74 protein-coding genes, 9 tRNA genes, 1 other RNA gene and 1 pseudogene (2 of these 85 only partly in view) are annotated in these 57671 nt (G+C 23.1%); 33 read left to right on the forward strand and 52 right to left on the reverse strand.

The window, feature by feature from the left end; translation table 4 throughout:
- The 7 genes from yidC to ACXUB0_RS08665 all read left to right on the forward strand — a co-directional run.
- A protein-coding gene (gene yidC, locus ACXUB0_RS08635) for a membrane protein insertase YidC (RefSeq protein WP_458258408.1) crosses the window boundary here: on the forward strand, positions 1 to 457 show its 3' portion. The gene continues 725 nt to the left of window position 1, outside the view; the window shows 457 of its 1182 coding nt (coding positions 726-1182); the start codon falls outside the window, past its left edge; it ends in the stop codon at positions 455 to 457.
- A 25-nt stretch (positions 458 to 482) separates the two neighbouring features.
- Entirely contained in the window at positions 483 to 638 is a 156-nt protein-coding gene (locus ACXUB0_RS08640; protein ID WP_458258409.1) for a hypothetical protein, read from the forward strand.
- Positions 639 to 658: 20 nt separating this feature from the next.
- On the forward strand, positions 659 to 1072 hold the full coding sequence (locus ACXUB0_RS08645) for a Jag family protein (RefSeq protein WP_458258410.1): 414 nt from the start codon (positions 659 to 661) through the stop codon (positions 1070 to 1072).
- A gap of 50 nt (positions 1073 to 1122) precedes the next feature.
- Entirely contained in the window at positions 1123 to 2478 is a 1356-nt protein-coding gene (mnmE, locus tag ACXUB0_RS08650; protein WP_338958449.1) for a tRNA uridine-5-carboxymethylaminomethyl(34) synthesis GTPase MnmE, read from the forward strand.
- 17 nt (positions 2479 to 2495) lie between these two features.
- The gene (locus ACXUB0_RS08655) at positions 2496 to 3341 is read left to right on the forward strand and encodes a TatD family hydrolase (protein WP_458258411.1); all 846 of its coding nucleotides are present in this window, start codon (positions 2496 to 2498) and stop codon (positions 3339 to 3341) included.
- Positions 3334 to 3897, forward strand: coding sequence for a DJ-1 family glyoxalase III (locus tag ACXUB0_RS08660; protein WP_458258412.1), 564 nt, complete (start codon positions 3334 to 3336; stop codon positions 3895 to 3897). The genes ACXUB0_RS08655 and ACXUB0_RS08660 overlap by 8 nt, the downstream gene beginning before the upstream one ends.
- A 292-nt stretch (positions 3898 to 4189) precedes the next feature.
- Complete coding sequence (locus ACXUB0_RS08665) at positions 4190 to 4642, forward strand: hypothetical protein (protein WP_458258413.1); 453 nt, start codon at positions 4190 to 4192, stop codon at positions 4640 to 4642.
- Between the two features lies 1 nt (position 4643).
- On the opposite strand, the gene ACXUB0_RS08670 is transcribed toward ACXUB0_RS08665, so the two are convergent.
- Positions 4644 to 5684, reverse strand: coding sequence for an Mbov_0401 family ICE element transposase-like protein (locus ACXUB0_RS08670; protein ID WP_458258812.1), 1041 nt, complete (start codon positions 5682 to 5684; stop codon positions 4644 to 4646).
- Positions 5685 to 6381: 697 nt separating this feature from the next.
- Here ACXUB0_RS08670 and ACXUB0_RS08675 point away from each other — a divergent pair.
- Positions 6382 to 6576 (forward strand): hypothetical protein, encoded by a 195-nt coding sequence (locus ACXUB0_RS08675; protein ID WP_458258414.1) that lies wholly within the window; start codon positions 6382 to 6384, stop codon positions 6574 to 6576.
- Here ACXUB0_RS08675 and ACXUB0_RS08680 read toward each other — a convergent pair whose 3' ends face one another.
- The 18 genes from ACXUB0_RS08680 to ACXUB0_RS08765 form a co-directional block, all read right to left on the reverse strand.
- Complete coding sequence (locus ACXUB0_RS08680; protein ID WP_458258415.1) at positions 6577 to 8601, reverse strand: hypothetical protein; 2025 nt, start codon at positions 8599 to 8601, stop codon at positions 6577 to 6579.
- Complete coding sequence (locus tag ACXUB0_RS08685) at positions 8549 to 9784, reverse strand: hypothetical protein (RefSeq protein WP_458258416.1); 1236 nt, start codon at positions 9782 to 9784, stop codon at positions 8549 to 8551. The genes ACXUB0_RS08680 and ACXUB0_RS08685 overlap by 53 nt, the downstream gene beginning before the upstream one ends.
- A gap of 18 nt (positions 9785 to 9802) precedes the next feature.
- Positions 9803 to 9925, reverse strand: a complete 123-nt coding sequence (locus tag ACXUB0_RS08690; RefSeq protein WP_255495889.1) for a hypothetical protein — start codon at positions 9923 to 9925, stop codon at positions 9803 to 9805.
- Between the two features lie 4 nt (positions 9926 to 9929).
- Positions 9930 to 12002: a hypothetical protein gene (locus ACXUB0_RS08695; protein ID WP_458258417.1), complete on the reverse strand. Its 2073-nt coding sequence runs from the start codon at positions 12000 to 12002 to the stop codon at positions 9930 to 9932.
- 3 nt (positions 12003 to 12005) lie between these two features.
- Complete coding sequence (locus ACXUB0_RS08700; protein ID WP_458258418.1) at positions 12006 to 12548, reverse strand: hypothetical protein; 543 nt, start codon at positions 12546 to 12548, stop codon at positions 12006 to 12008.
- 414 nt (positions 12549 to 12962) lie between these two features.
- Positions 12963 to 13925, reverse strand: a complete 963-nt coding sequence (locus tag ACXUB0_RS08705; RefSeq protein WP_458258419.1) for a hypothetical protein — start codon at positions 13923 to 13925, stop codon at positions 12963 to 12965.
- A gap of 14 nt (positions 13926 to 13939) precedes the next feature.
- A complete protein-coding gene (locus ACXUB0_RS08710; protein ID WP_458258420.1) occupies positions 13940 to 15139 on the reverse strand; it encodes a hypothetical protein in 1200 nt (399 codons plus the stop codon).
- Positions 15140 to 15155: 16 nt separating this feature from the next.
- Positions 15156 to 15284, reverse strand: coding sequence for a hypothetical protein (locus ACXUB0_RS08715; protein ID WP_338987885.1), 129 nt, complete (start codon positions 15282 to 15284; stop codon positions 15156 to 15158).
- A 69-nt stretch (positions 15285 to 15353) separates the two neighbouring features.
- A complete protein-coding gene (locus ACXUB0_RS08720) occupies positions 15354 to 15533 on the reverse strand; it encodes a hypothetical protein (RefSeq protein WP_458258421.1) in 180 nt (59 codons plus the stop codon).
- Positions 15534 to 15550: 17 nt separating this feature from the next.
- A complete protein-coding gene (locus ACXUB0_RS08725) occupies positions 15551 to 15736 on the reverse strand; it encodes a hypothetical protein (RefSeq protein WP_458257870.1) in 186 nt (61 codons plus the stop codon).
- Positions 15737 to 15761: 25 nt separating this feature from the next.
- Positions 15762 to 15926, reverse strand: a complete 165-nt coding sequence (locus tag ACXUB0_RS08730) for a hypothetical protein (protein WP_458258422.1) — start codon at positions 15924 to 15926, stop codon at positions 15762 to 15764.
- Positions 15927 to 15960: 34 nt separating this feature from the next.
- Positions 15961 to 16116 (reverse strand): hypothetical protein, encoded by a 156-nt coding sequence (locus ACXUB0_RS08735; protein WP_458258423.1) that lies wholly within the window; start codon positions 16114 to 16116, stop codon positions 15961 to 15963.
- Between the two features lie 15 nt (positions 16117 to 16131).
- Complete coding sequence (locus ACXUB0_RS08740; protein WP_458258424.1) at positions 16132 to 16785, reverse strand: hypothetical protein; 654 nt, start codon at positions 16783 to 16785, stop codon at positions 16132 to 16134.
- Between the two features lie 26 nt (positions 16786 to 16811).
- Complete coding sequence (locus ACXUB0_RS08745) at positions 16812 to 16961, reverse strand: hypothetical protein (protein WP_458258425.1); 150 nt, start codon at positions 16959 to 16961, stop codon at positions 16812 to 16814.
- A 335-nt stretch (positions 16962 to 17296) separates the two neighbouring features.
- The gene (locus ACXUB0_RS08750; protein WP_458258426.1) at positions 17297 to 17431 is read right to left on the reverse strand and encodes a hypothetical protein; all 135 of its coding nucleotides are present in this window, start codon (positions 17429 to 17431) and stop codon (positions 17297 to 17299) included.
- 3 nt (positions 17432 to 17434) lie between these two features.
- On the reverse strand, positions 17435 to 17593 hold the full coding sequence (locus tag ACXUB0_RS08755) for a hypothetical protein (RefSeq protein WP_174480107.1): 159 nt from the start codon (positions 17591 to 17593) through the stop codon (positions 17435 to 17437).
- Between the two features lie 374 nt (positions 17594 to 17967).
- On the reverse strand, positions 17968 to 18114 hold the full coding sequence (locus ACXUB0_RS08760; protein WP_458258427.1) for a hypothetical protein: 147 nt from the start codon (positions 18112 to 18114) through the stop codon (positions 17968 to 17970).
- Between the two features lie 2 nt (positions 18115 to 18116).
- The gene (locus ACXUB0_RS08765; protein ID WP_342267048.1) at positions 18117 to 18308 is read right to left on the reverse strand and encodes a hypothetical protein; all 192 of its coding nucleotides are present in this window, start codon (positions 18306 to 18308) and stop codon (positions 18117 to 18119) included.
- 967 nt (positions 18309 to 19275) lie between these two features.
- On the opposite strand from ACXUB0_RS08765, the gene ACXUB0_RS08770 reads away from it, so the two are divergent.
- The 20 genes from ACXUB0_RS08770 to ACXUB0_RS08865 all read left to right on the forward strand — a co-directional run bounded on the left by ACXUB0_RS08770 (position 19276) and on the right by ACXUB0_RS08865 (position 31834).
- Complete coding sequence (locus ACXUB0_RS08770; RefSeq protein WP_458257487.1) at positions 19276 to 19437, forward strand: hypothetical protein; 162 nt, start codon at positions 19276 to 19278, stop codon at positions 19435 to 19437.
- A 2-nt stretch (positions 19438 to 19439) separates the two neighbouring features.
- Positions 19440 to 19904, forward strand: coding sequence for a hypothetical protein (locus ACXUB0_RS08775; RefSeq protein ID WP_458257488.1), 465 nt, complete (start codon positions 19440 to 19442; stop codon positions 19902 to 19904).
- Positions 19905 to 19906: 2 nt separating this feature from the next.
- Positions 19907 to 20200 carry a hypothetical protein gene (locus tag ACXUB0_RS08780; protein WP_458257489.1) on the forward strand — a complete coding sequence of 98 codons (294 nt, stop codon included), beginning with the start codon at positions 19907 to 19909 and terminating at the stop codon, positions 20198 to 20200.
- Between the two features lie 4 nt (positions 20201 to 20204).
- On the forward strand, positions 20205 to 20366 hold the full coding sequence (locus ACXUB0_RS08785) for a hypothetical protein (RefSeq protein ID WP_342266587.1): 162 nt from the start codon (positions 20205 to 20207) through the stop codon (positions 20364 to 20366).
- Positions 20366 to 20650, forward strand: coding sequence for a hypothetical protein (locus ACXUB0_RS08790; protein ID WP_458257490.1), 285 nt, complete (start codon positions 20366 to 20368; stop codon positions 20648 to 20650). The genes ACXUB0_RS08785 and ACXUB0_RS08790 overlap by 1 nt, the downstream gene beginning before the upstream one ends.
- Positions 20651 to 20771: 121 nt before the next feature.
- Positions 20772 to 20927: a hypothetical protein gene (locus ACXUB0_RS08795; RefSeq protein WP_458257491.1), complete on the forward strand. Its 156-nt coding sequence runs from the start codon at positions 20772 to 20774 to the stop codon at positions 20925 to 20927.
- Positions 20927 to 21100 (forward strand): hypothetical protein, encoded by a 174-nt coding sequence (locus ACXUB0_RS08800; protein ID WP_458257492.1) that lies wholly within the window; start codon positions 20927 to 20929, stop codon positions 21098 to 21100. Before ACXUB0_RS08795 ends, ACXUB0_RS08800 begins: the two co-directional genes overlap by 1 nt.
- Entirely contained in the window at positions 21100 to 21336 is a 237-nt protein-coding gene (locus tag ACXUB0_RS08805) for a hypothetical protein (RefSeq protein WP_174480108.1), read from the forward strand. Before ACXUB0_RS08800 ends, ACXUB0_RS08805 begins: the two co-directional genes overlap by 1 nt.
- Positions 21337 to 21467: 131 nt before the next feature.
- Positions 21468 to 21653 carry a hypothetical protein gene (locus tag ACXUB0_RS08810; protein ID WP_458257529.1) on the forward strand — a complete coding sequence of 62 codons (186 nt, stop codon included), beginning with the start codon at positions 21468 to 21470 and terminating at the stop codon, positions 21651 to 21653.
- A complete protein-coding gene (locus ACXUB0_RS08815; RefSeq protein WP_458257528.1) occupies positions 21653 to 22477 on the forward strand; it encodes a hypothetical protein in 825 nt (274 codons plus the stop codon). The genes ACXUB0_RS08810 and ACXUB0_RS08815 overlap by 1 nt, the downstream gene beginning before the upstream one ends.
- A 15-nt stretch (positions 22478 to 22492) precedes the next feature.
- Positions 22493 to 22651 carry a hypothetical protein gene (locus ACXUB0_RS08820; protein ID WP_458257360.1) on the forward strand — a complete coding sequence of 53 codons (159 nt, stop codon included), beginning with the start codon at positions 22493 to 22495 and terminating at the stop codon, positions 22649 to 22651.
- Positions 22652 to 22685: 34 nt separating this feature from the next.
- Positions 22686 to 22874 carry a hypothetical protein gene (locus ACXUB0_RS08825; protein WP_458258428.1) on the forward strand — a complete coding sequence of 63 codons (189 nt, stop codon included), beginning with the start codon at positions 22686 to 22688 and terminating at the stop codon, positions 22872 to 22874.
- Between the two features lies 1 nt (position 22875).
- Positions 22876 to 23061 (forward strand): hypothetical protein, encoded by a 186-nt coding sequence (locus ACXUB0_RS08830; protein WP_458257413.1) that lies wholly within the window; start codon positions 22876 to 22878, stop codon positions 23059 to 23061.
- Between the two features lie 17 nt (positions 23062 to 23078).
- A complete protein-coding gene (locus tag ACXUB0_RS08835; protein ID WP_458257496.1) occupies positions 23079 to 23456 on the forward strand; it encodes a hypothetical protein in 378 nt (125 codons plus the stop codon).
- 16 nt (positions 23457 to 23472) lie between these two features.
- Positions 23473 to 24672 carry a hypothetical protein gene (locus ACXUB0_RS08840; RefSeq protein ID WP_458257665.1) on the forward strand — a complete coding sequence of 400 codons (1200 nt, stop codon included), beginning with the start codon at positions 23473 to 23475 and terminating at the stop codon, positions 24670 to 24672.
- Between the two features lie 14 nt (positions 24673 to 24686).
- Positions 24687 to 26384 (forward strand): hypothetical protein, encoded by a 1698-nt coding sequence (locus ACXUB0_RS08845; RefSeq protein ID WP_458258429.1) that lies wholly within the window; start codon positions 24687 to 24689, stop codon positions 26382 to 26384.
- A 3-nt stretch (positions 26385 to 26387) separates the two neighbouring features.
- Positions 26388 to 28460: a hypothetical protein gene (locus tag ACXUB0_RS08850; protein ID WP_458258430.1), complete on the forward strand. Its 2073-nt coding sequence runs from the start codon at positions 26388 to 26390 to the stop codon at positions 28458 to 28460.
- 4 nt (positions 28461 to 28464) lie between these two features.
- Complete coding sequence (locus ACXUB0_RS08855) at positions 28465 to 28587, forward strand: hypothetical protein (protein ID WP_255495889.1); 123 nt, start codon at positions 28465 to 28467, stop codon at positions 28585 to 28587.
- 18 nt (positions 28588 to 28605) lie between these two features.
- A complete protein-coding gene (locus tag ACXUB0_RS08860) occupies positions 28606 to 29838 on the forward strand; it encodes a hypothetical protein (RefSeq protein WP_458257693.1) in 1233 nt (410 codons plus the stop codon).
- Entirely contained in the window at positions 29789 to 31834 is a 2046-nt protein-coding gene (locus tag ACXUB0_RS08865; RefSeq protein WP_458258431.1) for a hypothetical protein, read from the forward strand. Before ACXUB0_RS08860 ends, ACXUB0_RS08865 begins: the two co-directional genes overlap by 50 nt.
- Here the strand turns inward: ACXUB0_RS08865 and ACXUB0_RS08870 are convergent, their stop codons facing one another.
- Positions 31835 to 32029 (reverse strand): hypothetical protein, encoded by a 195-nt coding sequence (locus tag ACXUB0_RS08870; RefSeq protein ID WP_458257696.1) that lies wholly within the window; start codon positions 32027 to 32029, stop codon positions 31835 to 31837. It lies immediately after the preceding gene.
- Positions 32030 to 32274: 245 nt separating this feature from the next.
- Entirely contained in the window at positions 32275 to 33981 is a 1707-nt protein-coding gene (locus ACXUB0_RS08875; protein WP_458257522.1) for a hypothetical protein, read from the reverse strand.
- A gap of 73 nt (positions 33982 to 34054) precedes the next feature.
- Here ACXUB0_RS08875 and ACXUB0_RS08880 point away from each other — a divergent pair, with 73 nt between their 5' ends.
- Entirely contained in the window at positions 34055 to 35215 is a 1161-nt protein-coding gene (locus ACXUB0_RS08880) for an Mbov_0401 family ICE element transposase-like protein (protein WP_458258432.1), read from the forward strand.
- 195 nt (positions 35216 to 35410) lie between these two features.
- On the opposite strand, the gene ACXUB0_RS08885 is transcribed toward ACXUB0_RS08880, so the two are convergent.
- The 12 genes from ACXUB0_RS08885 to ACXUB0_RS08940 all read right to left on the reverse strand — a co-directional run bounded on the left by ACXUB0_RS08885 (position 35411) and on the right by ACXUB0_RS08940 (position 45956).
- Positions 35411 to 35668: a hypothetical protein gene (locus tag ACXUB0_RS08885; RefSeq protein ID WP_458258433.1), complete on the reverse strand. Its 258-nt coding sequence runs from the start codon at positions 35666 to 35668 to the stop codon at positions 35411 to 35413.
- Positions 35669 to 35670: 2 nt separating this feature from the next.
- Positions 35671 to 35832 (reverse strand): hypothetical protein, encoded by a 162-nt coding sequence (locus ACXUB0_RS08890; RefSeq protein ID WP_338960339.1) that lies wholly within the window; start codon positions 35830 to 35832, stop codon positions 35671 to 35673.
- A 134-nt stretch (positions 35833 to 35966) separates the two neighbouring features.
- Positions 35967 to 36239 (reverse strand): hypothetical protein, encoded by a 273-nt coding sequence (locus ACXUB0_RS08895; protein WP_458258434.1) that lies wholly within the window; start codon positions 36237 to 36239, stop codon positions 35967 to 35969.
- A complete protein-coding gene (locus tag ACXUB0_RS08900) occupies positions 36223 to 36486 on the reverse strand; it encodes a hypothetical protein (RefSeq protein ID WP_458258435.1) in 264 nt (87 codons plus the stop codon). The genes ACXUB0_RS08895 and ACXUB0_RS08900 overlap by 17 nt, the downstream gene beginning before the upstream one ends.
- A gap of 1021 nt (positions 36487 to 37507) precedes the next feature.
- Positions 37508 to 38152 carry a hypothetical protein gene (locus tag ACXUB0_RS08905; RefSeq protein WP_458258436.1) on the reverse strand — a complete coding sequence of 215 codons (645 nt, stop codon included), beginning with the start codon at positions 38150 to 38152 and terminating at the stop codon, positions 37508 to 37510.
- 79 nt (positions 38153 to 38231) lie between these two features.
- A complete protein-coding gene (locus ACXUB0_RS08910; protein ID WP_458258437.1) occupies positions 38232 to 39719 on the reverse strand; it encodes a VWA domain-containing protein in 1488 nt (495 codons plus the stop codon).
- A 14-nt stretch (positions 39720 to 39733) separates the two neighbouring features.
- Positions 39734 to 41311: an AAA family ATPase gene (locus ACXUB0_RS08915; RefSeq protein ID WP_458258438.1), complete on the reverse strand. Its 1578-nt coding sequence runs from the start codon at positions 41309 to 41311 to the stop codon at positions 39734 to 39736.
- A 22-nt stretch (positions 41312 to 41333) separates the two neighbouring features.
- The gene (locus ACXUB0_RS08920; RefSeq protein ID WP_458258439.1) at positions 41334 to 41954 is read right to left on the reverse strand and encodes a hypothetical protein; all 621 of its coding nucleotides are present in this window, start codon (positions 41952 to 41954) and stop codon (positions 41334 to 41336) included.
- A 323-nt stretch (positions 41955 to 42277) separates the two neighbouring features.
- A complete protein-coding gene (locus tag ACXUB0_RS08925; RefSeq protein ID WP_458258440.1) occupies positions 42278 to 42532 on the reverse strand; it encodes a hypothetical protein in 255 nt (84 codons plus the stop codon).
- Between the two features lie 439 nt (positions 42533 to 42971).
- On the reverse strand, positions 42972 to 44597 hold the full coding sequence (locus tag ACXUB0_RS08930) for a hypothetical protein (protein ID WP_252319174.1): 1626 nt from the start codon (positions 44595 to 44597) through the stop codon (positions 42972 to 42974).
- 22 nt (positions 44598 to 44619) lie between these two features.
- The gene (locus tag ACXUB0_RS08935; protein WP_458258441.1) at positions 44620 to 45231 is read right to left on the reverse strand and encodes a hypothetical protein; all 612 of its coding nucleotides are present in this window, start codon (positions 45229 to 45231) and stop codon (positions 44620 to 44622) included.
- Between the two features lie 230 nt (positions 45232 to 45461).
- Positions 45462 to 45956 (reverse strand): hypothetical protein, encoded by a 495-nt coding sequence (locus tag ACXUB0_RS08940; protein WP_458258442.1) that lies wholly within the window; start codon positions 45954 to 45956, stop codon positions 45462 to 45464.
- 491 nt (positions 45957 to 46447) lie between these two features.
- Between ACXUB0_RS08940 and ACXUB0_RS08945 the strand changes: the two genes are divergently transcribed.
- Complete coding sequence (locus tag ACXUB0_RS08945) at positions 46448 to 46816, forward strand: IS3 family transposase (protein ID WP_458258443.1); 369 nt, start codon at positions 46448 to 46450, stop codon at positions 46814 to 46816.
- Positions 46817 to 47000: 184 nt separating this feature from the next.
- Positions 47001 to 47471: pseudogene (locus tag ACXUB0_RS08950) on the forward strand (transposase); the annotation flags it as partial.
- A gap of 268 nt (positions 47472 to 47739) precedes the next feature.
- Here the strand turns inward: ACXUB0_RS08950 and ACXUB0_RS08955 are convergent.
- The 12 genes from ACXUB0_RS08955 to ACXUB0_RS09010 all read right to left on the reverse strand — a co-directional run bounded on the left by ACXUB0_RS08955 (position 47740) and on the right by ACXUB0_RS09010 (position 50892).
- Positions 47740 to 47815, reverse strand: a tRNA-Asp gene (locus tag ACXUB0_RS08955).
- A gap of 1 nt (position 47816) precedes the next feature.
- Positions 47817 to 47891 (reverse strand) — tRNA-Met (locus tag ACXUB0_RS08960).
- Positions 47892 to 47912: 21 nt separating this feature from the next.
- Positions 47913 to 48002: transfer RNA gene (locus tag ACXUB0_RS08965), tRNA-Ser, on the reverse strand.
- 13 nt (positions 48003 to 48015) lie between these two features.
- A tRNA-Ile gene (locus ACXUB0_RS08970) sits at positions 48016 to 48092 on the reverse strand.
- A 7-nt stretch (positions 48093 to 48099) separates the two neighbouring features.
- Positions 48100 to 48176: transfer RNA gene (locus ACXUB0_RS08975), tRNA-Met, on the reverse strand.
- Between the two features lie 32 nt (positions 48177 to 48208).
- Positions 48209 to 48284: transfer RNA gene (locus ACXUB0_RS08980), tRNA-Ala, on the reverse strand.
- A gap of 11 nt (positions 48285 to 48295) precedes the next feature.
- Positions 48296 to 48372: transfer RNA gene (locus tag ACXUB0_RS08985), tRNA-Pro, on the reverse strand.
- A 1-nt stretch (position 48373) separates the two neighbouring features.
- Positions 48374 to 48450 (reverse strand) — tRNA-Arg (locus ACXUB0_RS08990).
- A gap of 107 nt (positions 48451 to 48557) precedes the next feature.
- Positions 48558 to 48633: transfer RNA gene (locus ACXUB0_RS08995), tRNA-Cys, on the reverse strand.
- A gap of 197 nt (positions 48634 to 48830) precedes the next feature.
- Positions 48831 to 49246: a transfer-messenger RNA gene (gene ssrA / locus ACXUB0_RS09000) on the reverse strand.
- 96 nt (positions 49247 to 49342) lie between these two features.
- The gene (locus tag ACXUB0_RS09005) at positions 49343 to 49840 is read right to left on the reverse strand and encodes a BspA family leucine-rich repeat surface protein (protein WP_338957998.1); all 498 of its coding nucleotides are present in this window, start codon (positions 49838 to 49840) and stop codon (positions 49343 to 49345) included.
- A 401-nt stretch (positions 49841 to 50241) separates the two neighbouring features.
- The gene (locus tag ACXUB0_RS09010; RefSeq protein ID WP_458258444.1) at positions 50242 to 50892 is read right to left on the reverse strand and encodes a hypothetical protein; all 651 of its coding nucleotides are present in this window, start codon (positions 50890 to 50892) and stop codon (positions 50242 to 50244) included.
- Here ACXUB0_RS09010 and ACXUB0_RS09015 point away from each other — a divergent pair.
- On the forward strand, positions 50887 to 51417 hold the full coding sequence (locus ACXUB0_RS09015) for a hypothetical protein (protein ID WP_458258445.1): 531 nt from the start codon (positions 50887 to 50889) through the stop codon (positions 51415 to 51417). The genes ACXUB0_RS09010 and ACXUB0_RS09015 overlap by 6 nt on opposite strands.
- Before the next feature lie 153 nt (positions 51418 to 51570).
- On the opposite strand, the gene ACXUB0_RS09020 is transcribed toward ACXUB0_RS09015, so the two are convergent.
- Both ACXUB0_RS09020 and smpB read right to left on the reverse strand, forming a co-directional pair.
- Entirely contained in the window at positions 51571 to 52809 is a 1239-nt protein-coding gene (locus ACXUB0_RS09020) for an IS256 family transposase (protein WP_458258446.1), read from the reverse strand.
- Positions 52810 to 52938: 129 nt separating this feature from the next.
- Entirely contained in the window at positions 52939 to 53370 is a 432-nt protein-coding gene (smpB, locus tag ACXUB0_RS09025; protein ID WP_252320720.1) for an SsrA-binding protein, read from the reverse strand.
- A gap of 277 nt (positions 53371 to 53647) precedes the next feature.
- Between smpB and ACXUB0_RS09030 the strand changes: the two genes are divergently transcribed.
- Positions 53648 to 54040, forward strand: a complete 393-nt coding sequence (locus ACXUB0_RS09030) for a hypothetical protein (protein ID WP_252320718.1) — start codon at positions 53648 to 53650, stop codon at positions 54038 to 54040.
- Here the strand turns inward: ACXUB0_RS09030 and ACXUB0_RS09035 are convergent, their stop codons facing one another.
- The 5 genes from ACXUB0_RS09035 to ACXUB0_RS09055 form a co-directional block, all read right to left on the reverse strand.
- Entirely contained in the window at positions 54041 to 54655 is a 615-nt protein-coding gene (locus ACXUB0_RS09035; protein WP_458258447.1) for a hypothetical protein, read from the reverse strand. It lies immediately after the preceding gene.
- Positions 54628 to 56904 (reverse strand): ribonuclease R, encoded by a 2277-nt coding sequence (gene rnr / locus ACXUB0_RS09040; protein WP_458258448.1) that lies wholly within the window; start codon positions 56902 to 56904, stop codon positions 54628 to 54630. Before rnr ends, ACXUB0_RS09035 begins: the two co-directional genes overlap by 28 nt.
- A gap of 106 nt (positions 56905 to 57010) precedes the next feature.
- A complete protein-coding gene (gene secG, locus ACXUB0_RS09045) occupies positions 57011 to 57274 on the reverse strand; it encodes a preprotein translocase subunit SecG (protein ID WP_458258449.1) in 264 nt (87 codons plus the stop codon).
- Between the two features lie 169 nt (positions 57275 to 57443).
- The gene (locus ACXUB0_RS09050; RefSeq protein WP_286642093.1) at positions 57444 to 57614 is read right to left on the reverse strand and encodes a hypothetical protein; all 171 of its coding nucleotides are present in this window, start codon (positions 57612 to 57614) and stop codon (positions 57444 to 57446) included.
- A 23-nt stretch (positions 57615 to 57637) separates the two neighbouring features.
- Positions 57638 to 57671, reverse strand: the end of a protein-coding gene (locus ACXUB0_RS09055; RefSeq protein WP_458258450.1) for a hypothetical protein. Its footprint extends 1433 nt past the window's final position; only the last 34 of its 1467 coding nucleotides appear in the window; its start codon lies off the right edge, out of view; its stop codon occupies positions 57638 to 57640.

Below are 57671 nucleotides of genomic sequence, written 5' to 3' on the forward strand. Positions count from 1 at the left end.
AACTAATTTATTAAAAAATACTGTTGTTGGTGCTATTAGTTTAGTTGAACAACCATGAACTATGGTTACCCATGGCCAATTTATGTATTTAATAATTATTGTTATATATATACCAACACAATTAGTTTCTATGTTATTACCGATGTTTTTAAATCGTTTACGACAGAAGATTAAAACTAAAGAAGCAAAAGCTGCATTAAAAAAACAAGTTATTATTCAAAGCGTTATGATTTTTATGTTTTTATTTTATGTATGTGTTGCTCCTTCAGGATTAGGCATTTATTGAATTATTTCTGGAATATTACAAATATTTCAAACTCTTGGTTTTCATTACTATAATAAACATAAACGTAGCCGTTATAAAAAAAATGGTACAATTAGTACACCATTTTCAAGTAAGATTAAAAAGATATTTACAAAATCTGAAATAGTTGTTCAACCTAAAAAAAATAAGTAATTTATTATAATGTGGAGAAAAAAAGATGGAAATTAAATCATTTAAAAAAAATACTGATTTAGAAAAAACTATCAAAAATTTACCCCCCAAGACATTTTATATAAAATTAGGTATAGAAGTTTATTTAAAACCATTACTAAAATTTTTATTTTTAACGAAAATGATGTTAAAAATTATTTAAATGATAAATGACATGATTTATTGGAACTTTTTAATATAAAAAATTATCAAGAAGAAATAATATTAAGTGGCAATAAATTTTATATTAATATTAATTGTAAAAATGAAAATTCAATTTTAATTGGCAAAAAAAGTTATACAATTAGTGCTTTACAAAATTTACTTATTACTTATTTAGAAACAAAATTTAAAAGAAACTATCAAATAGTAATAAATGTTAATAATTATTTAAATATTCAAAAACAAAATTTAAAAATTAGAATATATGAAATTATAAAAAAAATAAGAATAAGTAAAGAAATGTTTCATTTTGAATCAATGCCTAATAATCAAAGAAAAATTATACATAAAATAGTTAAAAATATTGAAGGAATATCAAGTTTTTCTGAAGGTATAGGTTATAACCGTCATGTAGTAATTAGATTGGAAAATTAGAGTAATCTAAGATTTTAAATCTTAGATTGTTTAAATGAAAAGAGGAAAAAATGTTAAATGATACTATTACTGCAATTGCAACCGCCCCTTTAAATCAAGCAATTAGTATTATTAGAATTTCAGGAAAAGATACTTATGAGCTATTAAATAAGGTTTTTGATAAAGATATTTTAAATCAAAAAGGTCACACTTTAATAACAGGATATATTATTGATCATAATAAGAATAAAATTGATCAAGTTGTTTTGGCATGTTATCGCGCTCCCAAATCTTTTACAGGTGAAGATACAATTGAAATTAATTGTCATGGTGGAGTGCTAATAACACAAAAAATTTTGCAATTATTACTATCTACAGGTATGAGAATGGCAACAAGAGGAGAATTTACGAGAAGAGCTTACTTAAATGATAAAATTGATTTAATTGAAGCAGAAGATATTAATGATTTAATTATGGCTGAAAATAATACTATTTTAAAAACCGCTATTAATAGTTTAAGTGGTAAAACAAGAATACTAATTGATGAATTATCTTCAGAATTACTAACTTTAATTGCTAATATAACAGTTAATATTGATTATCCTGAATACGATGGGGTTGAGGAAAAAACAATTAATAATGTTATTCCTTTAGTTGAAAAATTTTTAAATAAAATAAAAGTTATTAAAGAACATAGTAAAATTACTAAAACTATAAAAGAGGGAATTAATACAGTTATTATTGGAAAACCTAATGTTGGAAAATCTTCCCTATTAAATGTGCTTTTAAATGAAGATAAAGCTATTGTTTCTAATGAAGAAGGAACAACAAGAGATCTGGTAGAAGGCAAAATTAATTTGGGTGATATTAGTTTAAATTTAATTGATACAGCAGGTATACGTCATACTTTAAATGATATCGAAAAAGCAGGTATTGATAAATCACATAAGGCTTTAAACGAAGCAGATTTAATAATATTAGTACTAGACGGTTCAAAAGATTTAAGTATTGAGGATAAACAATTATTAGAAAAAATAAAACATAAAAATTACCTTATTGCTATTAATAAAACGGATTTAAGGTTAAAATTAAAATTAGACATTAAAAATAATTTTAATGTGGTAAAAGTTAGTGCAATAATGGGCGAAATTGAAAATCTAATTTTAGGAATAAAAAATAAAATTATAACTACTGAAATTAATTTTGATAAAGAATTACTTTTTGCGAATACAAGACAATTAGCATATTTGGATGAAATTGAACTTAGTATTTCAGAAGCATTAAAAGATTTAAAAAAGAATATTTCGATAGACTTAATTATTGTTCACTTACAAACTGCATGAAATAAGATTTTAGAAATGCAAGGTAAAAAATTTGAAACTGATTTATTAGATGAAATTTTTAAAAGATTTTGTTTAGGAAAATAAAAGGGAAGGTAAAATATATGGCTAATAATGGAATTTTTGATACTCATTGTCATTTAATGTCAAAACATTATGATGAAACAGAAATATTAAAATTATTAACTGATGCTTATTCAGCAGGTGATAGTATTGGTAGTATTTGTAATGTTGGTTTTGACTTAAATACCAGTAAGCAAGCTGTTAGTCAAATTTATGAATTTGAGAGTGAAGAAAAAATTCCTAATCTTTATGCAGTTGTAGGTATTCATCCAACAGAAGTAAATACTTGCGATAGTAATACTATTTCAGAATTGAAAAAATTAATAGCAACCGGTAAAGTAGTTGCTATTGGTGAAATTGGATTAGATTATTATCATAAATTTACAGAACCACAATTGCAAAAAAAATGATTTATTGAACAACTAAAATTAGCTAAAGAACATAAATTACCTGTATTATTACATATTCGTAATGCGTTTGAAGATGTTTTTGAAATTATTAAAAAAGAAAATATTACTAATGGTGTTCTTCATTGTTTTACGGGAACAAAAGTAATAGCTGAAAAATTTATAAAACAAGGTTTTTATATTTCTTTTGCAGGTAATGTGACATATAAAAATGCTTTGAAGTTACAAGAGGTAGCAAAAAATATACCAATTAATAAAATATTAGTTGAAACAGATGCGCCATATTTAACTCCTGAACCAAAAAGAGGCAAAAATCCCAAAAATGGATTAACAATTAATCATCCAGAAAATATAATATTTACAGTTAATAAAATAGCTGAATTAAAGAAGATCCCAAAACAAAGTATTATTAATGCAACTAGGGAAAATGCTATTAATGTTTTTAAATTAAATAATGAATTGAAAAGAAATAATGAGTAATAATGAGAAGTTTAAAGTAGCCATTTTTTTAGCAACAGGCTATGAAATGGGTGAAGTAATAATTACTATTGATCTATTAAGAAGGGCTAATATTATTATTGATTTAGTAAGTATTGAAAATGACTTAAAAATCAAATCAAGTCATAATGTTTTTATTTTATGTGAAAAGAAAATCAGTGATATTGATTTGTTAAGTTATAAGATGCTAATTTTACCGGGTGGTAAAATCGGAGTAGAAAACTTAAGCAAAAATGAATTATTAAAATCAATGTTAGTTATTTTTGCTAAAGATAGTAATAAGTTTATTGCTGCTATTTGTGCAGCACCGCAAATTTTAGGGCAATTAAATTTAATAGATAACAAAAAAATTACGCATTATCCAGGCACTAATATTGGTTTAAATAAAAGTATTATTTTAGATGAAAAAGTAGTAGTTGATAATAATATTATAACTGGAAAATCAATTGGTGCTGTATTTGAATTTGGTTTAAAGTTAATTGAAGTTTTAGAAAGTAAAGAAATTAGTGAACAAATTAAAAAACAATTAGTTTTTTAATTTGTATTTTTTTATATAAAGTTAAAGTTATTACTTTTAAAATAGTTAATGGCTTATACTTTTTATACAGTTAAAATAATAATTTTAAATATAAAATACAGGGAGATTGTCAAAAATCCGGAATAAATTAAATGGTTGTAGTCTTATTATTTTTTAGACAAGAAATAATTTGGATTTTTATGAAATTGTACATTCATCTTACTATTTTTTAAAAGATAATACAACTAAAATACTTATAATTAAGTTTAGTAAGTGTTAAACTTATGAAGTAATATTTAAGGAGAATTTAAAGATGAAAATTAAAACACTGAAAAAATTACAATTAATAACTGTATCACTATTTATTTTAACTATTTTAATTATAATTAATGGACTATTATTACTTGGTTTATTTCACGGAAAAGAAGTAGTAACTGTTAAAAATAATTATTTATTTAAAAATACAAAACGTTTAATATATGAATATAATGGTTTTACTTTGTGAAGTAAATATAGTTGATTAACCAATAATAATATTTCTTTTAAATATTTTGGAAATGAATATATTATTGATAATTATTATAGTTATCCTTTATTATGGTTAAAAATTGCAGTTATTTTTTCTACAATTGTAGTTCCGATTTTTGTCTCTATAATTTTGTCATTAACATTCTTAATTATTGGTTTAAAAAGAAAAATAAAAAATAATAATTTTTGAGATGCTATTGCAAATTGTGAAATAATAAGTAATTATTACATTCATTAAATTATGTTTCTAAATTTATTTTATTACATTTAAAAATAACCATTTTAATGTAAATACTAATATTATATGTTCTATTACCAAGCATTTCTTTTAAAACATGTCAAATATTAGTTTCAGTAAAGCAACCTATATTTCACTTTGCACCTTGATTTTCAATACCTTGTTTATTATTTTTAAAATACTGTTTTTTTAATTTTTTATGATTATCTAATTCTTTATATAAATAGTTAATTAATTCATCATATTGACCATTATTAATTAAATTTTTACAGTGATTATATTCTTTTAAATATTTTCCTTTATTTCCCGCCATTATTCCAAGATATAATGTTCTAATTAAATGAAATTTATCTAAAACAAACTGTGCACCTAAATAATCAGCAACTTCTTTAATTCATCCTGCACTATCACCACAAATAATAATTTTTGCTTGTTCAATATTTTCATAAAATTTTTGACAATGCTCTTTAACAAATTCAGCAGTCTTTTTAACTCCAATTACTGTTCTTGTTGGTCTTATAATTGCCTTTACTCTTTTATTTTGTACTTTGTGATTAATATTATCTGTATATGTTACTATTAATCGCATAGAGTGTTTTATACCTTTACGTTTAAAATTTCAAAATTTTCGATGACCATCATCAATTGCTACAAAAATAGGTTGATTTTTTTCTAATTTTACTTTTTCTGGATTTGCTTCAATTACTTCTAAATTTTTAAAAATTCTATGAACAGTAATAACACTAATACCTGCTTTTTTACAAATAGCACAAATATCATGATATCTTTTTCCATCAGCAAAATATTCAATAATAGTTTGTTCAACATCTTCACCAATTCTTTTATATTTAGGTAATTTTAGTCATTCATCAACTAAACAAACACGAACTCATTTTTGTAATTCTTCATTAAAATATTCATAAATTCTTCTTTTATAAGTTACCATTCCATATAATGTTTTTCTTGTTCGATATTGATAATCAACAATTTTATATTTCTTTTTATCTCTTGTTTTAAATATTCTTCAATCTCATTTTTCTAATTTATTTGTTAGAACCTGTTTAGGATCTTTTTTAACTTATTTTTGATTAAATTAATATCATAAATGTTATTTTATAGTTGAAAAATAAATTTTTAATCGATAAGTTGTCAAATGATAAAATCTTTTTAACAAAAAAATGACAAAGAAAATAAAATGTTAATTAACTGTCAGGTTAGAAATAATTATTCCCTTTTTTAGTTTAATTATGTTTAAAAGATTCCAAACAGGTTCTTATATGTTCTAAAACTAGTTTATCAATTTTGGCATATTGTTCTCTAAAATTTCATTTATAATTAAAATTCATATTATTCTCCTAACTATTTTTTAAAAATCTAAATTTATTGTAAATATTTTTAAAATATTAATTTACTTGTTTATTATATAAATATATAAGTGTAATTTAAAATTAAATAAAAATTATTTAAAAAACAACTTTCATATTTAACATATAATAAACAATTTCAATATAATTAATAGTTATAGGTCTCATAAAATAAACGCCTTGCATTTAGGCGTTATTTTTCGTTTAAAAGCATACTTGTAAAAATAATCAAAAATAGTACAATTTAAAAGTAAAATCAAGGAAAAAAGGAGTAATTTAAGATGAAAACATGAATAAAAACAAATTTAAGTAAAATTACATTAGCATTAGCACTAACTGGTGCTACAACTGGAACAATAGGATTAATCATGGGGGGTGCTTACCCATAATATAGGTACTAATGTTAAATCTTATTTAGAACCCAATGGAGAAGTAGTATTAGGAACAACAACTATTTGATGAAATAAATGGTATAATCCTAATAAAACAGATTTATATTTTTCTAAATTTAAACATCATGATGAAGATATAAAATGAGATGGTACTTATACAGATAATTATTTTGAATAGTTATATTTCTAAATTTATATAAGAAATATTTTCATTGTATTTATCAAATAAACTAATATTATTTAAATTAATTTCTTGTTTATCAGTTATTAAAATTAAATTATAATTTTTGGCACCAAATATACCACTAATTTCAATCCGATTTAAGTTATTAATCGGATTTTCAATTTGTAATTCAAATTCACTATTATTATCAATTTGTGATAGTTCTTTATAAAATTCCAATTTAGAAAATAATTGAGATTTATTTGAACCATATAAATTTAAAGCACTTTTAATTTTACCTTTATCAATAATTGTTCTTGTAAAATATTTTCCATATTCACCATTACCTAATGTTCAATCAGCAGGAATTAATGAGGGAATATTATTACTTTCTAGTTCATTTGTTATAGATAATCAGTTAAATTGGTTATCATCTAGTTTGAATAATTCATTTTGACTAATGTCATTGTTTTTTAGTTTAATATTATTTATATCTGTAAAATCAAAATACTCAGATTTTAATATAACTTTGGTATCTTTAAATCTTCAAATATCTTTACCAGTAGGTTTTATTGGACTGGATTTTAATTCAAAATAGTATGGTAACAAAATTTTATTATCATCATTTAAACCTTTATTAATTGACATAATTGAATAAATATTATTTGATAACATAATTACTAGTTTCTTAAAAATATGAACTTGTGGTAGATTTATATAATTCGGATAATCCAATTTTCATTGTTTAAATAAGTTAGTTATTACTTCTTCGGGTTTTTGTCCTTCAAATTTTGCTCTTAACTTTGCAATTTCATTATCTGGTCTACCTTTATCATCATATGTAGCACCTTCAAAATTTCTATTATAGTTATATGTGTAACTTAGCATATCTAATAATAGTTGTTGTAGACTGTCAACTGGTGGTTTATCATTTATTTCGATTTCAACATCTTGAAAATTATTATCAGTAGCAATTCATAATGCAGTTGCTCCAATTGAACCCATACCATAGATTTCTTTATCAATTAAATGTTTTGAATTTGATAAAGGTCAGTTTGGTTTAGAACCAGCAAATTGACCAATTCAAAAATTAGTTACTCTTGCATTATTAAAAATTTCTCTTCTTGTTTCTTTACCACCACCAATAGCAATTAAATCTAAAACTGATTTTTCTTGTCCAATAAATTGTTTTGCTAATTTTCATGGTAATATTTGTTCACTAAATCATTGTTGTAATATTCTAACTTTTGGTTGAGTTTCAATAGGCATTGATAATAGCGGAAATGCTATCTTATCTTTAACAAATAACTTTGGGTATACTTCCATATTATCAACTTCACCAAGTACCTTTATATTGCCGAAAATCATGCTTCTAGGGGCTTTAATTTTTAAACCAATAACTTTGGTATCTTTATCTAATGGTTTTTGTAATTTAATAATGATTGGATAACCATCTCTTGTTTTAAAATCTTTAATTTTAATAATAGTTATACTTTTAGTACTTCTTGTTTTTGGATTTTGATAAGGTTGTGAATAATTATTAATAATATATAAATTATCAATATTATTTTCAGTTAAAGGTTCATTAATAGATACTGCATATAATTTAAATTGATTTAATAAATTTATTTCTTGAAATATTAAATTTTTAATATCAGTCATACTATATTCAATTGTATTATCATTAATATTTGTACTTGCTCTTTGATTTAATTGCATAGTAAAATCTGATGTTTCAACAGCAGTAGTTTTTAATACTTTATCAATATCAATAAAACCAATTTTAATAGTATTTGCTGAAAATTTTAAACTATTATTTTCATTATTTTTAAATAAACGTTCAATTTCATAAATATATAAAGTTCTTAGTTTAAATTCATCATATGCTCTTTTAAGCTCAGGGTCACCTTTGCTACTCATAAGATTAGTAAAGTCATAAGGAATATTGTCAATTAAATAATCATTTTCTACTTCTGCTTGATTAAGTTTAGTTTGTTTCTGTGGAAACTTCGTTTGTGGTTTGTTGTTTTGATTGTCCATTGTTTTCTCCTATTAATTGGTTATTTTCGGGATTAAATAATTTTAATCTCACTGTTAAATTATTAATTTCTTGTTCATCATTAATGTTAAATGTTTTACTATTTAATAAATCTTTATCTAAACGTACTAATATTTGAATAAATTTAAGAATATCAATATTAAATTGTCATAACTTTTGTTCAATATAATTAATAGTTGAAATATTTACAGCTGTACTTTCTGGTACTGATTGTTGTGCAGATTTCTTTTGACTTGGAATATGAATGCCACAACGTTTAAATATTTCATTAACATTTCAATCGTATATATCAGTCAAATTTTTACCTTTAAAATTACTACTTGTCATATTGATATTTTCATTTTGTTCATTATTATCTCCGCCACTTTTAAAAATATAATTTTTAGTAACTAATATTCTTACAGCATCTTCTAATAAATCTTTTACATTACCATAAGTTGAATTAAAAATAAACTTTGGTGAGTTTAAAATTGTATCTAAAACAATTTTTTCATAAATAACATCTAATGCTTTAATTTTATCCATTACTTTATTACAATCTGCTAATTCATTTGCTTTATTTCGCATAATTGCTATTGGTATATAGTTAATATTTAGTATTTGTTCTTGTGCTAAATTAGGGTTATTAATGAACGATTTAAAATCTAGTGGAAATTGTTTTTTGCTATCATTAACACTATAAATTGCACGATTAATAGTTACTTGTTCATTATTTAATGTATAAACTTCAAATAATCTTACAGTTTGTGCATTTTGTTGATAACTATCATAAAAAATAGTACATTGAATTAATTTACCAGTAATATCATAAACTCTTTGTTGTATATCAACTACTTGAAAATATAAGTCATCATTTGCAATAAAAATTAAATAACCACTAATTCCCAATTTACTTAATTTAAAAATAGAATTTCAATTTTTTCTATAAAATTCTTGTTGAATTAAATACTGCTTAATAGTTTCATTGTTAATATCTAGTGGAGCATTATATAAATTAGCATTATTTTCTGCTACAAAATCAGTAAAATATGTTTCATGATTAAAATCATTAAAACCAAAATAACTTAAAATAGAAGCATGTGTACTTTTACCTTTTAAAAAAGTTAATTTAGTTTTTTCTTCATTATTAGTGCTTTTATCTCTTCTTAAAAATCTACCTAACATAATATTCACCACCTTTTTTTAAAATATTTGATTAATTTTTAATACAATTTTTACTATAATAAATATAATTAAACCAGCAACAGCAGAAGATAATAAAACTCCTATTAAACCTAAAATAATTTTTATTATTTTAAAAAACATAATATTATTCCTGCAATTCTTGTAATTTTCATAAATTACCACCACTAATATTCATGTCTTCTCATTTAAAAACATCAATATTTTCATTTCTTGAACATAATAATTGTAATCTTCCACCCTCTTTTATATAAGTACTATATACTGTTACAGTTTGTGGAATACCAGAACCTAACGAATAAACAAAATCAGTAAATGTATAAATATCTGGTAATATTATTTTTTGTTGTCTTGGATTTAAATTAAATCATATACGATATAATTTATTTTCTTTACAATCATATCTAATTTCTTGATTTTTTATACCAGTAGTACTAATATTAAAGGCTACATCTTTTCATTTACCAATTTTTAAATCTTTTATTTTTTTAATTAATTCATTAATAGCACCAGCAATAGTTTTATCACTAGTTTCTAAATTAGCAATTTCAGTACCAAAAGTATTGAGAACAAAAGCATATTGAAATTGTGTTTTATCTATTTTATCTTCTAATTCTTTATCTACTTCTTCTTTTTTATAATAATCAGTTAAATCTGGGATATTTTTATTTAATGTTCTTAAATTAACAGCATCTTGTGGTTGTGTAGGGTCTGCTATATAAACAATTCTAGTATTATTTGAAGTAATAATTCTTTTTTCTTTAGGTTGAATAATATTAGGCGAATTAGGGTCTATTAATCATAATGATTCACCACTACCACCAGTAGCACTAATAGTATTAGTTTTTTCATCAATCTTAATATTTTCACCAGCAATTAATTTATCTTGTTTTTTATCTAATAAATTATTAGTTTCTTGTTTTGTATAATAATCACGTTCAGTATCTTCTTCTGCTATAAATTCAGTTGGTGTATCTATTCCTTGATATTGATATATTTCTTCTATACCACCAATTAAATTAATTTTTCCACGTTCAGGATAAGAATTACCGCCACCACTAAATTCTTTCTTTTTATTGTTATAGTAAATCGTTCCGGTATTTAAAATTATTTTATTTTGGATTTGTTCACTATACGTCATGGAATCAACATTTAGCAATTCAAATTCATTAAAAACATTATTTAAATAAATTTTAATTACTTTATAAAATTTCATAAAGTTATTTTCTGTTGAATATTGATAACTGATTTTAATAAAATATCATTTAAATATTTCTATATTATTATTTTCAACTTTTTTTCATAAAGGACTAGTTTCAATATTAAATCAATTATTTTTAACATCATTAATATTTTCATTTGCTTTAATTAATTCAGTATTTAATTTGGTAATTTCATTTTCATTAGTAATAATTCGTTTTTGTTGTTTAGCAGAAAAATCACAAGTTGGTGCATGCGTATAATCACCAATTTGTGGATTATTTTGTAATGCTTCGGGTGGTAATGTACCAATTTCATCAGGTCAATCTAAAATCATTGTTTCAGTTTCTTTATCATAATCAGTTGCAACATAACCTTTATTAACAAATTTACTAACAGGACCTCTATATATTTCATTTTCATTATCATAAACTAAATCATCATATAATTTAATTTGTTTTGATAATGTAAATTCTTTTTGCTGTTCAATTAATTCATCAACTTGATTTCTAGTATAAAATGCTTTTAAATCAATTTTTTCAACATCTATTTCATCATCATTATAATTTGATAATATTTGTTTTAATTCTGTTAGTCTTGCCAATATTTTCATTCTACTTGGTGCTAAATCTCAAACATTAATTGTAGGAATACTATTTGCACTAAATTGACTACCATTATTAAACTGAATAGTAGCATCAACATTAAATTCAATTGGTGTACGATTAAATACTCAATGTTCAGCGGTTACAAAAACCATATCTCTTAATGTTTCTTTAATTAATTCATCTTTAAAACTATCAAAAGGAAATTTAGATAAAATAAAACCAAGATAAGCATTAATATCATTTTGAGCACGAATAGCAAAAGTTTTAAATCAATCATTAACATTTGGTCATGTTTGTATATATTGCTGTGGTGTTTCTGTAATTTTTCCAGTTAATGGATATCAGTTATTATAATTTTCTAGACTGACACCAGTTCAAAGTTTATTAATCATATTTTATCATTCCTTAAAAAATGCTTTTTTATAATGTTTAGTTTTTGTTTTAGTTTTTCTATGTGATATATGTATAATTTCTTTTTGTAATTTCTTTTTATCTTTTTTTACAACTTGACTATATGCAAATTTTTCTAAATGATGTAATAATCCAGTACCAAATACAGTATTTACTGAAAATTTTAAACCAACACTTTTAAATGATTTATTAATATTTTCAATAGGATTATTAATAACATTTGCTACTTTATGATAAGTTCTTACGATTCTAAATATTTCTCTATATACTTTAAAACTATCTCTAATTATTTGTTGAACAACCGGCGGAGCAAATGCTATTGCTTTTAATCATTTATTTTGATTAACTCCATAACCAATGTATCAACCACTATATCAACGATATCAATGGAATGGATGTATTTGAGCAACAAAAGTTTCTGCTTTAAGAATACTATCAACAACTGTAATTGGTTTATATTTAGGATTACGATAATAAATAGTAATTGTACATTTATCTAATGATAAAGGTTGAATTTTACAACCCATAAATACTGGTGAATTTAATGGAATTAATTGTGCATGTTTAATTGCTCTTTTTTCTGCACTAGTAAATAAATCAGTTGCTTTTTCTTTTAATTTTTTAATTTTCTCAAATGCTTGCTTTTCTAACTTTTCAAATTTTTCTTGTAATTTATATATACTTTCTCATAATTTTTCAAAATATGATGTATTTTTTCAAAATTTATTTAAACCTTTTTTTAAATAAAATCTAAGAACCTGTTTAGGATCTTTTTAACTTATTTTTGATTAAATTAATATCATAAATGTTATTTTATAGTTGAAAAATAAATTTTTAATCGATAAGTTGTCAAATGATAAAATCTTTTTAACAAAAAAATGACAAAGAAAATAAAATGTTAATTAACTGTCAGGTTAGAAATAATTATTCCCTTTTTTAGTTTAATTATGTTTAAAAGATTCCAAACAGGTTCTAATATCCAAATATTTAAAAATTTTATTTGCATTTAAAACAATCTTATGAATTGAACTTTTTTTAAAATTAAATTTAATAGCATTAGCACGAATTTTTTGTAAATCTAAAATTAAAGTTTTTCCATATCTATTTTCTGTATGTATTGTATGAACTAAATTTAATCAATCATGTTGATTCATAGATAGTACTTTTTTTAAATCAGTATTATATTTTTTTAAAAAATTATTTGCTTTTTCAATATCTTTAATTTTAAACTTTGGAGTTAATTGAGGACTTAATTTTGTTAATGTATTTTGTAATAATAAGTAATCTTTTAACTCTTGTGCTTCTAATTTTTGAAAATTATTTTTATATTGTCTTTCAGCAACATAACCTAAATCTCGTAATACTGTTTCACGATTAGGAGTAAAACTATAATTCATTAAATAACGTTTATTACCAATAATTTTATCTGTTAAAATTTCTTTTCCACTTACTTGACTTATAATTTCTTGTAAGTTTTTTGCTTCTTTAATTCCAACTTGTTCTAATGTTTTAGTTTTTTCTGCTAATTTAATAAATTTAGTAGTACGATAACCACGACTAATTTTATTAAGTCCAGCAAATGCAGGAAGTATATTAAAGAAAGTATTTAATTTTGTTACATTTCCTTTTAAATAATCATAAACTTGATTAATAGTAAAATCAGTTAAAAACTCTACACCAACAGCACTAATACTAGCAATTAAATCACTTGCACCTAATCCAAGTGCTACGCTTTCACTTAATCCACCAGTAAAAGGAGCAAGTGCTACTGCTATAACTTGTACACCAATCATTTCTAAAATTTCTCATCAAAAACTTTTATTTTCTTGTTGGTTACTTGTTCTAGTATGTTTTGGTTTATTTATGTTTAAAAGTATTGCTGTACTAGTTGTACCGATTGGCATGGTATTAATTTCCTTTATTTAAGAGTTATTTTAATTGGATTTGTTGTTCCTTTATAATTTAAGTCATTAACATTTGCAGTAATAGTTATATATAAGTCACCTGCTTTTTGTTTTTGATTACTTACATTAGTTTTTCCTTGTGCGTCACTAAAATATTTAATAGTTGGATTTGTTAAATTTGGATTTAATGATTTAAGTTCATTAGTACTTTTTATTTGTGTATTTAATTCACTATTATTGTTATTAACATTTGCAGTAATATCAGTTGTTAAATTTGTAATTTTAGTTTTTAAATCGGTTTTATCAGTATTAATAATTCCACATGCCATTCAACGTGATGTTGTTTCATTATTAGAAATATAAGGTATGGCTTGACCTGTAACTTCTCCACCAACTAAATACATTCTTCCAACTTTACCATCTGCCACTTCTTGAACATAAATAATTGTATCTTGCAACATATATCTTTTCATTGCTCTTGGTGTTGCTAAAACAAATGACATAATTTCATCATCATTTTTATCATTTTTAAAAGTCATATAGTCATCCATTACAATTTGACATAAAACACCTTTAATATATAAATCATTACCATTTAATCTTAATTGTTGTGCAATTTCATTATCAGTAATTAAACCTTTATTATCTGCCAAATAAACTATACTATCATAAAGAGAATTAGTAATAAAGAATCTACAATTTGCAATATTTCTATATTGAAATAATGTATTTCATGCCCCCAACATTGCTTCTACATATTTAATTGCTTGTGCTTTTGGTTCTGTTGATTTTTCAATCATAAATTTAATTGCATATTTTGCAATTACATTAGTATTGTTATTAGCTAAATAATCTGCTAAATCATTAGCGACTTCATATTGCATACTTTGTAATAAATTTTGACCATTTTCTGCTAATAAATCTTTTGCTGCAATTGTTTCGCCAGCAACGGCTTCTTCTGTAATTTCTTTAATAATTTTATCTGTATCAGCATATCCAACATCTATTCTTTTACTTTTATCATTTCATTGAAGAACTTTAACTTTTGGGTCTTTTGGTTTTTTAACTATAAATTCAATTCTTGTTGAATTAACCATTTCGATAGGAAAAAAACTTGCCCACGGACTATTTGATTGTTTAAAAAATTTTATAAATTCTGGTGCTTCTACTAATTTTTCGGTATTATCTAAATTTTGTTTGAATGGTACTGCCATTTTTTATTTTCCTTCCTTATAATTTATTTTTATTTTTATAATCCAATAAAGTACTTTTTATTGAATTTGGTTGATTTGTTATTATTGTTTGTGGTTTGCCACCTGTATTAATTGTTTCTTTAAATACTGGTTGTTCTTTAATCATTTTTTTAATAATTTCTTCAATTTTTGAATTTTCTAAATTATTAGTTTTAAATTTTAAATAATCATAAAATTAATTTTTAACTTGATATTTTTTAAATATATTAATTATTTCTTTTTCTTTAATTTCTTGATTAAGTTTATTTAATTTATTTTCTGCTTCATTAACTTTATTTTCTATTTCTTGTGAAGAAGCATTATTTTCAGTTAAAGGTTCAGTTGTTTGTTGAACATTATTTTCATTTTCTAACATTTAACATTCTCCTAATCTTATCCCAATAATCAATCTTTAACTAATTGTGGCATTTCACTTATTAGTTTTTTATAATCATTAACAGCATTTTCCAATATTTCAATATCATAAAATTTAAAACAATTATCAATATGTAAATCAAAATCTCTATCAATACTGATATCTTGTTTTCTATATTTTTCATTAAATTCAATTTTTGTCATATTATTTTTCTCCTTTATTAATTTTTTAGTTTAATTTTTCTAATTTTTTTTGGTGTTTTATAATTTTGTTATTTGCTCTAACATGTTTTGGAGTTGTAATAAATCTTTTTAATAAAACAATAATTTCTCTGCAAATTAATGTTCCAACACTTGTTCCAATAATTATTAATTCATGTAAAAATTCTTTCATCTCAATATTTTCCTTTCAATTATTTATTTTTTAATTATTCATCAAAACCACCATTAATTCTTTTAATCATTGATTGTGAATTACTTATAATTTTTACTAATACAGATATTTCTTTATTTAATTGTTTCATTCTTTCTTTATATGATTGTATTTCTTGATTATAATATTCAATTATTTTTTCTTTATTCATTGCTTTTCACCCCCTTTATAAATTCATGTGATTATAATCTCAAGTTAATGAAGCATTATCATTATTTAATGGTACTTCGCTCATATTATCACTACCATATTGACTGGTTGTTTCACTATTAATTGAAAATCTATTATCATTAATTAATCTTGAAACTTCATTTGTAAATGTTGTTTCTTGCATTTCTTCATTATGATGTGTAGTTTCCATTGGTAAAAGATTATGTATAATCTCACATGCACCAGCAATAATGGTAGGTACTGCATAAGCATTATTAAAATCATTATTTATACCCATAGCAACACCACTTGATATTAAACATCCACCAGTAGCCATATTACAAATCTTTCTTATTGCTTCAAATTTATTAGGTATTAATTCAGTTAATCCACTAATAAGATTTGAAATACCATAAGCATTTAATGAAATATAAGTATCTCAATCCATTAATGACTGATGTTCTTGTTTATTTAATAGTAATCATGGTGGACCTTGTGTAGTTGTTGTTGTAGTTATAGGAATAGATGTTGTAGTTGTTATTGGACTTTCAGTTGGATTAGGAATAATATCTGTATTAATAAATTTTGCATAATTTACTAATCCAATTGTTCCTAATCCTAATAATATTTTTTTAGAACTATTAATTAATTTAGTTTTTACACTTGGCATTTGGTTTAAATTTCATATATCTAAACCTAATTTTTACCAAATAATAAAATATTAATTGAACCTAATACTGGATTTGCAATTACTTGACCATAATAAGCACTTGTACCAATCATTGCACAAATTGGACTTATACCAATTCTAATTAATTTAGTTAAAGTATAATTATTTGTTTCCATTTTATTCTCCTTTAATTTCTAATTTTTTAATTGTTACTTTAATTCAACCTTGATAAACATCATTATCACCAACTATTAATGCAACATTACTTTCTGGGTCAGAAACAATTATGTGTTTTGATTTAACATTTGGATATTGTCTTAAAATAATTGCTCTAAGAACCTGTTTGGAATCTTTTAAACATAATTAAACTAAAAAAGGGAATAATTATTTCTAACCTGACAGTTAATTAACATTTTATTTTCTTTGTCATTTTTTTGTTAAAAAGATTTTATCATTTGACAACTTATCGATTAAAAATTTATTTTTCAACTATAAAATAACATTTATGATATTAATTTAATCAAAAATAAGTTAAAAAAGATCCTAAACAGGTTCTAATATCATTACTTGTATGAATTGCTTTTGGAAATGGTGATAATATTTCAATTTCATCTTTATTTTCAAACAAAGTAGGTAATATTATCATTAATTATTTCTCCTTATTTTTAATTTGATTAGCAATTTCACTTAATATTTTTAATACTTTATATTCATTTTTTAATTCTTTAATAATAAATATTAAAAATATTATTAGTGTTATGCTTGTTATTAATATTGGTACTATTAATAAAATTTTTCATAATATCATTTTTTTACTCTTTTCATTTTTTAAATCATTTAACATTAATTGAACAAAATGCACGATTTTTAGGAATATTTAAAGTATTAAAAATTTGACCAGTTACTAAAATTTCATCATTTTTGTTTAATAAAATACATCGTTTATAAAATTTTGGGTTATTAAAAATTAAAGTAACATAGTTTAATCCATTTCATTGACCTCTAAGAACCTGTTTGGAATCTTTTAAACATAATTAAACTAAAAAAGGGAATAATTATTTCTAACCTGACAGTTAATTAACATTTTATTTTCTTTGTCATTTTTTTGTTAAAAAGATTTTATCATTTGACAACTTATCGATTAAAAATTTATTTTTCAACTATAAAATAACATTTATGATATTAATTTAATCAAAAATAAGTTAAAAAAGATCCTAAACAGGTTCTAACACTATAATATAATTCTTTATTACCTTTTTCGTAATATTTTGCTTCAATAGTATTACTTAGTTTTACTGTTAATTTGACATAATTTGCTTTTTCTTTCATGTTTATAATTTCCTTAAATAATTATCAAAAATTAATATTTTTTTATGATTTTTTAAATAATATTGAATATGCTTATAAGCATCTTGTTCATGTTTTGTTAATTTTATATTTCCTTTATAATTTGTTATTTTATTTTTATTTTTTGGGTGGTTTTCTAGATAATCTCAGTTGAAAACATCTTGTACTAATACCATTAATGAACCAATAATTTTAGGAGTTGCTAATGGATTAGTTAATAATTGGGGAGCGTGGCGAAGATGTCGGTAACTAAAAAGTTTTAAAAATAGCTCCTTTCTTTTTTTACCCTTGAATTAAAAATAAATTACAAAAGACGAGAATAAAAATCTTGTCTTTTTTTTGTAATTGTAAAATTTTAAAATTTTTATTATTAACACTCTTTAAATATCTACTACACGCAGTGACCAAGTAGGAGAAAGTTAATAATTAATAACCCTCTTTAACGCTATTATCAACACGTGTTAGGGAACTAAAAAAGTGAACTACAACACAGTTGTTAAAAATAGTAGCTAGAGCATGTGGACTTGCATGAATAAATAAAAAGTGGAGTGATACCTAATAAAATATACTAACCATTAATGGTAATTCTTGGGGTGGGAGCGAATTGGAAACTAGTATATATAGACCTGTTGTAGGGACCTATTGTATTAATTCTATTCTTTATTTAACCAACCTTGCCACTCCCCAGTGAGCAAGTGTTGGTTTTATTTTTTATTTTTTTTGAAAAAATTTTTGGGCGAGAAAATAAATTTCAAACTTGTAAAAAAAATTGAGCGGTGCCGGTTCAATTAAAATATTAATTTGTTTAACACAAATTAAATAAATATTGAATCGAATGCCTCAATGTTTTTTAAAATTTCACAATTTATTTTTGAGCCCAGAATTTCTGGAATGAATAAAACTAATAGTATTAATAATATAAAAATCAAAATATATATTCTTTATGCTAGAAGCAACAGAATATATTAGAAAGAATTATTATGAAAAAGTATTTTTGTTGAACATGTAAACAACATAAATTAGATTATTTATTCTTTAATACTAATGATATAAAAACAAGAAAATATTTTTTAAGAGATAAAAATAGTAAAGCAATTTGTTATGACTGTATTTTAAATATTAGGTTAAGTAGGAGGTATAAATATGGATAAACAAAAATTAATTAGTTGATTAAATTTAATTTTAGATAGTGATATAGAACAATATAATAAAGAAAAAGACATATATTATTTAAATAAATTAAAAGGTTCAATTGATATTATTAAAATTTTAATTAATAAAATACAATGCAGAGAATTTGATTAATAATGAAATATGAATTAATTATTGGAATTGACCCTGCTGGTATTGGTAATAATGGAATTGTTATATATTCAAATGAAACTAATAATATTGTTTTTAATGAAACATTCAATACATTAACTGTTTTATGAACTAAAAATATTTATAAAGAAAAATTTCAATTAATTAAAGAAAAATTTATTGATAAAAAAATATTAGTTATTGTAGAAAATTTCTTTTTAAATTCAAAACAATTATTAACTAATCCATTAGCAACTCCTAAAATTATTGGTTCATTAATGGTATTAGTACAAGATGTTATGAATTGAGATTATCTAGAAAACCAACCAAAAAATAAAAATAAAATAACAAATTATAAAGGAAATATAAAATTAACAAAACATGAACAAGATGCATATAAGCATATTCAATATTATTTAAAAAATCATAAAAAAATATTAATTTTTGACAATTATTTAAGGAAATTATAAAAATGAAAGATAAAACAAATTATGTCAAATTAACAGTAAAACTTAGTAACACTATTGAAGCAAAATATTACGAAAAAGGTAATAAAGAATTATATTATAGTGTTCGTGGTCAATGAAATGGATTAAACTATGTTACTTTAATTTTTAATAAACCAAAACTTTATAGACGCTGTATTTTATTAAACAAAAACGATGAAATTATAGTAACTGGTGAAATCTTTAATACTTTAAATATTCCTAAAAATCGTGCATTTTGTTCAATTAATGTTAAATGATTTAAAAAATGAAAAGAGTAAAAAAATGATATTATGAAAAATTTTATTAATAGTACCGATATTAATAACAAGTATAACACTAATAATATTTTTAATATTTATTATTAAAGAATTAAAAAATGAATATAAAGTATTGAAAATATTAAATGAAATTGCTAATCAAATTGAAAATAAGGAGAAAAAATAATGAATAGATGTACATTTAGTCAAACTACTAAATTTACTAGTTTAATACCACCACATGATGAAAATTTTGAACAAATACAATGTGAAAATATAACAGAAGAGCAATTTGATGAATATGGTAGAGCATACTGTAAAGAACATAGAATTAAAGTTGATGAAATTAATAAATCAAGACATAAAAATTGTATTAATAAAGAAAAATTACTTGAACATATTAAAAATATAAATTTTAAAGGAATTTTTGGTTTATTAATTAAAAAAATAGAAAACGGAGAAATTAACTAATGACTAATTGTAAACATGAAGATGTAAGCATTGAATTAATATTTCGTTGTAATGATTGTTTAGCTGTTCAATTTCAACATCCAAAAAATAATAAGGAGAAATAACTAAATGAAAATGTGTAATGATTGTAAAGAAAATTATAATTGACCAAATTGTCAAAATTGTTTTAAAAATAATGATAATAAAAACTAATAATTGAAATATAACAATATCAAATCATGATGAAGCAGATAGTTTATTAATTGGTTGATATTATTTAAATAAGGAGAATAAATAATGAATAAAGAACAATTAATTAAATATTTAAATCAATATTATAAAAATATGGAAACTGATAATGAATATCACTTTATGGAATTTAAAAATGAACAAGATAAATATACACATTACGGGATATTATTAGCAATTAATACTATAAAAGAAAAAATAGAAAATGGAGAATTTGACTAATGATAATATTACCTACTTTGTTTGAAAATAAAGATGAAATTGAAATATTATCACCATTTCCAAAAGCAATTCATACAAGTAATGATATTAGAGCAATTATTTTAAGACAATACCCAAATGTTAAATCAAAACACATAATTGTTTCTGACCCCGAAAGTAATGTTGCATTAATAGTTGGTGATAATGATGTATATCAAGGTTGAATTAAAGTAACAATTAAAAAATTAGAAAATTAAAGGAGAACAAATAAATGCAAAAAGAAAAAATTAAAATTAGAAATTATGAATTTGAATTAAATTCTTATGTAGTAGATTCCTTATTAGATGTTATAAGAGAACTGATAAAAACAAATAAAGGAGATTAAATTATGTTAGATGAAATTTTACAAGTCATTTTTGATAAAGCAGATAAAAAAGAGTTAATCGATACGATAGAAAAGTTAATTAATGTTACTAACAATCGTTCAGAAACAAAAAAATGACTTATTATAAATTTTGATAAAACTAATTATGTTTTAGAAAAATTATTGAATATGAACGGAGAAATTAAATAATGCCAAATATAGAAAATCAATCAAATTATACATTAACTAAATTAATTAGAACTGGTATAAGTCCTATTTGTGCAATGATTGGTACAAGTGCTTATTATGGTCAAGTAATTGCAAATCCAGTATTAGGTTCAATTAATAGTTTATTATTTGGTAAAAAATTAGGTTTAGATATTTGAAATTTAAATCAAAGACCAAATACTAAAACAAAATTAATTAATAGTTCTAAAAAAATATTACTAGGTTTAGGAACAATCGGTTTAGCAAATTATAGTAAATGAACAGAAAATAATATTAATCCTATTATTCCAACAAAACCAACTCCAATAACTACTACAACTACAACTGAGGGTCCACCATGATTATTGTTAGATAAACAAGATAATCAGTCATTAATGGATTGAGATACATATATTAGTTTAAATGCTTATGGTATTTCAAATCTTATTAGTGGATTAACTGAGTTAATACCTAATAAATTTGAAACAATAAGAAAAATTTGTAATATGTCAACTGGTGGATGTTTGATTAGTACTGGTGTTGCTATGGGTATAAATAATAATTTTAATAATGCTTATGCAGTACCTACCATTATTGCTGGGGCATCTGAAATTATTCATAATTTATTACCTATGGAAACAAATCATCATGTTGAAGAAATGCAAGAAACAACATTTAATAATGAAACTACAAGATTAATTAATGATAATAGATTTTCAATTAATAGTGAAACAACCAGTCAATACGGTAGTGATAATATGAGCGAAGTACCATTAAATACTGATAATGCTTCATTAAATTGAGATTACAATCACATGAGTTTATAAAGGGGGTGAAAAGCAATGAATAAAGAAAAAATAATTGAATATTATAATCAAGAAATACAATCATATAAAGAAAGAATGGAACAATTAAATAAAGAAATATCTGTATTAGTAAAAATTATAAGTAATTCACAATCAATGATTGAAAGAATTAATGGTGGTCAATTTGATGAATAATTAAAAAATAAATAATTGAAAGGAAAATATTGAGATGAAAGAATTTTTACATGAATTAATAATTATTGGAACAAGTGTTGCAACATTAATTTGCAGAGAAATTATTGTTTTATTAAAAAGATTTATTACAACTCCAAAACATGTTAGAGCAAATAACAAAATTATAAAACATCAAAAAAAATTAGCAAAATTAAATGAAAAAATTAATAAAGGAGAAAAATAATATGACAAAAATTGAATTTAATGAAAAATATAGAAAAAATAATATCAAAATTGATAGAGATTTTGATTTAGATATAGGAAATTGTTTTAAATTTTCTGATATTGATATATTAGAAAATGCTGTTAATGATTATAAAAAACTAATAAGTGAAATGCCACAATTAGTTAAAGATTGATTATTGGGATAAGATTAGGAGAATGTTAAATGTTAGAAAATGAAAATAATGTTCAACAAACAACTGAACCTTTAACTGAAAATAATGCTTCTTCACAAGAAATAGAAAATAAAGTTAATGAAGCAGAAAATAAGTTAAATAAACTTAATCAAGAAATTAAAGAAAAAGAAATTATTAATATATTTAAAAAATATCAAGTTAAAACTGAATTTTATGATTATTTAAAATTTAAAACAAGTAATATAGAAAATTCAAAAATTGAAGAAACTATTAAAAAAATGATTAAAGAACAACCAGTATTTAAAGAAACAATTAATACAGGTGGCAAACCACAAACAATAATAACAAATCAACCAAATTCAATAAAAAGTACATTATTGGATTATAAAAATAAAAATAAATTATAAGGAAGGAAAATAAAAAATGGCAGTACCATTCAAACAAAATTTAGATAATACCGAAAAATTAGTAGAAGCACCAGAATTTATAGAATTTTTTAAACAATCAAATAGTCCGTGGGCAAGTTTTTTTCCTATCGAAATGGTTAATTCAACAAGAATTGAATTTATAGTTAAAAAACCAAAAGACCCAAAAGTTAAAGTTCTTCAATGAAATGATAAAAGTAAAAGAATAGATGTTGGATATGCTGATACAGATAAAATTATTAAAGAAATTACAGAAGAAGCCGTTGCTGGCGAAACAATTGCAGCAAAAGATTTATTAGCAGAAAATGGTCAAAATTTATTACAAAGTATGCAATATGAAGTTGCTAATGATTTAGCAGATTATTTAGCTAATAACAATACTAATGTAATTGCAAAATATGCAATTAAATTTATGATTGAAAAATCAACAGAACCAAAAGCACAAGCAATTAAATATGTAGAAGCAATGTTGGGGGCATGAAATACATTATTTCAATATAGAAATATTGCAAATTGTAGATTCTTTATTACTAATTCTCTTTATGATAGTATAGTTTATTTGGCAGATAATAAAGGTTTAATTACTGATAATGAAATTGCACAACAATTAAGATTAAATGGTAATGATTTATATATTAAAGGTGTTTTATGTCAAATTGTAATGGATGACTATATGACTTTTAAAAATGATAAAAATGATGATGAAATTATGTCATTTGTTTTAGCAACACCAAGAGCAATGAAAAGATATATGTTGCAAGATACAATTATTTATGTTCAAGAAGTGGCAGATGGTAAAGTTGGAAGAATGTATTGAGTTGGTGGAGAAGTTACAGGTCAAGCCATACCTTATATTTCTAATAATGAAACAACATCACGTTGAATGGCATGTGGAATTATTAATACTGATAAAACTGATTTAAAAACTAAAATTACAAATTTAACAACTGATATTACTGCAAATGTTAATAACAATAATAGTGAATTAAATACAAAAATAAAAAGTACTAATGAACTTAAATCATTAAATCCAAATTTAACAAATCCAACTATTAAATATTTTAGTGACGCACAAGGAAAAACTAATGTAAGTAATCAAAAACAAAAAGCAGGTGACTTATATATAACTATTACTGCAAATGTTAATGACTTAAATTATAAAGGAACAACAAATCCAATTAAAATAACTCTTAAATAAAGGAAATTAATACCATGCCAATCGGTACAACTAGTACAGCAATACTTTTAAACATAAATAAACCAAAACATACTAGAACAAGTAACCAACAAGAAAATAAAAGTTTTTGATGAGAAATTTTAGAAATGATTGGTGTACAAGTTATAGCAGTAGCACTTGCTCCTTTTACTGGTGGATTAAGTGAAAGCGTAGCACTTGGATTAGGTGCAAGTGATTTAATTGCTAGTATTAGTGCTGTTGGTGTAGAGTTTTTAACTGATTTTACTATTAATCAAGTTTATGATTATTTAAAAGGAAATGTAACAAAATTAAATACTTTCTTTAATATACTTCCTGCATTTGCTGGACTTAATAAAATTAGTCGTGGTTATCGTACTACTAAATTTATTAAATTAGCAGAAAAAACTAAAACATTAGAACAAGTTGGAATTAAAGAAGCAAAAAACTTACAAGAAATTATAAGTCAAGTAAGTGGAAAAGAAATTTTAACAGATAAAATTATTGGTAATAAACGTTATTTAATGAATTATAGTTTTACTCCTAATCGTGAAACAGTATTACGAGATTTAGGTTATGTTGCTGAAAGACAATATAAAAATAATTTTCAAAAATTAGAAGCACAAGAGTTAAAAGATTACTTATTATTACAAAATACATTAACAAAATTAAGTCCTCAATTAACTCCAAAGTTTAAAATTAAAGATATTGAAAAAGCAAATAATTTTTTAAAAAAATATAATACTGATTTAAAAAAAGTACTATCTATGAATCAACATGATTGATTAAATTTAGTTCATACAATACATACAGAAAATAGATATGGAAAAACTTTAATTTTAGATTTACAAAAAATTCGTGCTAATGCTATTAAATTTAATTTTAAAAAAAGTTCAATTCATAAGATTGTTTTAAATGCAAATAAAATTTTTAAATATTTGGATATTAGATTTTATTTAAAAAAAGGTTTAAATAAATTTTGAAAAAATACATCATATTTTGAAAAATTACGAGAAAGTATATATAAATTACAAGAAAAATTTGAAAAGTTAGAAAAGCAAGCATTTGAGAAAATTAAAAAATTAAAAGAAAAAGCAACTGATTTATTTACTAGTGCAGAAAAAAGAGCAATTAAACATGCACAATTAATTCCATTAAATTCACCAGTATTTATGGGTTGTAAAATTCAACCTTTATCATTAGATAAATGTGCAATTACTATTTATTATCGTAATCCTAAATATAAACCAATTACAGTTGTTGATAGTATTCTTAAAGCAGAAACTTTTGTTGCTCAAATACATCCATTCCATTGATATCGTTGATATAGTGGTTGATACATTGGTTATGGAGTTAATCAAAATAAATGATTAAAAGCAATAGCATTTGCTCCGCCGGTTGTTCAACAAATAATTAGAGATAGTTTTAAAGTATATAGAGAAATATTTAGAATCGTAAGAACTTATCATAAAGTAGCAAATGTTATTAATAATCCTATTGAAAATATTAATAAATCATTTAAAAGTGTTGGTTTAAAATTTTCAGTAAATACTTTATTTGGTACTGGATTATTACATCATTTAGAAAAATTTGCATATAGTCAAGTTGTAAAAAAAGGTAAAAAGAAATTACAAAAAGAAATTATACATATATCACATAGAAAAACTAAAACAAAAACTAAACATTATAAAAAAGCATTTTTTAAGGAATGATAAAATATGATTAATAAACTTTGAACTGGTGTCAGTCTAGAAAATTATAATAACTGATATCCATTAACTGGAAAAATTACAGAAACACCACAGCAATATATACAAACATGACCAAATGTTAATGATTGATTTAAAACTTTTGCTATTCGTGCTCAAAATGATATTAATGCTTATCTTGGTTTTATTTTATCTAAATTTCCTTTTGATAGTTTTAAAGATGAATTAATTAAAGAAACATTAAGAGATATGGTTTTTGTAACCGCTGAACATTGAGTATTTAATCGTACACCAATTGAATTTAATGTTGATGCTACTATTCAGTTTAATAATGGTAGTCAATTTAGTGCAAATAGTATTCCTACAATTAATGTTTGAGATTTAGCACCAAGTAGAATGAAAATATTGGCAAGACTAACAGAATTAAAACAAATATTATCAAATTATAATGATGATGAAATAGATGTTGAAAAAATTGATTTAAAATCATTTTATACTAGAAATCAAGTTGATGAATTAATTGAACAGCAAAAAGAATTTACATTATCAAAACAAATTAAATTATATGATGATTTAGTTGATGATAATGAAAATGAAATATATAGAGGTCCTGTTAGTAAATTTGTTAATAAAGGTTATGTTGCAACTGATTATGATAAAGAAACTGAAACAATGATTTTAGATTGACCTGATGAAATTGGTACATTACCACCCGAAGCATTACAAAATAATCCACAAATTGGTGATTTTACTCATGCACCAACTTGTGATTTTTCGGCTAAACAACAAAAACGAATTACTACTAATGAAAATGAAATTACCAAATTAAATACTGAATTAATTAAAGCAAATGAAAATATTAATGATGTTAAAAATAATTGATTTAATATTGAAACTAGTCCTTTATGAAAAAAAGTTGAAAATAATAATATAGAAATATTTAAATGATATTTTATTAAAATCAGTTATCAATATTCAACAGAAAATAACTTTATGAAATTTTATAAAGTAATTAAAATTTATTTAAATAATGTTTTTAATAAATTTGAATTGCTAAATGTTGATTCCATGACGTATAGTGAACAAATCCAAAATAAAACAATTTTAAATACCGGAACAATTTACTATAACAATAAAAAGAAAGAATTTAGTGGTGGCGGTAATTCTTATCCTGAACGTGGAAAAATTAATTTAATTGGTGATATAGAAGAAATATATCAATATCAAGGAATAGATACACCAACTGAATTTATAGCAGAAGAAGATACTGAACGTGATTATTATACAAAACAAGAAACTAATAATTTATTAGATAAAAAACAAGATAAATTAATTGCTGGTGAAAATATTAAGATTGATGAAAAAACTAATACTATTAGTGCTACTGGTGGTAGTGGTGAATCATTATGATTAATAGACCCTAATTCGCCTAATATTATTCAACCTAAAGAAAAAAGAATTATTACTTCAAATAATACTAGAATTGTTTATATAGCAGACCCTACACAACCACAAGATGCTGTTAATTTAAGAACATTAAATAAAAATATCCCAGATTTAACTGATTATTATAAAAAAGAAGAAGTAGATAAAGAATTAGAAGATAAAATAGATAAAACACAATTTCAATATGCTTTTGTTCTCAATACTTTTGGTACTGAAATTGCTAATTTAGAAACTAGTGATAAAACTATTGCTGGTGCTATTAATGAATTAATTAAAAAAATAAAAGATTTAAAAATTGGTAAATGAAAAGATGTAGCCTTTAATATTAGTACTACTGGTATAAAAAATCAAGAAATTAGATATGATTGTAAAGAAAATAAATTATATCGTATATGATTTAATTTAAATCCAAGACAACAAAAAATAATATTACCAGATATTTATACATTTACTGATTTTGTTTATTCGTTAGGTTCTGGTATTCCACAAACTGTAACAGTATATAGTACTTATATAAAAGAGGGTGGAAGATTACAATTATTATGTTCAAGAAATGAAAATATTGATGTTTTTAAATGAGAAGACATGAATATTAGTGGTGGTAATTTATGAAAATTACAAGAATTGCAGGAATAATATTATGTTTTTTAAAATAATAAAAATTATTTTAGGTTTAATAGGAGTTTTATTATCTTCTGCTGTTGCTGGTTTAATTATATTTATTATAGTAAAAATTGTATTAAAAATTAATCAAATATTTTAAAAAAAGGTGGTGAATATTATGTTAGGTAGATTTTTAAGAAGAGATAAAAGCACTAATAATGAAGAAAAAACTAAATTAACTTTTTTAAAAGGTAAAAGTACACATGCTTCTATTTTAAGTTATTTTGGTTTTAATGATTTTAATCATGAAACATATTTTACTGATTTTGTAGCAGAAAATAATGCTAATTTATATAATGCTCCACTAGATATTAACAACGAAACTATTAAGCAGTATTTAATTCAACAAGAATTTTATAGAAAAAATTGAAATTCTATTTTTAAATTAAGTAAATTAGGAATTAGTGGTTATTTAATTTTTATTGCTAATGATGATTTATATTTTCAAGTAGTTGATATACAACAAAGAGTTTATGATATTACTGGTAAATTAATTCAATGTACTATTTTTTATGATAGTTATGAACAAAATGCACAAATTGTAAGATTATTTGAAATTTATACATTAAATAATGAACAAGTAACTATTAATCGTGCAATTTATAGTATTAGTGATAATAAAAAACAATTTCCACTAGATTTTAAATCATTCATTAATAATCCAAATTTAGAACAAGAACAAACACTAAATATTAACTATATACCAATAGCAATTATGCGAAATAAAGCAAATGAACTAGCAGATTGTAATAAAGTAATGGATAAAATTAAAGCATTAGATGTTATTTATGAACAAATTGTTTTAGATACAATTTTAAACTCACCAAAGTTTATTTTTAATTCAACTTATGGTAATGTAAAAGATTTATTAGAAGATGCTGTAAGAATATTAGTTACTAAAAATTATATTTTTAAAAGTGGTGGAGATAATAATGAACAAAATGAAAATATCAATATGACAAGTAGTAATTTTAAAGGTAAAAATTTAACTGATATATATGACTGAAATGTTAATGAAATATTTAAACGTTGTGGTATTCATATTCCAAGTCAAAAAAAATCTGCACAACAATCAGTTCCCGAAAGTACAGCTGTAAATATTTCAACTATTAATTATATTGAACAAAAATTATGACAATTTAATATTGATATTCTTAAATTTATTCAAATATTAGTACATTTAGATAAAGATTTATTAAATAGTAAAACATTTAATATTAATGATGAACAAGAAATTAATAATTTAACAGTTAAATTAAAATTATTTAATCCCGAAAATAACCAATTAATAGGAGAGAACAATGGAAAACAACAACAAACCACAAACGAAGTTTCCACAGAAACAAACTAAACTTAATCAAGCAGAAGTAGAAAATGATTATTTAATTGATAATATTCCTTATGACTTTACTAATATGATGAGAGCAACTAGTGACCCAGATATTAATAGAGCATACGATGAATTTAAAAAAAGAACAATTTATATTTATGAAATTGAACGTTTATTTAAAAATAATGAAAATAATAGTTTAAGATTTTCAGCAAATACTATTAAAATTGGTTTTATTGATATTGAAAAAGTATTAAAAACTACTGCTGCTGAAACATCAGACTTTACTATGCAATTAAATCAAAGAGCAAGTACAAATATTAATGATAATACTATTGAATATAGTATGACTGATATTAAAAATTTAATATTTCAAGAAATAAATTTATTAAATCAATTTAAGTTATATGCAGTTAGTATAAATGAACCATTAACTGAAAATAATATTGATAATTTATATATCATTAATAATTATTCACAACCTTATCAAAATCCAAAAACTAGAAGTACTAAAAGTATTACTATTATTAAAATTAAAGATTTTAAAACAAGAGATGGTTATCCAATTATTATTAAATTACAAAAACCATTAGATAAAGATACCAAAGTAACTGGTTTAAAAATTAAAGCCCCTAGAAGCATGATTTTTGGCAATATAAAGGTACTTGGTGAAGTTGACAATATGGAAGTATACCCAAAATTATTTGTCAAGGATAAGATAGCATTTCCATTATTATCAATGCCTATTGAAACTCAACCAAAAGTTAGAATTTTACAACAATGATTTAGCGAACAAATATTACCTTGAAATTTAGCAAAGCAATTTATAGGACAAGAAAAATCAGTTTTAGATTTAATTGCTATTGGTGGCGGAACTGAAACAAGAAAAGAAATTATTAATAATGCAAAAATAACATATGCTAAAATTGGTAAATATGATGGACCAGCACCAGTACCTAAAAAATTAGCTGATTTTGAAATGAAAAAGAATGAACAATATATATTATATAGTCATAGAGAACCAACCCCACCATATCCTAGTAAATATATTGCTATTGAATTATCACAGAACTTTAATTCAATTGAAATTGAAATAAATGATAAACCACCAATTGATAGTTTACAACAACTATTATTAGATATGCTAAGTTACACATATAACTATAATAGAAATTTTGAAGGTGCTACATATGATGATAAAACTGGTAAACCCAATAATGATATTGCAAAACTAAGAGCAAAATTTGAAGGACAAAAACCAGAAGATGTAATTACTAATTTATTTAAACAATGAGAATTAGATTATCCAAATTATATAAATTTAGAACAAGTAAAAATATTTAAACAAATATTTGTGATGTTATCAAAATATATTTATTCAAGTATGTCTATTAATAAAGGTTTAAATGATGATAATAAAATTTTATTGCCTTATTATTTTGAATTAAAATCAAAGCCAATACATCCAAATGAAAATAAAATTTGAGAATATAAAGATATAAAAGTTATATTAAAGTCTTCATATTTTGATTTTACAGATATAAATAATATTAAATTAAAAAACAATGATATTAGTCAAAATGAATTATTTAAGTTAGATGATAATCAATTCAACTGATTATCTATTACAAACGAATTAGAAAGTAATAACATACCATCATTAATTCCAGCAGATTGAACATTAGGTAATGGTGAATATGGTAAGTATTTTACAAGAGCAATTATTAGTAATAATAAAATTGAAAATATTTTAAATTTATATGGTTCTAATAAATCACAACTATTTTCTAAATTAGAATTTTATAAACAAATTTCACAAATTGATAATAATGGTAATTTGGAATTACAAATTGAAAACCCGATTAATAACTTAAATCGGATAGAAATTAGTGGCATATTTGGTTCTGGAAATTATGATTTAACTTTAATAACAGATAAACAAGAAATAAATTTAACTAATATTAATTTATTTGATAAATATAATGAAAATATTTCTTATATAAATATTGAAATTTAATTATTGAAAATAATTATCTGTATAAGTACCATCTCATTTTATATCTTCATCATGATGTTTAATTTTAGAAAAATATAATTCAGTTTTATTTGGACTATCTCATTTATTTCATCAAATAGTTGTTGTTCCTAATACTACTTCTCCATTGGGTTCTAAATAATGTTTAACATTAGTACCTATATTATGGGTAAGCACCCCCCCATGATTAATCCTATTGTTCCAGTTGTTGCACCAGTTAGTGCTAATGCTAATGTTATTTTACTTAAATTTGTTTTTATTCATGTTTTCATAATAAATTTCTCCTTTTTTCCTTGATTTTACTTATAAATTGTACTGTTTTTGATTATTTTTACAAGTATGCTTTTAAATGCAAAATAACGCCTAAATTAAAGGCGTTTATTTTGTGATACCTATACTATTAATTATATGTAAATTGTTTACTATATAGCAAATGTGAAGATACTTTTTTTCACACTAGCATTATTTTTACCCCTAATTACATTTTTATATGGATACAAGGCATAAAATAATGCATCGTAAGGGTCTTGGTACATATTTTTATCAGGAATGTTAGTTTTGGTTTGGTCATAACGTAATTCTTCTAAACATTGAGTAGTTTTTGGTAAATCATTTTTATTAGCATAAAAGTTTCCATAACTCATAATATTTCTCATTCATACTACTCTATTAGTTAATCCGGCTTCTTGATTTAAATTTGAAGCATGTTTAATAGCAGTTTGTGTTATTAAAATAGTATTATGTTCATCTATTAATTTTTGATTTAATCAATCTATTGCTGTTCTTGCTTTATCATCATAAAAATAAATTGCTTGTTCAAAATTTTCAAAATTATCCATTAATCCTAAAATTTCATTAACATAACCATTAATTTTTTCATTTTCATTAACAAAATCATTTGGAGTAACTACTAATTCACAAATAATATAAGCATCATAATACCCAGTATTATTATATTCTTTAAATCCGACCACCATAAATACAGTATGGTCTTTGTGACCAGTTGCTCAATCAACACCAACTGAATAAAAATCAAATTTATACATATCTTTTTCTTGATTATAAAACTGTTTTAAATCATATGATTGTCAATATTTTACTGTTTTTTGAAAAGGAAAAATTGTTGCATCACTATCTAAAAATTCAAAACCATAATAAACAGTATTGAATTCATCAGGATTACTTTTTTTCATTTCTAATAATGTTCTTTTTTGAATGTCAGGTAATTTATTTCAAAAAGGTTGAATAGTAAATCTTAAAACAAATAAACCTAAACCACTAAATATGTCTTTATTTTCATAGTAAACTTTACCAACTTTTTTAAGATTTTCAATTATTTCATCATTTAATGGTAAAAATGGCGTACAGTATTTTAAATAAAATGGGTGATATTTATCATAAGGATTACATGTAAAAGTAATAAAGAAACTTTTATAAAAATAACGAGTAATTAATTTTCCAAAAGTAGGACTATATATATTTTTATCAATAAAAGTTCAACTTCATTCTTTAATTGGTTCATTTGAAACTTTAATACGATTACTTCTAAACATAGAATTTTGTAAACGCTCATATCTATATGTTAATTGCTTTTCTGTTAGTGTTTCTTTTTCTTCTGCCATTATTATTTCATCAGTACGTGAACCCAAAAAACTTGACCCACCCGCTTCTTTTCCAAAAATTTTATTACCATTAGCATAACCAATAAAATCAATTTGTTGATTATTAGGAAAAATAATACATCCACCATCTTTGGTTATTTTTCATTTAATACCATGTGGATTATTAGGTAATAAATTAATATTATATGTATCTAATAAAACTTGACAAACATTCATTAATGCACCAATTGTCGTTTCACTATGAGTATTTTCATATCTTCTTACTTCTTGAACACTACTATCACTAAAATTACAACATATAAATAAATCAAATGCTAAACAGTTTCAAGTTTTTCTTGTTCCACGTGCAGTTGGTACAAAACGATAAAAACAATTAGTTGTAAAAAATTCTGCTCATTCATCACTAACAAATTGTTTAAAAATATCTCAACTAAAACCATAATTATTATCACTAAAATTAAGATTATATTTTTTATTCAGTTGTGCATAACTACTAATAAAAGGCATATTTTACTCCCTAATTTTTATAAGCAATACAATTAAATTATAACAAACAAAATTTAGAAAGGAACATTAAAAAATGTTTATATTACCATTCTCTAATCATTTTGATTGAGATAAACATGATTTTAATCAAGATGAATTAAGTTTAAAACAAACAGAAGAATTATTTACAAAAATAGATGATTATTTATGAAGTACCTGTGATAAATCTGAATATAAATCATATAGATTTAGAAAACGAAAATTAAAAGCAAAAAAAGGTTTATTAAATTATAAACGACGTATTTGTACAAAATATAACCAAAAAACACAAAAAAATGAATTTGTTTCATTGCTAGATAATTATCTTGGTGTTAAAAAATATAGTAAACTTGCACCTAATGTTATTAAACAAATTTTAAAGTATTTTGCTGATGGAAAAAAGTATCGTGATGTTTGTGATACTTTTATTGATGATTTAATAAGTACTAGTACAGTTTGTAGAACCTATCAAAAATTTCAATTACCAAAAGCTAATATTCCTAAAATAGTATTAGAAAAAAATCAAACTTTATATATAAATATTGATGATGGACATAGAAAATTTAAGTTTAATGAAAAACACAATACTAAAAATTGTAAAAAATGTTCTATGAGATTATTAGTATTTTGTACTGGTAAAAAGAAAAATGGAAAATTAATTAATAAAAAAGCAGTTTGTAAAATAAGAGTATCAAAAACAGAAATTGGTGCTGAAAAAACAGCACAATTAATTAAAAAACATGGTAATTTATTTTTTGAAAATTTTGAACAAGCAAATTTAGTAGTTTGTGGAGATAGTGCAAAATGAATTAGAAAAACTGCTACAATTTTAAATGCTAAATTTATTTTAGATAAATTCCATGCTTTTCATGTTTTATTTCTTGGTATAATGGCTGGAAGAAGAAAAAATAAAATTGCTAAATTACACTATCAAAATGCAATAACTTTATTTGAAAAAGGCCAATATTATGAATTAATTGATTTTTTACAATCATTAGCTTTACAATATAAAAAATTAAAAGTTGGTTATTTTATTAATGCAAAAGATGGTGTATTAAACCAAGCACTAGTTGAAAATATTGGTTGCTTTACTGAAACTAATATTAAACAAATTTTAAAGCATATGATTGGTGATAGAACCTATAATATTGATATGTATACAAAAATGGCTAATTTTAAATGCTATCAAATAAATACTACCATCCAGTTATTATAAATTAAAATTAAAGATTTTAAAAAACCAAAAATAAAATAAAACTTATTAAAGTAACTATTAATAAGAATTTTTGAATTATAAAAGTAAGTATTATTATTGACTAATATTTTACAAGTGTTAAGATTAACATACAATTGCATATTGAAGTCAAAATTATTCTCGTCTAACTTTATAATTTTAAGACAAATTTGAATATTATTGACAACATCGGTATGCTCCCAATAATTGTTTTGAACTTAAAAAGAAATTTTCTACAATAACTAATATTTTTTTATCAATAAATTTTTCTTTAATTAATTGAAATTTTTCTTTATAAATATTTTTAGTTCATAAAACAGTTAATGTATTGAATGTTTCATTAAAAATAATATTATTAGTTTCATTTGAATATATAACAATTCCATTATTACCAATACCAGCAGGGTCAATTCCAATAATTAAGTCATATTGCATTATTAATCAAATTCTCTGCATTGTATTTTATTAATTAAAATTTTAATAATATCAATTGAACCTTTTAATTTATTTAAATAATATATGTCTTTTTCTTTATTATATTGTTCTATATCACTATCTAAAATTAAATTTAATCAACTAATTAATTTTTCTTTATCCATATTTATACCTCCTACTTAACCTAATATTTAAAATACAGTCATAACAAATTGCTTTACTATTTTTATCTCTTAAAAAATATTTTCTTGTTTTTATATCATTAGTATTAAAGAATAAATAATCAAATTTATGTTGTTTACATGTTCAACAAAAATACTTTTTCATTATGAGTTGAAAGTTCCTTATAAGAAGTAACTATATAATTAATTGGTAAATCATCATATTTATATGGATTATTTATTTTAAAACCTTTTCTGTTTTCTTCTCACGTAATGTTATATTTAAAACAAGGATTAGTAATTTTAGTTTTGTTATCAGTTATTTCACCCATAAATCAACTATTATGCTGTTCATAAAATGTTAATGGTTCAAGTTTTATATCATTAAGATAATTATTCTTTTGGAGCAATTGGTTTATTAACAATTATTTTTTGGTCTTTAATATATGGTTCTAATAATTTTATTAATTCATTACCACTTAATTCTCTTTTAATATTTTCTAAATTAAAAACTCAATACGTGTAACTGTTGTCAACAATAAAAGAATTATTTTTAATCATTCATTTTGGCAGTGATAATCTATATTCAACATAATCAATAAGAATAGATTGTGGTTTATCTTTAACAATTTGTTCTTTTTTAAATTCTATTTGCATAATAATCCTTTCTTAAATATGTCCTGTTGCTTCCTAGCATAAAGGACATATAATTTGATTTTTAGATTATTAATAATACTACTATTCGTTTTATTCATTCCATCAATTCTGGGCTCAAAAATAAATTGTGAAATTTTAAAAAACATCGAGGCATTCGACAATATTTATTTAATTTGCGTTTAGCAAATTAATATTTTAATTGAACCGGCACCGCTCAATTTTTTTTTACAAGTTTGAAATTTATTTTCTCGCCCAAAAAAATTTTTCAAAAAAAATAAAAAATAAAACCAACACTTGCTCACTGGAGAGTGGCAAGGTTGGTTAAATTAAGAATAATAATAGTTCGTCCCCACTTCGGGTCTATATATACTAGTTTCCAATTCGCTCCCACCCCAAGAATTACTATTACTGGTTAGTATATTTTATTAGGTATCACTCCACTTTTTATTTATCCATGCAAGTCCACATGGCTAGCTACTATTTTTAACAACTGTGTTGTAGTTCACTTTTTTAGTTTCCTAACACGTGTTGATAATAGCGTTAAAGACGTTTATTAAAAATTTTAAAATTTTACAATTACAAAAAAAGACAAGATTATTTCTTGTCTTTTTCCTTTGATAATAATTTTTATTTTATCTTATAAAATCTATATTTTTTAAAATACGTCGAATATAAATTTAATGGTAAAAGAGAATTTAATTTGTCTATCATCATTTTTAAATGGTAATTTTGGAAATAAGTTACTAATATGATAATTAATTATTTCGTAAATTTGACAACCGCCCTAATAATAGAGGGAGTTAAATTTCTAATAGAAAATGGTGCCAAAATTGAATGTATAGATAATTTTTGAGAATCAATAAATAAAGTGAATCTAGAAGTGAAAGAATATTTGCAATCATGAATTTTAAACTCAAGTAAAAATGAAATAAATTCACCTAACTATAGTAATCAACCAACAACAAATATCAAAAAAACAAAGTTTGCTAATGATCTAATTAAAAATCTAAAATAACTTTTATTATTTCTTACCTTTAATATTTCTAACTTCTTTTAATTGTTTTTTTAACATTTTTAATTGTAATTGTAAATCTTCATATGATGGTAAATCATCACTTTTAATTTCTTCTTGTTTGTTTTTACTATAATCATTACTTTTTTTTGATAACTGTGGAGGATTAACTCATAAATTTTTTAAGCCATATCAAAAAATAGTAAGTAAACTTAAACCAATACCTGCTCAAGGAATTGTTCATAAATCTTTAAAAGGAATAGTTTGAAAATTTCTAATATTAAAGTAATTAAAAAGTACTAATACAAAAAGTATCAATACTAAGGTTATTAATAACATGTGTATAGCAAAAACTGATCTTGAAAAAGGTTTTTTAATAAAAATTAATGGTATTAAATAAGTTAAATTAAAAATCAATAATGTTCCAAAAGTATATAAAGAAACTATACTATCACTAGTCATTAATTGTTTATAAAAACTACTAGTAATTGGTTCTTTATTAACGATTAAAGTAATAATAATAGCAATATTGTTTTTTAATGGAACACCTCAATTAAATAATGGAAAAATTGATAAACTAATTGTTACTGTTAAAACACTAATAATAACTAATATTTTGCTTAAAATTAAATTATTTTTTTTCATATTATCCATCTCTCATTATCAGTTTACTTTTTCACTCTAATAATATTTTATTATTATTAAAGCAAAAAAATAACTATCAAAATTAAGATTAAGATTTATTTTTAGTTTTAGCTAAATTTAACGCAATTTTTCGCGCAGCAAATGGATCGCGAGGATCATAATGTCAATAATTAGTAAAATATTTTTTAAAATTATTAGACAATGTTGAAGAAGCAATATTAATAGCATGAAAGCGATTAGCTTTTGCTTTTAGTTGCAACATTAAATTAATATTATTTTTAGTAATATTAGCAGATAAAAAATCAGAAACTACCAATAAGTCTGCATTATGATATGTTTTAGATTGCATAATTGTTAAAGCATGACTAATAGCTGGATTAATATTAGTATGTCCTTTAAAACTATGACCTAAAAAATGAATTAGATTGGGAATTGATGAAACTAAATTAGATAAATCATAAGTTTCAAATTTACCAGAAAAATTGATCATATAGCATGGTCTTTTTTCTTGTAAAGCAATTTTACTAATAGCAAGCGCAATTGATTTTGCAATAATTTCTGGACTATGACTCATCGATTTAGATGTATCAATGCATAAGATAAAAGGGCCTTCACTTTCGGGAATTGGTACTTCTACAACTTCTTCAACAAGATGTTCAGTGGCAACTAAATCCATTGATTCAAACTCTGTAATTGCTAACTTTTCTTCAACAAATTTTTTATAAAAAATAGCATTTAACTCTGGAATAGCAAGATTAACTAATTCTAATGGTAATAAATGTTCTAAATCTTTACCCTCGGTAATTCCTACTATTTCTTCAGGCCATTTTCCTAATGGCTTTAATTGATATTCAATTTGTACTTTTTGATGAACCTGCTTTTCTGTTAAACCCGAAATTCCTTTTCAACGACCAAGTAGTCTAGCAATTTCAATAATAGCTGGATTCTTATTTAAAATTTCACCATATTGTATAATAGTATTTAAATTAATTTTTTTAAAATCATTTAAATCTCCTTCTCAAAATCGTCCAAAAAAATTTCAAGCAAAACCAACAATATGTCTTACTTCATTAATAACTTTAATATTATTACTTCACATTGTTAAATATTTTTGACGCATTTGCATAGTTTCAAATAATTTATAATTTACAATTCTTTCAACAATTAAACTTTCTCAATGTCTTATAAAATTATCAAAAGTTAATTTACTATTAAGTTTACGATCCTTAAATTTTTCTTGAAAATAATAAAAATAATTAATCATTGGTGAATCAAGAATTTTTGCCCTAGTGTAAATTTCTTGTCAATTATTTTTTAATCTATCAATACCATTAATCATAACTCAGAAATATAATCGTAATTCTCTTTTAATGATGGGACTAATAACAATATTTTTACTTTTTTCTAAAACTTCATTTAAATAAAAATGACTAATTTGTTGATCAAATTCTGGAGCTAATCAAGCAAAATTTTTTTTAAATCAAGTAAAACTACTTAAATTTGTTTCTGATAAAGACATTTTTTTCAATTTAGTTTCTAAAATTTGTGAAACATGGGATTCAATTAATTGTTCCATAATAATCACCTATCTTAATTAATATCAGAATTATTATTAGTATCATTAACATTTGGAATAGTTATTGGTGAATCTTCAGTTAGTGATTCTGATGAAAGAGTCGTTTCATTTTCTGCTTTTGGTATTTGCGAAATTTTATCAAAAAATGCCATTTCTAATAGTGATTTAAATTGTTCATCAAAAAATATAGAATCGGTTTTACTTAAACGATGATATTCTTGTTCAAAATGTACTTTTAATTCATTAATTTGTTGCTTTAAATCTTTAATTTGACTATTAATATTTCCAAATTGTGATTTACTATCAGTATTAGTTAATTCAACTTGAATTATAGAATTATTTGTAATATTTATTAATTCACTAGAATTCTTTAATTGTAACTCAAACTTCTGATTACCTTCCATTTTACTTAAACTTTTACCATAAAATAATTGAATATTATGACTCTTTTTATTACGTCGTAATAATAACTGAAAATCCTTTCTACTAATAAAACAAATTGGAAACTCATCACTATGTCATAATAAACGATAATATATGCCTTTAATTTGTTCAGAAAATGGATTGGAGTAAATAGATGGTTGATTTTGACTATCTTTAATGTTTTCGGCATTATTACTTAATGTTTCCAACTCACTTTCCAGTTCAATCTGATTTTGTTTCAATGTGTAATTTAAATCTTCACAATATGCTTCATTGAAAAGTTTTGTATACTCTTTTTCTTGATCTTCATTATCTCAAATACAGTAAGGAATAATCAATAAATCAGGCTTATCAGTAGTTGTTCTATCATTATAATAAGCTGAAGCTTTTATTAATTTAGCAATTTTTTTTCATCTTCGATCGGAAATGTAAGCTTTACCATTAGTTGCTTCTGTTAAAATTTTACGAAAACGAGAAATAAAATTTAATGTTTCTTTGCTTAAAGTAACAGTAGTTTCCAATTCTTTTAATCACTTTTCATATTCAGAAGTTTTAATTTGTAATTCAAGTGGAACTTTTACTTCTAAACTAGTAATACTTTCTAACATATCATTAAAATTTTCTTCATTAGTTAAACCATAAACTATCATTCTAATAATAAAACGATCAAATAAAGCTTCTAAACCTTTACCACTTTCTGGTAACTCATTAGAAGCTGAAATTAATAGTTTTAATGGTACTTTGATATCAACACCACCATTACGAAAGATTTTTTCATTAATAATAGTTAGTAATGTATTTTGAATTGAAGGGCCTGCTTTTCAAATTTCATCCAAAAAAGCAATATCAACAGCAGGCAAATATTGATCAATAATTCTTACATAGTTACCTTTTAATAAATCTTTGATTGAGATTGGTCCAAAAATTTCTTCTGGAGTAGAAAAACGATTCATTAAATATTCAAAATTTCGCCCATCATGGAGCGCATATTTAATTCGTCGTGAAATTAATGATTTAGCAATTCCTGGTAATCCTAATAAAAATATTGATTCTCCTGATAATAACGCCAAAATAGCAAGTTTAAAAACAGTTTCTTTTTCATAAACATCAGCGCTAATTACTTTAATTAATTGTTCAATTCGCTTAGAAAGTAAACTATCTGTACTCATTTATATTCTCCTTTACTTATATTTATTCGACACTTAATTCTCTTCTTACATCATCACTTTTAACAATTAATAAACAAGCAGCAATTAATCATAAAACAGTTATTAGTAAAACAATAATCATAAATATTGGAACTTCTGCAGAAACAGTTTCATTTACTAATCCATTAACCACTAACAAAATTGTACAAAATACTTCTAAAACTATAAAATAAGCAATTGCTAAAATAATATAAACAATTGATCATCCAAACATAGCACTAGCAGTGCGACCAATCGCTACTGGTAAATAAAATATAAAATTAAATCCCAGAGTTATAATTAAAAATATATAAATTATATAAGTTGGGTTCATGTTACTACCTTTATTACTCAAAATTTGATTAACCAAATTGTTAGCTAAAAAATAAGAAAAAATTAAATGAAAACAAGAAACTGTAAGTAACAAAATACGAGCAATATTTTCCATTTTTGAACTTCAATACATTCTTTTAAATTTAATACTATCACTTAATAACGGATTATAAGTAGTAAAACGTTGTTCTTCAATATCTTTAAATGATGGATTATCATTATTTGGTTTGATAATAATATTATCAACATTTGACAATGGAGTATTTTTTAAGTCATCTTTTTTTTCTTCCATATATCTAACACCCCTTATTTTTTATTTATATTATAACTTATTTTAGGTATTAAAACTTAATAATAGTATCTGATATAAATTAAAATTATAAGTGTTTAATTTTACAAAATTATCAAATTTAAATTTATTTTTTTAAAATATAATATGGCAAAATTAAAAACAAAAAAATAATTATTTAACTTTGACCATCCAAAATTAAATAATTATTAAAAATATTTTTTAAATAAATAAGAAATTATAAATCATTATAAATCATTATATAAAATAAAACATTTTGTTGATTCACTAAAAATAATACTTAATATATTTTAAAAACAAAATACCTAATGAACATAATAACTGTTAATTATTTCACATTTTTGGATTGCATCTCAAAAATTATTATTTTTTATTTTTACTTTTAAACCAATAATTAAAAAAGTTAATGCAATAGTAAAAAATCCAAAAATTGGAGTTAAAATTATACAAAAAATAACTCCAATTTGTAATTGAACTCAATCATAATAACCATCATAATTATGAACTACTGATGAACATATATTTTCTGCAGAATGATTTAAAATATAATTTACACTCATATAATTTAATAAAAAATCCATTTGTTATTTCTATTGTTATTTCTATAATAAGTCTTTTTTCTTTATATAATTTAAGATGTTCAAAAAACTTTTATCAAAATTAGAAAAACCAATTAACATTAAACCAATTACCATAATTAAAATAGTTAAAATAAATAAAAATAAGGTTACTAATTTTAATTTTTTATATTTTTGCAATATCATTTATAATTTTCCTTTCAAAATAAAAACCCATTTGCTTTTATCTCAACAAACAATGGGTTAAAAAGTTACTATATTATTTATATTTTCTATACACAAGAATAATAACAAATTTATATTAATTTTACAATTAATAACCTATATAATTAAAACTATTTTATATAATTAGTATGAATATTAAATTATAGTTATCAAAATTTAACCCATTTTCATAAAATCAATACTTATTTTTAAGTATTTAAATTCACTTCACTTTAAAAGTAAAATTAAAACTATGGGGCTTGGGAACATAGTCACTGCTTATCAAATCTTTTCCAATATGAAATCTAATTTTTTTAATATCATTAGTCTTAATAATATCAGTTGCCTTTAATGATAAGTTATTACCATCAATATCTAAAAAAGTAAAAGCACTTAACTCATTAATTTGCACCTTTAAAGCTTTAACAAAATATCCTTTAAAAGTAGCAAGTGATTTAATAACAAGATTTCAATTAATATTTGGATCAACCGTCGAATCAGGATAATCTAATAAGAAAAAAGTAGAATTATTTTTTGCAAATTGATACATTTCTTGTCAATATTTATTTTCTAAAAAAGTTTCTAAATTACCAATATTAATATAATCATTAACATTAATATTTTCAATACTATTATTTATTGAATTTGAAAAGCCAAAATAATAACTCAATTCCTTATATTTAAAATGATTACCACTATTATCACTAGTCAATAATACATGTGGAGGACTATATTTTATTAATGATTCATCACTATCTACTGCTTCTTGTACCATACTAAAAGGAACAAAATCAATAGTATTAACTTTAAGATAATCAATAACCTTTTCAATACTTGTTGGTTTTAAATCAATGAAATCATAAACAACATTTGGATTAGAAACATATGTTATATAAAAAGGTTTTAATGGAAAATTTGAAGAATATGAATAAAGATTAACATATTCTTTGGAACTATTCACAGCATTACCAACATAATTTAATTCGGGATTATGAACTAATTCGAAATATGGTTTAATAGTAGCTACATCATTAAAATCAATATCTGCTAAAGGAATTGTTGATATTATTGGATAAAGATGAGTATCACTAGCAAATTCTTCTTTATAATCATTAATAAATTTATTAATTTCATCTTCGATTGTTTTATAAATAATAGTATTATCAATTTTATCCGCATAATAAAAATTAGTTGGTAAATAACCATGTGTTCATTGCTCTTGCAAATAATCACTACCATTTGGAAATTTTCCCGAAACATGTTTACTAAATTTTCCTTCAAATTGATTAAACATCATAAATTTTTCATAAAATTTAGCAGTATTTTTAATTAATGCAATTACTGGTATTTTAAATTCAATAAATGAAGATTGTAACTTTAATTTTAAATCAAATTTAGTAACACCATCAGTTTGAATTAAACTCTTATCTAATTCATCATTACTATTGGGTTTATAAAAAGTGAAATCATAATTAGTAATATTAGTTGGAAAAAAACTATCTCATCAAGATTCTTTTATTAATAAATCAAAAACTTGTTTTTTTGATTCTTCTTCAAAAAATGGCAAACGTAAATTTTTATTACTACTATCAATTGGAACATCATTCATATCAACAATAATTGATTCTTCTGGAATATTTTGTTTAAAATCACCAATATTAAAAGCACTCTGCATAGCAAGAGCAATAAAAAAAGTGCTAATTGCTAAACCAATTATCATAATTAAAGAAATAGTTATTGTCAGAAAAGTTTTTTTTACTTTTACTGGTTCTACTTTACCAGTAACGTATTTAGTAATATTATTTAGTTTTCTTCAATCATCATTATCTTTCTTTTTAGCCATATATTATTCACCTAAATTTCAATTATCTAAAACTTAATTCATACATTTTAATAATACTTTTAATTAAATATTTTTTATTTTCAATAGTATTTAATCATCAATGCAAAATAGCAATTCATCATAATAAGAGTGCTATAACCGCGAAAATCAATACTGTGATTCGATAAGGACTGTCACTATAAGAAAACATAAAAAAACTAATACCAATAATTATTAAATTAACAATAGAACCAAATATTAAAAAAAATAAACAACTTAAACCAATCCCTCTAATAGTTTTAGATAAAAAAACGGGTAAAACCATAATTAAAATTATAAAAGCAAATAAAACAGTAACTAACATTGCTACTACTTTTAATATTGAACTTTGAAAAACTGGTACTGATGGTATACCAGGAAGATTAGCAACCAATTGACCAAAACCAATGCCATTAAAAAAAATCAAACCAATTCAAAAAATTTGAATAGTTAAAATAAATATTCGCGAAAAACCATCACCAAGACTAGTAAAGTAAACTCTTGTTAAATTTAAATCTAATAATGAAGGTAAAGGAGTTTCCTTTAATTTCTTTAACTCTTTTTGACCAATAAGATTACTTGTAGTTAAAAATTGTTTATCTAATGATTTATCCATATCTTTTACCCATCCTATAAAATAATTATAATGCATTTTATTTAAAAACTATATAGTTAACTTATATCCGAATTTTAAATATATAAAATAATCAAATTATTATTTTAAAATAAATACAAACATAATTAATAATATCTATTTTTAAGTACAAGTAATATGAAAAATAAACAATAATTATTGAAAATTATTGTTTATTTTAATAATATAGTATTGTTTAAATATTTTTTCGATTATATGGAGTATCGAGAAATATTTGCACTTGCTAATTTTGAGTGATAATCTGATAAATCTATTGCGTTTATTTGTTTTCACTTATCAACTTCATTATTTAGATTTTCTACATTTTCATCACATACAGATTGTAATTCAATATTATCCATAATTAATATTTCTTCTTCATTATTTATATTTATTAATTCTTGTGATTTATTTGCATTATTTCTTTCTAAGTTATTATTCGATTTAAAATTAGTTCTAATTTTTTTAAAAATAAAACCTATTAAACCTCCAACTAAACAAAGAGAAAAAATAGGTAAAATTCAAAAAGACATTGAAACTAATTTATTGTTTTCAATTTGCTCTGACTCTAATTTAAATGTTGACAATTGTTCTTGATTAAATCATGAAATTTGTTCTTCTGACAGTTCTGCTTTTTGTATTGGAGTTAATAACAGAATTTGGTCTAATGACAATGATTGAATTTCTGATTTTGATAATAATTGCATTGGTTTTGAATTAAATTCTTCAACTTGTTTTACTGTTATTGAATCAACTGTTGTGCTATTAAAATACTTATCTATTTTTCCCTCAAAAATTTTTCTGGATGGGTTACACTTTATTGGACACTAATTACGTAGACAAGTGAACAAATTAGTGAAAAGAAAGGAAGTATAATTATGGCCAATATTAACTCATATTCAGATGAATTTAAAAAACAAATAGTAGCTTTATATCAAAGCGGTAAGTCAGTGTCTTGTCTTGCTAAAGAGTAAAATGTTACAAGAGCAGCTACTTATAATTGAATTAAGCAATTTACTAATTCAGGTAGTTTTAAAACTAAAGATAATCGTTCTGTTGAAGAAAATGAATTAATTAAATTAAGAAAAGAATTAAAACAATTAAGAATGGAAAATGATATTTTAAAGCAAGCAGCACTAATAATAGGCAGAAAATAAAAATTATTGTCAAAAATAAAGTTAAATATAAAATTCGCACAATGTGTCGTTTTTTGAAAATATCTAAATCAACATATTATTTTAACTTAAAGAAAAAAGAAAATAAAATCAAAAATAATATGTATGATGAAGCTGTTATTAGTGCTTTTAAAGAAAATAAAGAAGTTTATGGTACTAGAAGATTAAAAAAAATTTTAGAAAACCAAGAAATTTATTTATCACGCAGAAAAATTAAAGAAATTATGAATAAGCATAATTTAATATCAAAATACACTAAATTATCATTCAAAAATCATCATAATAAAGTCAATAATAGTCAAATAACCAATATTGTTAATAGAAACTTTAATAATAGGGTTAAAAATGAAGTTATTGTTAGAACCTGTTTGGAATCTTTTAAACATAATTAAACTAAAAAAGGGAATAATTATTTCTAACCTGACAGTTAATTAACATTTTATTTTCTTTGTCATTTTTTTGTTAAAAAGATTTTATCATTTGACAACTTATCGATTAAAAATTTATTTTTCAACTATAAAATAACATTTATGATATTAATTTAATCAAAAATAAGTTAAAAAAGATCCTAAACAGGTTCTTAGTGATTTAACTTACGTTCAAGTTAATGGTAAATGAAACTATATTTGCCTATTAATAGACCTATTTAACCGAGAAATTATTGGACATAGTGTTGGAGTTAAAAAAGATGCATTACTAGTATATCAAGCATTTATGCAATCAAATCGCTGTTTAAAAGATATCCAAATATTTCATAGTGATCGAGGTAATGAATTTAACAATAAAATTATTAATAATCTTTTATTAGCATTCAATATTACTCGATCTTTAAGCAAAAAAGGTTGTCCTTATGATAATGCTGTTGCTGAAGCAACTTTTAAAACTTTCAAAACTGAATTTATTAATGATAAAAATTTTACATCATTAATCCAATTAAAATTAGAATTATTTGATTATATTAATTGATACAACAACATAAGAATCCACAGCACTTTAAACTACTTAACTCCTATCAAATATCAAGAACAAGTGTCTACCAAAAAATAGTCCTAAAAAGTGTTGCCATTCCAAAATTATTTATCATATTTTTGCTCCTTTTTAAAAATTAAAAACTATTATAAAATAATAGCTAAATTTAAATAAAATTATATTTATTATTTAAACTATACATGTATTTTAATATTTTTAATTTACTTAATCAATCAAAAACTTTCTTCCATAATGAATAAAATAATTATTCATTATACCAATAAAAAAAGAGTAAGACCTTTTACTTACTCTCTAAATTAATACTGCTTATGTTTTATTTTCTAAATGGCGGTCTTGACGGGGATCGAACCCGCGATCTCCTCCGTGACAGGGAGGCGTATTAACCACTTTACCACAAGACCGTGGTTGCGGAGACTGGATTTGAACCAATGATCTTCGGATTATGAGCCCGACGGGATACCACTTCCCCACTCCGCGATGTATAAAATTTAATAATAATGGAGGAGGCTGAGGGATTCGAACCCTCGAGCACTTGCGCACTGACAGTTTTCAAGACTGTTCCCTTCAACCGGACTTGGGTAAGCCTCCGAGTATTTAAGTATGGTGGACCCTATCGGATTCGAACCAATGCTCGCCCGGTTATGAGCCGGGAGCTTTAACCAACTAAGCTAAGGGTCCTAGACTATGGTAGCGGGGATGGGACTCAAACCCATGGCCTCTCGGGTATGAACCGAACGCTCTAATCAACTGAGCTACCTCGCCAGTTTTAGTTTAAATGTTTAACCGATATATAATGGTGGACCCTATCGGGATCGAACCGACCACCTCCTGCGTGCAAGGCAGGCGCTCTACCAAATGAGCTAAGGGCCCTTATTTAATAATGGTCGGGAAGACAGGATTCGAACCTGCGACCTCTCGGTCCCAAACCGAGCGCTCTACCAAGCTGAGCCACATCCCGATGGTGCGCCTGGCAGGACTTGAACCCACAACCTTTTGATCCGTAGTCAAACGATCTATCCAATTGATCTACAGGCGCATTTAATTACTAAAATTTATAGTAACTCATTAAATCATTAAACCTAATCAATTATAACTTATTAAAAGTAATATTTACAAGTATATTTGCAAATATTATTAATATTTTGGAGGAGCCGATCGGATTCGAACCGACGATCAAAGTTTTGCAGACTTATGCCTTAAACCACTTGGCCACGGCTCCAAATATAATTAAAAAAATTTAAAGACTTTTCAATATTACCAAGACTAGTTACTATTTGCAACTTGTTTTACAATATTATTCATAAAATATTTAAATATTTTTTTATTATTTATTTCACTAATTAAAATTTTATAAAGGTATTTATAATTAATTATTAAATTAAATAATAAAAAAAGCACAATTGTGCATTTAATTTATGGTGGAGATGGCGGGGATCGAACCCGCGTCCAAAAGTTAACTGACTAACTGTATCTACAGTTTAGTATAATTTAGAAAAATCACTATTTAATAATAAATTATACAAAATTATGAATAGCTAGTTAATGGAAATTCGAAAAAATTTATTAACATCATTTTTTCTAGTTTATCCTATGATACGTTACTAATAATGATAAACTTGCTATTAGTAACGGTAGTATTTACTTCTTAAGTAATTAAGCAGGTAAAACTGCTTGATTTCCTAAACCAAATCCAAAGTTGTTTAACTTTGTTGTGAATCAGTTAGGTACTACGGTTTTAGTTTGTTTTCCGGTTATGAAACCTCGTAGTATTATGGTCTACCAAACCACTGCCACAATTAGTTGTTCACTCCTGTCGAAACCAGAACATCCCCGCTAATATTATACATTACTTTCTACTATAAAACAATTTTTGGTTTTCTTAAAAATCACTAATAATTCTTTCAAACTTTCATCATAAATTATAAAATCTAAAAATTAAAATTTGGCAATTTATCAATGCTATTACTAATTCAAGAATTAATGGCAAAATTATCATGAATTATTACTTTTGAAACATTTCATTGTGATAAATTTTGATCAAACGTTATTGCACCGGCAAACATAGAATGCATAGTTATTACATTTGAAACATCTCAACCCGAAATATCTTGATTAAATTTTCTTGCACCAGCAAACATACCATGCATATCTGTCACTTTATTTACATTTCAACTTGAAATATTTTGATCAAAAGCATGTGCATTAAAAAACATACCTCTCATAATTTTTACTTTTTCTACTCTTCAAACTGAAATATTCTGATTAAATGAAGTTGCATATGCAAACATATCACTCATATCTGTAACATTTGAAACATCTCAACCCGAAATATCTTGATCAAACGATGAAGCACTTTGAAACATCTGTTTTGTACTTGTTATTTCTGATGGTAACTGATCTGGTACTTTTTGAATTGTTTTTGGCATTTTAACAGCTTGAATTTCTCCAATTTTATTTTCATAAAATCCAATTTGAACAATTTCAATAGTTTTTATATCTGATAAGTCTATTTTACTAGTTGTTTGCTCTTCTCCATTACTATCAACGTAAATTGTATCTTGTTGTTGTATTATTGTATATTTATAATGATTTGATTGTCTATTTGAATTTGGTGGTTTAGGTAATAAAATCTTTGGATTAGATTGTGATTTTATTTTTTTTCATTTTCTTCCTCGTTTTTTGCTTCTATATCAGAAGTATACAAAATACCAGCAGTGGCTGCACCAACTAAAGTAGTACCACCAACAATTGCAGTAATAATTTTATTTTTTTTATAATGGCATGACCATATTTTATATAATTTTATGTAGTAAAGTATTTAATATACTTAAATTTTATTTCAATTGTGATTTGTTAAAACATGATGCTTTTCTGTCACTCAATAATTTGAAGAAAATAACGTAATAAATATTAAACTAATAACAGTTAATAACGCAATAATATTACCAATATAAAACATTATTTCATTATTTAAAGTAATTAAATTATAATTAATAAAACTATCGAGTAAATCAACACTACAAGTTAAAATAGCTATACATGATGCATAAATTCCTGTAATAGGCATTAATTGTCGATAATTTCAATCTAAAACGAAACTATATATAACAAAATTGCAAATGCCAAAAGCAATATTGGATAAAATTTGTGAAATCAAAACTGCGTAAATATTAATAGTTACTAAACTAATCATAATACTTACTATATAGATTCCAAAACCAAAATATAAAGCAATATTAGCACTGAAAAAATAATATAATCATCATCCCAATAAAAAAACACCAATTACTTGTGGCAAAGTAGTAAATAAAGTTTTATAAACATGCCATCTTTGATCAATATTACTTATTTTATAATTAAAAAATTGAGAATTCATTAAATAATAAATTAAATAAATAGTTAATCCAAACATAATTAAAATTATTATTTTTCATTGAGAAAAAGTTTTAATTTTTTTTAAAACTATTTCATCATGCATACCCATATTTTTTGGATCTTCTCGCAAAAGAAAAGACATGAAAAAAGTCAAAATGAAAAAACACAAAGCAGCAATAATAAAATAACTGATTTTTGAAATTGTAATAGTTGAAATATTAAGCGTAAGCATATTAATCGGTATAATAAATTTGCCAATAATCCTGGAATAATAAGTATAGTAAAAGTTAAAAAAGCATGTGATTTTACAAAATATTGTTTATTGAACATTAATTCATGAACTCCTAATGATGCAGTACTCATTCCTAACGCAATATTTAACAAAATCAAAGATCAAAAATTTGGTACAATTAAAACTAAACAACAAGTAACCAAAAGTCAACTATGCATTTATCAAATATACAACTTTCTTTTTTTAAATTTTGCAGTAAAAAAAGTAGCTGGTATAGCAAAAATAATTACAGTAAGCGAAACAATCACTGTAATACTAATTGCTTCAGTTACTAAATTAGTTAATGATAAAACTAAAAAATTATTAATAGCTTTTAAACTATTAATACCAAGATAAAGAAAAAAATAATAACTAATAAATAATCATTGCCACTTATCTATCTTTTGTTTAAAAAGAAAAAATAAATAAAAACTTGTAAATAAACAAAAGATTATTAAGAAAGATAATTGAGGCTTTTTAGAAATCTGTGTATCTTTGTTTTACAAAGTACTAGTTAAGATTAATTCTATCTTCAAATTTTATCATAAAATGAGCAATTGCTGTATTTCAATTTTGAATGGGCATTGTTCATTTTTTTGTTATATTTTCAATTGCTAAATAAAATATTTTCAATTCTTCCATATCATTAGGAAAAACTTTTTTATTTCTGATAACTTTTCGTAATTGACTATTAACAGATTCAATAGCATTTGTGGTATAAATTACTCTTTTAATTTCTGTTGGATAACTAATAAAAACTATCAAATTTTCTCAATTTTTATATCAAGATTTAGCAATTTGAGGATATTGTTTATTTCACTTATTTTCAAATGTTTCTAAAGCCTGCATTGCTTGTTCTTCACTACATGCAGTATAAATTGGTTTTAAATCTGCAACTAGAGATTTTCTATGCTTATATGAGACATATTTCAAACTATTTCTAATTTGATGAACGATGCATAATTGATGTTCTGTTTTAGGATAAACTGATTGTATTGCTTCTGACATTCCTGTTAAATTATCACTACAAGCAATAAGAATATCATTTAAGCCTCGATTTTTCATTTCTGTGAAATTGGCTAATCAAAATTTAGAACCTTCATTTTCACTAATTCATAAGCCTAAAACATCTTTTTTACCTTCTAAATCAACTCCTAAAGCTATATACACAGATTTTTTAATAATGCGTTTATCTTGTCGTATTTTAACTACTATGCAATCAAAATAAACAATCGGATAAATACTATTTAATGGTCGATTTTGCCATGCTTTTACATCATCAATAACATCATCAGTAATTTGACTAATAACACTTTCACTAATATCAGCACCATGATATAACTCTTGTAATTGCATTCTAATATCTGATAATATCATACCTTTTGCATATAAAGAAAGAACTTGTTGATCAAAACCATCAAATCTTCTTTGTCTTTTTGCAATTATTACAGGATTAAAATTACTATTGCGATCTCGTGGTACATCAATCTCAATTTTACCTTGTTGAGTTATTAATTTTTTTGAACTTATACCATTACGAGCATTGTCACTATTACTATGTTGATTCTTATCATATCCTAAATAATTTTGCATCTCAGAATTCAACATTTTTTCTACTAATCTTTTTGTTAATTCTTTATACAAACCTCCCTCTTTAAAAACTGTTGTTAAATCTTCAGTATTTTCTAATAATAAATCTACTGCTTTTGATATTGGATCATTATTATTAATATTTTGCTTTTTAGCCATCTGTAATTCACTCTTTCTAGGTTTATTATAGAATTAATTAAACATAGTTATTTTTGTAAGTTACACAGATTACTAAACATTACCAGATAATCATATTATCATAGTTTTTTTCCTTTCTTAATTAAATTATTATTTTTTGATTTGTCTTACTGCATCACGATTTTTAATGGTTTCTCTTTTATCATAATTTTTTTTACCACGAGCCAATGCTATTTCTAACTTTGCTCTACTTTTACTATTTAAATATATCATTGTTGGAACAACAGTTAAGTTTTTTTGCTTTTGTTCTTGTTGAATTTTTTTAATTTCACGAGCATTTAAAAGTAATTTTCTTTTTCTTAATGGATCAAGTATATAACTAGTAGTAAATTTATAAGTAGTAATGTTCATATTAATAATATAAGCTTCATTATTACTAAAAGTTACATAACTATCCTGTAAAGATACATTACCTAAACGAATTGATTTAATTTCAGAACCAGTCAAAACAATTCCCACTTCTAATTTTTCTAATAATTCATAATTAAAGTACGCTTTTTTATTTTTTGCAATTATTTTCATTGTTTCCACCATTATTTTCAATAAACTTTATAATTAGATTATATAATAATAATTTCATAAATACTGAAATACTTACTTAAATTTGTTTTTTATTAAGAACATGCTATAATCTAATGAAGGTTAGATTAATCAATAGTTTTTCTAGCAATGATTAATGTAAAATTAAACATAAAATTAATATTTGTTGTATAGCGACCCAAGAAATAGATTTTATATTTGTTTTACGGGTTTTTGTTAATTTTATATATTAATAAACAACTGAAAGGAGTCTAAGGACATGGCAGGAGAGTTAAATACTAAACCAATAGCAGTAAAAAATAGTCAATTTTATCAAGGCGATTTGGGTTTTGATAAAAATAATAATGATAAAGTAATTATTTATAAGATTTTAACTGGTAAAAAACTTGAGGTTTGCAAAATTATTATTGATGAACAAAATCATATTTTAAAAATTTCTACGAAAACGGAAATTATTAATGAAGATGAATTCGAAATTTACACATTTGCTTTAGAAGCAGATACTGCTGATTTTATTTTAAAACTTATTGCTAAAAATCAAATTAATGCTGAAATTAATTATGCATTTATAAATAATATTGAAGATTCTTATAATATATCTGAATCAGACTCATTAGAAGAAAAAAAGAAAAAAATTAGGAAACTCTTTTAACTATTTATAAATTTCTTCTCAATTATAAACTGAACCATAACACAAAGCTTTAATTTTAAAATCATTGTTATTATTGATAATTTCTAAAATAGTTTGGGCAATAGAAATCCCTGAGGCAACTATATCATCAATAATAATAATGTTTTTTTTATTAAAAAATTTAATATATTTAGGTAATAAATGAATTTTATTAGTAATTTCCATTTGTCTTTCGCTAACTTTTAATTTATTTTCTCAAAATTTACGGTAGTTATCAACTTGGAAAATATTATTAATAAATAATATCTCATAATTTAATTTTTTATTAATAATTTTAACTAATTCAATTATTACCAATTCTAAACTACTAACTGAAGTAGGTTTTTTTGGCATCATAATAAAATAATCTAAATTTTCAAACAAATTAAATTTTTGACCAACTTCAAATAAATTAGTTGCTAATCTTATTATAGTATCTTGTTCAATATTTACTTGCTTAATTAAGTTATAATCTTCATTAACTCATAATAAATCCGGATATTGTTTTAAGCCTGGCGATTTAAAATAATTATAATAATAGCATTCAATGTTAAGATTGCTTTGTTGAATTAATCTTTTTTGCCCTTGTATTTTCATTTTTTTACTCCATTTTTCTTTTCATTTTTATTTTTTTTAACTTTACCATTTAGTTTTATCTTTTTTCTATATTTAAAATTATTTGCTTTATACATTTTTGATGATTGATTATTATTATTTTTATCACGGTTTTTATTTTGCTGACCATTTTCTTCTAAAATAAAATCAATAGTTCTAGCAACTTTATTTGCACTTTTAACAAGAACACTGACCTTTTGACCAAGAGCATACTGTTTTCGTTTTCTTTCACCAAACAAAATCATTGCTTTTTCATTAAAAATATAATAATCATCAGTCATGTCTGCAATTCTAATTAAACCCTCAATTGTATTATCTAACTCAACAAATAATCCAAAGCCAGTTACACTAGAAATTATACCTTCAAATTTATGACCAATAAATTGCATCATGTATTCTGCTTTTTTCATTTGATCTACAGCTCGTTCACACTCTAATGCTTTTAATTCCATATTACTAGATTGCTCAGCAGCTCAATTAGTAAAACTTTGATATTTCTCAATTATTTTAGCATTTATTTCTCTTTTAACTATATATTGGCGCAATAAACGATGAACTATTAAATCAGGATAACGTCTAATTGGCGAAGTAAAATGTGTATAATAATCACTAGCAAGTCCAAAATGGCCAATACATTTATTAGTATACTGTGCTTTTTCCATACTTCTTAATAATAAAGTTGATAAAAATTGAAATGTTGGTAATTGTTTTAAAGAATTTAATAATAATTGTAAATCTTTTGAACTAATATTTGTGATTTTTGGATTTAGTTTAATGCCCATTAATTTCAGAATTGTAACCATTTGATGCATTTTTTTAGAACGAGGATGTTCATGAACACGATAAATAAAAGGTAATTTCATATCAAATACAGTTTTAGCAACTACTTCATTAGCTCTAATCATAAAACTTTCAATTAATTTTTCAGCGATATCACGAGTTCTTAAAATAATATCAGTTACTTCTCCATTGTCATTAATAATTGTTTTTGCTTCATTAATTTCAAAATCAATTACTCCAGCATCTTGTTTAAACTTTCATAAAATTTGGTGCAATTCTTTTGCTTTTAGTAACATTTCTCAAATTTGTGGATGTGTTTTAATAAAATTTGGATTTTTACCATTATATCCATCATTTACTTCATCATAATTCATTCTTCTTGCTGATTTCATAAATGCCTGATAAATTTTATGTTTTACTGTTAAACCATTCTTATCAATCTCCATATCACAAACCATACATAAACGTTCTACTTGTTCATTTAAAGAACAAATACCATTTGATAACTGCGTTGGTAACATAGGAATAACACGATCTGCTAAGTAAACAGATGTACCGCGAGTAAATGCCTCTTCATCTAAAGGACTATTTTCTGTTACATAATGACTAACATCAGCAATAGCTACAATTAAACGATAATTACCATTAGCTAGTTTAGTAACACAAATAGCATCATCAAAATCTTTAGCATCTTTACCATCAATTGTAACTAATAACTCTTTAGTCAAATCAATACGACCAATTTTATCTGATTCTAACACTGTTAATGGCACCTTATCTGTTGCTGCTAATGTTTCAACATCAAATTGTGCTTTAATGCCAATTTCATAAATAACAGCTAAAATATCAACACCAGGATCATTAATATTACCCAATATTTTAGTAATAGTAACATTAAAAATATTCTGTTCAAAATTTTTAATTTTTGTAACAACAATATTATTTTCTAACGCTTTATCAGGATTTAAAATATTAACTTCATACTGTTGTAACTTTGCATTTTGAATTAATAATGTTTTTACTTTCGTATCTGCATTAACAATAACAGTACCAACAAGAAGATTAGTATCACGTTTAATAATTTTTAATACTACAGCCTCATCATTCTGATTATTAATTTTCACTAACTTACATAATACTTCATCATTATTTAACGCATTATTTATGTTTTTTATATTAACGTAATATTCTTCTTCACTATTTAATAATTTAACAAATCCAAATCCTTTTTTAGTAATTTGAATTTTGCCAATAAATAAATTATTATTTTTTAGCATATAAAATTGTTGTTCTTTATTTTCCAAAATAATTTCACTATTTTTCAATTCTTCTAAATCAGCAATAAGTTCTTGCTGTTGATGATGATTAGTAATATTAAGTTTCATTGTTAAATCAACCGTTGATAAAGGTGTAATACTATTTTGTAACTCATTAATAATCTCTTGCTTCATTTCAATCAATCCCAACTTTATCCTAATTATATAATTAATTATAATCTATCTTTTAAAATTTATAAAAAGGCACACTAAAATGCGCCTTTTTATAAAATAATTATCATTAATTTATAACTCCAATAGTATTAATAAAAATTCTTACTATTATTGCCATAGTAAATAACGATATACCTAATACTAAAGTGGCAATAGAAAATAACTTACTTCAACCACGTTCTTTAGTACTAGCAAATAATTCTTGATTACCCCCACTTAAAGCACCAAGTCCATTATGATTTTTTTTACCTTGTAATAAACCTAAAATTACTAATAATATAGCGATAATTAAGGCAATAATTTCAAAAGCAAAAATAATGTTTTGACTCATTTTGTCACTTCCACTTCTTTATAATATTATTAATTTTACACTTAATTTTACTAAAAATAAAAAAATTTCATAATTATTATTATGACTTATTCCAAAATTAAAATTTTAATTATGAAATAAGCCTAATATGTTATGTTTTATAATTCTTTTATAGGAAAATTTATTAACTTTATTCTGGTTCAATTTCTAAGTAATTTCCAACAGCATTTGTTACAATCTTTCATCCATGTTGATTGGTCATCATATAAAAAATGTTTATTTCTGAAAAATTATTATACATAACTTTAACCAAAGTTTTTAAATTACTATCACTTAAACTATTTGCTAAGGTTCCTATCAATTGTGGAAATTTAGTAATTTCACTTAAAATTTTTTTTCAAAAAGTTGATAGTTATCT

Source organism: Spiroplasma endosymbiont of Dactylopius coccus, assembly GCF_977110965.1.